The organism is Myxococcus sp. AS-1-15, from assembly GCF_020037055.1.
Taxonomy (GTDB): Bacteria; Myxococcota; Myxococcia; order Myxococcales; family Myxococcaceae; genus Myxococcus; species Myxococcus fulvus.
Genome location: NZ_JAIQDF010000005.1, coordinates 230,687 through 288,357, shown reverse-complemented (window position 1 = coordinate 288,357; position 57,671 = coordinate 230,687). Strand labels below are relative to the sequence as shown.

General features: G+C 70.2%; 46 protein-coding genes (2 of these 46 running past the window's edge). 14 read left to right on the top strand and 32 right to left on the bottom strand.

Annotated features, from left to right (window positions below):
* The 5 genes from K8625_RS16955 to tesB form a co-directional block, all read right to left on the bottom strand.
* Positions 1-203, bottom strand: the start of a protein-coding gene (locus K8625_RS16955; protein ID WP_223748597.1) for a hypothetical protein. Its footprint begins 2,194 nt before the window's first position; 203 of the gene's 2,397 nt are visible here — the first part of the coding sequence; the start codon lies at positions 201-203; its stop codon lies beyond the left edge, outside the window.
* Positions 204-350: 147 nt separating this feature from the next.
* Positions 351-2,243 carry a methyl-accepting chemotaxis protein gene (locus tag K8625_RS16950; RefSeq protein WP_223783291.1) on the bottom strand — a complete coding sequence of 631 codons (1,893 nt, stop codon included), beginning with the start codon at positions 2,241-2,243 and terminating at the stop codon, positions 351-353.
* A 17-nt stretch (positions 2,244-2,260) separates the two neighbouring features.
* Entirely contained in the window at positions 2,261-2,800 is a 540-nt protein-coding gene (locus K8625_RS16945; RefSeq protein WP_223783375.1) for a PDC sensor domain-containing protein, read from the bottom strand.
* Positions 2,801-3,066: 266 nt separating this feature from the next.
* Entirely contained in the window at positions 3,067-3,762 is a 696-nt protein-coding gene (locus K8625_RS16940; protein ID WP_223748779.1) for a type 1 glutamine amidotransferase, read from the bottom strand.
* Between the two features lie 54 nt (positions 3,763-3,816).
* Positions 3,817-4,695: an acyl-CoA thioesterase II gene (gene tesB, locus K8625_RS16935; RefSeq protein WP_223748599.1), complete on the bottom strand. Its 879-nt coding sequence runs from the start codon at positions 4,693-4,695 to the stop codon at positions 3,817-3,819.
* 149 nt (positions 4,696-4,844) lie between these two features.
* On the opposite strand from tesB, the gene K8625_RS16930 reads away from it, so the two are divergent.
* The 3 genes from K8625_RS16930 to K8625_RS16920 all read left to right on the top strand — a co-directional run bounded on the left by K8625_RS16930 (position 4,845) and on the right by K8625_RS16920 (position 8,647).
* Positions 4,845-6,470, top strand: coding sequence for a M28 family metallopeptidase (locus K8625_RS16930; RefSeq protein ID WP_223783290.1), 1,626 nt, complete (start codon positions 4,845-4,847; stop codon positions 6,468-6,470).
* A 222-nt stretch (positions 6,471-6,692) separates the two neighbouring features.
* Complete coding sequence (locus K8625_RS16925; protein WP_223748601.1) at positions 6,693-7,583, top strand: bile acid:sodium symporter family protein; 891 nt, start codon at positions 6,693-6,695, stop codon at positions 7,581-7,583.
* A gap of 56 nt (positions 7,584-7,639) precedes the next feature.
* Positions 7,640-8,647: a hypothetical protein gene (locus tag K8625_RS16920; protein ID WP_223748602.1), complete on the top strand. Its 1,008-nt coding sequence runs from the start codon at positions 7,640-7,642 to the stop codon at positions 8,645-8,647.
* Between the two features lie 90 nt (positions 8,648-8,737).
* On the opposite strand, the gene K8625_RS16915 is transcribed toward K8625_RS16920, so the two are convergent.
* The 3 genes from K8625_RS16915 to K8625_RS16905 form a co-directional block, all read right to left on the bottom strand.
* Entirely contained in the window at positions 8,738-9,220 is a 483-nt protein-coding gene (locus K8625_RS16915) for a peptidylprolyl isomerase (protein ID WP_141333454.1), read from the bottom strand.
* A gap of 110 nt (positions 9,221-9,330) precedes the next feature.
* Positions 9,331-10,893: a ribonuclease H-like domain-containing protein gene (locus tag K8625_RS16910; protein ID WP_223783289.1), complete on the bottom strand. Its 1,563-nt coding sequence runs from the start codon at positions 10,891-10,893 to the stop codon at positions 9,331-9,333.
* 19 nt (positions 10,894-10,912) lie between these two features.
* Entirely contained in the window at positions 10,913-13,330 is a 2,418-nt protein-coding gene (locus K8625_RS16905) for a DEAD/DEAH box helicase (RefSeq protein WP_223783288.1), read from the bottom strand.
* A gap of 89 nt (positions 13,331-13,419) precedes the next feature.
* On the opposite strand from K8625_RS16905, the gene K8625_RS16900 reads away from it, so the two are divergent.
* Complete coding sequence (locus tag K8625_RS16900) at positions 13,420-14,667, top strand: SLC13 family permease (protein WP_223748605.1); 1,248 nt, start codon at positions 13,420-13,422, stop codon at positions 14,665-14,667.
* 1 nt (position 14,668) lies between these two features.
* Here K8625_RS16900 and K8625_RS16895 read toward each other — a convergent pair whose 3' ends face one another.
* On the bottom strand, positions 14,669-15,493 hold the full coding sequence (locus K8625_RS16895) for a hypothetical protein (RefSeq protein WP_223748606.1): 825 nt from the start codon (positions 15,491-15,493) through the stop codon (positions 14,669-14,671).
* A 161-nt stretch (positions 15,494-15,654) separates the two neighbouring features.
* On the opposite strand from K8625_RS16895, the gene K8625_RS16890 reads away from it, so the two are divergent.
* Positions 15,655-16,347: a general secretion pathway protein GspE gene (locus tag K8625_RS16890; protein ID WP_141332434.1), complete on the top strand. Its 693-nt coding sequence runs from the start codon at positions 15,655-15,657 to the stop codon at positions 16,345-16,347.
* A gap of 15 nt (positions 16,348-16,362) precedes the next feature.
* Here the strand turns inward: K8625_RS16890 and K8625_RS16885 are convergent, their stop codons facing one another.
* The 6 genes from K8625_RS16885 to trpS form a co-directional block, all read right to left on the bottom strand.
* Positions 16,363-18,381, bottom strand: coding sequence for a cyclic nucleotide-binding domain-containing protein (locus K8625_RS16885; RefSeq protein WP_223783287.1), 2,019 nt, complete (start codon positions 18,379-18,381; stop codon positions 16,363-16,365).
* On the bottom strand, positions 18,381-20,501 hold the full coding sequence (locus K8625_RS16880; RefSeq protein WP_223783286.1) for a HEAT repeat domain-containing protein: 2,121 nt from the start codon (positions 20,499-20,501) through the stop codon (positions 18,381-18,383). The genes K8625_RS16885 and K8625_RS16880 overlap by 1 nt, the downstream gene beginning before the upstream one ends.
* 83 nt (positions 20,502-20,584) lie before the next feature.
* On the bottom strand, positions 20,585-23,167 hold the full coding sequence (locus K8625_RS16875; protein ID WP_223783285.1) for a pseudouridine synthase: 2,583 nt from the start codon (positions 23,165-23,167) through the stop codon (positions 20,585-20,587).
* Between the two features lie 24 nt (positions 23,168-23,191).
* Entirely contained in the window at positions 23,192-24,175 is a 984-nt protein-coding gene (gene scpB, locus K8625_RS16870; protein ID WP_223748610.1) for an SMC-Scp complex subunit ScpB, read from the bottom strand.
* Entirely contained in the window at positions 24,162-25,031 is an 870-nt protein-coding gene (locus tag K8625_RS16865; RefSeq protein WP_223748611.1) for a segregation/condensation protein A, read from the bottom strand. The genes scpB and K8625_RS16865 overlap by 14 nt, the downstream gene beginning before the upstream one ends.
* A 163-nt stretch (positions 25,032-25,194) precedes the next feature.
* Entirely contained in the window at positions 25,195-26,241 is a 1,047-nt protein-coding gene (gene trpS / locus K8625_RS16860) for a tryptophan--tRNA ligase (protein WP_223748612.1), read from the bottom strand.
* 282 nt (positions 26,242-26,523) lie between these two features.
* Here trpS and K8625_RS16855 point away from each other — a divergent pair, with 282 nt between their 5' ends.
* Entirely contained in the window at positions 26,524-27,708 is a 1,185-nt protein-coding gene (locus K8625_RS16855; RefSeq protein ID WP_223783284.1) for a DUF4388 domain-containing protein, read from the top strand.
* On the opposite strand, the gene K8625_RS16850 is transcribed toward K8625_RS16855, so the two are convergent.
* The 8 genes from K8625_RS16850 to K8625_RS16815 all read right to left on the bottom strand — a co-directional run bounded on the left by K8625_RS16850 (position 27,612) and on the right by K8625_RS16815 (position 34,422).
* Entirely contained in the window at positions 27,612-28,268 is a 657-nt protein-coding gene (locus K8625_RS16850) for a Uma2 family endonuclease (RefSeq protein WP_223783283.1), read from the bottom strand. The two genes, K8625_RS16855 and K8625_RS16850, sit on opposite strands and share 97 nt — an antisense overlap.
* A 128-nt stretch (positions 28,269-28,396) precedes the next feature.
* Positions 28,397-29,323: a site-specific tyrosine recombinase XerD gene (xerD, locus tag K8625_RS16845; protein ID WP_223748615.1), complete on the bottom strand. Its 927-nt coding sequence runs from the start codon at positions 29,321-29,323 to the stop codon at positions 28,397-28,399.
* 66 nt (positions 29,324-29,389) lie between these two features.
* Entirely contained in the window at positions 29,390-30,340 is a 951-nt protein-coding gene (locus K8625_RS16840) for a hypothetical protein (protein ID WP_223748616.1), read from the bottom strand.
* A gap of 60 nt (positions 30,341-30,400) precedes the next feature.
* On the bottom strand, positions 30,401-31,012 hold the full coding sequence (locus K8625_RS16835; protein ID WP_223748617.1) for an L-threonylcarbamoyladenylate synthase: 612 nt from the start codon (positions 31,010-31,012) through the stop codon (positions 30,401-30,403).
* Between the two features lie 35 nt (positions 31,013-31,047).
* Positions 31,048-32,346 (bottom strand): cation:proton antiporter, encoded by a 1,299-nt coding sequence (locus K8625_RS16830; RefSeq protein WP_223748618.1) that lies wholly within the window; start codon positions 32,344-32,346, stop codon positions 31,048-31,050.
* Positions 32,343-33,563, bottom strand: a complete 1,221-nt coding sequence (locus K8625_RS16825; protein ID WP_223748619.1) for a sodium:proton exchanger — start codon at positions 33,561-33,563, stop codon at positions 32,343-32,345. The genes K8625_RS16830 and K8625_RS16825 overlap by 4 nt, the downstream gene beginning before the upstream one ends.
* 32 nt (positions 33,564-33,595) lie before the next feature.
* Positions 33,596-33,934 (bottom strand): hypothetical protein, encoded by a 339-nt coding sequence (locus K8625_RS16820; protein ID WP_046713755.1) that lies wholly within the window; start codon positions 33,932-33,934, stop codon positions 33,596-33,598.
* 38 nt (positions 33,935-33,972) lie between these two features.
* Positions 33,973-34,422, bottom strand: a complete 450-nt coding sequence (locus tag K8625_RS16815) for a general stress protein (RefSeq protein ID WP_141324348.1) — start codon at positions 34,420-34,422, stop codon at positions 33,973-33,975.
* 354 nt (positions 34,423-34,776) lie between these two features.
* Between K8625_RS16815 and K8625_RS16810 the strand changes: the two genes are divergently transcribed.
* Entirely contained in the window at positions 34,777-35,517 is a 741-nt protein-coding gene (locus tag K8625_RS16810) for a TVP38/TMEM64 family protein (protein WP_255653314.1), read from the top strand.
* A gap of 55 nt (positions 35,518-35,572) precedes the next feature.
* Here K8625_RS16810 and K8625_RS16805 read toward each other — a convergent pair whose 3' ends face one another.
* From K8625_RS16805 to K8625_RS16790, 4 genes are all read right to left on the bottom strand, one after another.
* The gene (locus K8625_RS16805; RefSeq protein ID WP_223783282.1) at positions 35,573-36,739 is read right to left on the bottom strand and encodes a proprotein convertase P-domain-containing protein; all 1,167 of its coding nucleotides are present in this window, start codon (positions 36,737-36,739) and stop codon (positions 35,573-35,575) included.
* A 116-nt stretch (positions 36,740-36,855) separates the two neighbouring features.
* Positions 36,856-37,632, bottom strand: coding sequence for a hypothetical protein (locus tag K8625_RS16800; RefSeq protein WP_223783281.1), 777 nt, complete (start codon positions 37,630-37,632; stop codon positions 36,856-36,858).
* 77 nt (positions 37,633-37,709) lie between these two features.
* The gene (locus K8625_RS16795; protein ID WP_223783280.1) at positions 37,710-38,654 is read right to left on the bottom strand and encodes a patatin-like phospholipase family protein; all 945 of its coding nucleotides are present in this window, start codon (positions 38,652-38,654) and stop codon (positions 37,710-37,712) included.
* 113 nt (positions 38,655-38,767) lie between these two features.
* Positions 38,768-39,331, bottom strand: a complete 564-nt coding sequence (locus K8625_RS16790) for a phosphoribosylanthranilate isomerase (protein WP_223783279.1) — start codon at positions 39,329-39,331, stop codon at positions 38,768-38,770.
* A gap of 381 nt (positions 39,332-39,712) precedes the next feature.
* Here K8625_RS16790 and K8625_RS16785 point away from each other — a divergent pair, with 381 nt between their 5' ends.
* Positions 39,713-42,595, top strand: coding sequence for a carboxypeptidase regulatory-like domain-containing protein (locus K8625_RS16785; RefSeq protein ID WP_223783278.1), 2,883 nt, complete (start codon positions 39,713-39,715; stop codon positions 42,593-42,595).
* On the opposite strand, the gene K8625_RS16780 is transcribed toward K8625_RS16785, so the two are convergent.
* On the bottom strand, positions 42,565-43,542 hold the full coding sequence (locus K8625_RS16780) for a hypothetical protein (RefSeq protein WP_223783277.1): 978 nt from the start codon (positions 43,540-43,542) through the stop codon (positions 42,565-42,567). The two genes, K8625_RS16785 and K8625_RS16780, sit on opposite strands and share 31 nt — an antisense overlap.
* Before the next feature lie 588 nt (positions 43,543-44,130).
* Between K8625_RS16780 and fdh the strand changes: the two genes are divergently transcribed.
* The 5 genes from fdh to K8625_RS16755 all read left to right on the top strand — a co-directional run bounded on the left by fdh (position 44,131) and on the right by K8625_RS16755 (position 51,333).
* Entirely contained in the window at positions 44,131-47,382 is a 3,252-nt protein-coding gene (gene fdh, locus K8625_RS16775; RefSeq protein ID WP_370641926.1) for a formate dehydrogenase, read from the top strand.
* Between the two features lie 3 nt (positions 47,383-47,385).
* Positions 47,386-48,183, top strand: a complete 798-nt coding sequence (locus K8625_RS16770; protein ID WP_223748627.1) for a 4Fe-4S dicluster domain-containing protein — start codon at positions 47,386-47,388, stop codon at positions 48,181-48,183.
* Positions 48,180-49,334: an NrfD/PsrC family molybdoenzyme membrane anchor subunit gene (nrfD, locus tag K8625_RS16765; protein ID WP_223748628.1), complete on the top strand. Its 1,155-nt coding sequence runs from the start codon at positions 48,180-48,182 to the stop codon at positions 49,332-49,334. The genes K8625_RS16770 and nrfD overlap by 4 nt, the downstream gene beginning before the upstream one ends.
* A gap of 112 nt (positions 49,335-49,446) precedes the next feature.
* Positions 49,447-50,553 (top strand): isopenicillin N synthase family oxygenase, encoded by a 1,107-nt coding sequence (locus tag K8625_RS16760; RefSeq protein ID WP_223748629.1) that lies wholly within the window; start codon positions 49,447-49,449, stop codon positions 50,551-50,553.
* 345 nt (positions 50,554-50,898) lie between these two features.
* Complete coding sequence (locus K8625_RS16755) at positions 50,899-51,333, top strand: hypothetical protein (RefSeq protein WP_223748630.1); 435 nt, start codon at positions 50,899-50,901, stop codon at positions 51,331-51,333.
* 144 nt (positions 51,334-51,477) lie between these two features.
* On the opposite strand, the gene K8625_RS16750 is transcribed toward K8625_RS16755, so the two are convergent.
* From K8625_RS16750 to K8625_RS16740, 3 genes are read right to left on the bottom strand one after another with little or no spacing between them, the layout of a single operon-like run.
* Complete coding sequence (locus K8625_RS16750) at positions 51,478-53,490, bottom strand: acetyl/propionyl/methylcrotonyl-CoA carboxylase subunit alpha (protein ID WP_223748631.1); 2,013 nt, start codon at positions 53,488-53,490, stop codon at positions 51,478-51,480.
* Between the two features lie 9 nt (positions 53,491-53,499).
* A complete protein-coding gene (locus tag K8625_RS16745; RefSeq protein ID WP_223748632.1) occupies positions 53,500-55,107 on the bottom strand; it encodes a carboxyl transferase domain-containing protein in 1,608 nt (535 codons plus the stop codon).
* 11 nt (positions 55,108-55,118) lie between these two features.
* Positions 55,119-56,294 (bottom strand): isovaleryl-CoA dehydrogenase, encoded by a 1,176-nt coding sequence (locus tag K8625_RS16740; protein WP_223748633.1) that lies wholly within the window; start codon positions 56,292-56,294, stop codon positions 55,119-55,121.
* Positions 56,295-56,462: 168 nt separating this feature from the next.
* Here K8625_RS16740 and K8625_RS16735 point away from each other — a divergent pair, with 168 nt between their 5' ends.
* Entirely contained in the window at positions 56,463-57,455 is a 993-nt protein-coding gene (locus tag K8625_RS16735) for an AraC family transcriptional regulator (protein WP_223783276.1), read from the top strand.
* 4 nt (positions 57,456-57,459) lie between these two features.
* Here K8625_RS16735 and K8625_RS16730 read toward each other — a convergent pair whose 3' ends face one another.
* Positions 57,460-57,671: the end of a LytTR family DNA-binding domain-containing protein gene (locus K8625_RS16730; RefSeq protein ID WP_223748635.1), read on the bottom strand. The gene runs 595 nt beyond the window's last position; the window shows 212 of its 807 coding nt (coding positions 596-807); its start codon lies beyond the right edge, outside the window; its stop codon occupies positions 57,460-57,462.

Here is a 57,671-nt window from a genome sequence, read left to right as displayed (position 1 = left end):
TCCCAGACCTTCTTGCTGTCAGGGCCCAGCTTCGGCAGGGCCTCGGACAAGGGCACCTGCCCGCTGGCCAACGACAGCTCGGGCTTGAAGAACGCCTGGGAGGCCAGGGCGCCCTTGGGGGAGTTGTCCGTGGGATTGAAGCCCCACGCCTGGGACGTCGCCATCACTGCCATGCATACGGCGGCTTTCACGACGCTGCGCATTGCGGTGCTCCTTCACGTGAAGGACCAACGAAACGGGGACTCCATGGGGCCGGGATTGGCCCAGGGAATCCCCGGGTTGCGCATAATCCAGATTTGCACGGAGAGTGCTCTAGATTGGCACTGAAAGTGTTTCCCGCAAGACTTTGACTAGACGCGGTACGTGGCCGCCACGGTGTCCATCTGAGCGGCGACCTCCCGCAGGGAGGCGGTGATGCGCTGGGCGGCCTGAAGGCCTTGCATGGACTCCTCCATCATCCGGGACAGGTCGGTGACGGCGGTGAAGATCTGCGCCACGCCGGCGTTCTGCTGGGTGACGGCGGCGGCGATCTGCTGAGCGGCGGAGGCGTTGTCCTGGATGATGCCGGTGAGCTCGCGGAGGCTGTCGCCGCTGGCGCGCACCTGGGTGAGGCCCGTCTCCGCGCTGCCCTGGCTCTGCTCGGCCTGGGTGACGGTGGACTGGATGGAGCGGCGGATGTCCTCGAGGATCTCCCGCACGCGGCCGGTGGAGGTGATCGACTGGTCGGCGAGGCTGCGGATCTCGCGCGCCACCACGCCGAAGCCCTTGCCGTGCTCGCCCGAGCGCACGGACTCGATGGCCGCGTTGAGGGCGAGCATGTTGGACTGGTCGGCCAGGTCCTTCACCGTCTGGGTGATGCCGCCAATCTGCTGGGTGCGCTCGTTGAGCGCGGCGATGCTGCGGGCGACGACGCCCACCTGCTCGCGCAGCTCCTCGAAGCCCTGGAGGCTGGCGGAGACCGTGGCCTCGCCGGCCAGGCCCACCTCGCGGGCGCGGGCGGTGACGCCGAGCACGGCCTGGGAGCGCTCGGCGGCCATCAGCGAGGTCTGCTTGATCTCCTGAGCGGTGACCTGCGTCTCCTGGAGGGCGGCGGCCTGCTTCGTCAGCGTGCGCTCCTGCTGGGCGGCGGCGGCGGTGAGCTCGGAGACCGTCTGGCTGAGGACCTTGGTGCCCGCCTGCAGGCCGCGGGTGGACTCGCGCAGGTGCTCCATCATCAGGGCGAAGGCGGAGGCGAGCTCCCCCACCTCGTCGCGCCGGGTGGAGATGTCCACGCGCTGGGTGAGGTCGCCCTCGCGCACCACGCGGGTGACCACCTGGCTCAACCGGGAGATGGGCCCGGTGGCGCCGCGCGCGAGCAGGAAGCCGCCCACGCCGGCCACGACGAGCGCCAGCGCCGTCAGCCCCACGGCCACCCTGCCCGCCTCCGCCAGCGGCGCGTACGCGTCCTCCGGGTCCACGGTGGCCACGAAGCGCCAGCCGTCGCCCACGTCCCGCACGCTGCTGGCGTTGACCGCCTCCACGCTGACGACGTCATCGGGCCGGGCGATGTCCCGCTCGTGCGTGTCGAAGAGCGTGGTGCCCTGCGCGTCCAGCACCTCCAGCGCGAAGCTCTTCTGGCCCCGGGCGCGGGAGCGCTCCAGCGCGGGCGCCACCACCTCGCCCACCTGGCTCCACTCATAGGCGGCCAGCAGCACGCCGATGCGCGCGCCGCTGATGGGGCTGAGCACGGGCACGGCCAGCGGGAGCACGGTGCGCTCGAAGAACGGGTCCACCTTCGTGAAGCCGGTGATGTCCTGGGTGCCGTTGAGCGCGGCCTTGAACCAGGGCGCGGCGCGCACCTGGCTCTCGCGGCCCTCGTAGGCGCGCCGCAGCTTCTCCTCGCTGGCGGACACCGCGCGGCCGTCCTCGGTGAAGAGCACCAGGCCCGCGAACGAGGGGTGGCGCTTCTCCAGGGCGACGAGCACCGCGTCGCTCTTCTCGAAGGTGTCGAACAGCAGCGCGCCGCGGAGGATGGCGTCCTCGGACCAGGAGCGCGCGTTGGCCTCGCGCTCCACCAGGGCGCTCTCCACCAGGTCTCTCAGGCCCTGGGCCTCCACGCGCAGGGTGGCGTGGATCTGGTCCTGGAGGTTGTTGAAGACGAAGACGCGGCCCAACAGGTTGAAGGGCAGCAGGGCCCCGAGCGTGAGCAGGGCGACGGCCACCGTCAGTCGGGTACGAAGGGAGAGTCCGTCGAAGAGGCGCATGGGGTGGCGGCGGGACTTCAGAGGTCGAGCAGGGAGAGCGAGAGGGTGACGGCGCCGATGACGCGGCCCGCGTCGCGGACCGGCAGGGACACCTGGACCACGTAGGCCTGGGAGGACTCGTCGAAGAAGGGCTTCTCCTCGAGCATGCGTCCCTCGCGGAACGGCACCTGGAACTTCTCCTCGTCGCCCTGCCAGTAGTCGGACGTGCGGCGCGTGGCGCCCACCAGCGCGCCCAGCCGGTCCATGGCGAAGGCCTCCGCCACCACCCGGCTGCCCAGGGCCTCGCGGTGGCGCGCCAGCACCCGTGAGCAGCGCGCGTCGAGCACGCGCTGCTTGAAGGGCGTGAGCGCCGGCGTGGACAGCCAGACGTCATCCTCCGCGCGGATGGTGGCGAGCGTCAGGCCGCGCGCGTTCTGGGCCCGCACGGCTTGAACGAGCTCCGGATCCGCGGCCACGCGCTGCAACGCCGCCTGGAGCCGGCTCACCTTCGCGAGCTGCGCGGCGCCGTCCGGAGGAAGTCCTCCGAGCAGCAGGAGCGCCATGCCGAAATGCCACATCACGACCTCAACGCGTCCGCACGCTGCATCGGCGAGACAGACTTCCCCCTCTCCGCCGGCGGATGTGTCGACGATACATGAATGAGACGTCGCCGGTGAGCCCCACACCTGAACGGCCCCTCACCTTCCCTCCGCTCACCTGCCCGCCCGGAGCCATCCTGACCCAGGCTCAGCCCCGCTCATTCGTGAAACACTGAAACCCCAAGCGGACGACGAGGCTGCGCCGGGTACAACGTGACCGCGAGCCCTTCGCGTCAGCGATGTCTTCAGCGAACCGCCTGGGCGAAGTGACGTGCGAGTCTTTGCAGCAGCTCGCGGTTCTCCGGCTCCGCGGCCTCGAGCCTGGGGAGCTGGCTCACCAGCTGCGTCACGTCCTTGTGACGCAGCGCGAGGTCCTCGGCGCCCAGCTCGAACCAGCGTCCCAGCTCGCGCGCGGTCAGCTCCAGGTGGAACTGGAAGCCGTAGGAGCTGCCCAGCCGGAAGGCCTGCTGCGTGTAGCGGTCCGTGGACGCGAGCAGCGTCGCGCCGGGCACGGCCTTGAACGTGTCACCATGCCAGTGGGCCACGGTGCCGCGCGGGCGCGCGCCGGTGATGACGGCGTCCTTCAGGGCCTCCGGCGTCCAGCGCACCGGGCCCACGCCGACCTCGAAGCCGTTCTTGCCGGGGAAGACCTCCGCGCCCGCCGCGTCCGCGAGCAGCTGCGCGCCCAGGCAGATGCCCAGGCACGGGCGCTCATGGGCCAGCCGTTCCATGAGGATGGAGCTCTCGTCGCGCAGGAACGGGTGCTGGTCGGCTTCGTAGACGCCCATGGGGCCGCCCATCACCACCACCAGCTCCGCGTCCACGTCCTCGTGCCGGACGGCGCGGAAGCGGTGGACCAGCGTGAAGCCCACCTCCGTCAACGCGGGTCCCAGCAGGCCGACGCCCTCGTGCTCCTCGTGCTGATACACCACCGCGCGCATCGTCACGTCCCCTTCCGCCCCGCCTGGGGCTGCTCGGCCAGCGACGTCCTTCGCTCACGACGTGGGCTTGTCGCCCTTCAGGATGCGCAGCAGTCCCTCCTGCGCCACGGACGCGACGAGCCTTCCCTCGCGCGTGTAGACGGAGCCGCGAGACAGGCCGCGCGCGTTGCCGGACCACGGGCTGTCCATGACGTACAGGAGCCAGTCGTTCACCTTCAGGTCCCCATGGAACCAGAGGGCGTGGTCCAGGCTCGCGCCGATGACGTGGGGCTGGAAGAAGCTGGCCGCGTGCGGCAGCAGCGCGGTGCTGATGAGGTTGAAGTCGGACGCGTACGCGAGCACGTACTTGTGCACCTGCGGGTCCTCCGGGAGCGCTCCGTCCGCGCGAATCCAGACGGCCTTGCGAGGCTCCCCCGGCACCGGATGGAACGGGTCCATGTAGTCCACCGGCCGCATCTCGATGGGCTTGTCGCAGAGGATCTTCTCGCGCAGCCGCGCGGGGATGCGGTCCACCTGGCGCTTGAGCAGCTCCAGGTCCGTGGGCAGCGCCTCGGGAGGCGGCACCGCCGGCATGGGCGACTGGTGCGCGTACCCGGGCTCGTCGCCGTGGAAGGAGGCCATCATCGTGAAGATGGGCTGCCCCTTCTGGATGGCGACGATGCGCCGCGTGCTGATGCTGCCGCCGTCGCGCACCCGGTCCACCGTGTAGACGACGGGCTGGCTCGCGTCGCCGGGCCGCAGGAAGTACCCGTGCAGCGAGTGCACGTGCCGCGCGGTCTCCACCGTCTGGCTCGCCGCCGACAGGGCCTGCCCCAGCACCTGTCCGCCGAAGAGCTGACGGAAGCCCAGATCCTGGCTCTTTCCGCGAAAAAGGTTTTCCTCGATGACTTCCAGCTTGAGGAGTTCCAGCAGCTCGTCCAGGACGCGGCTCATGAGGCGTCGTCCTAGCCGACCCTGGCCACGGCTGTCGCGCCCCGTGTGCGTGACGCGTCCCGGAGAGGACGGCCGCTCGGGGAACGAAAGGAAATGAGGAGCGGGGCCGGGCGTTGAGCCAGGGAAGCCCTTCTTCCACGAGCCCGCCCTTGCGCACACCCCATCTGCTGACGACGCTGTGCCTGTTGCCCTCGCTGGCCCTCGGCGCCGAGCCCGCCGCGCCCCCGTCCGACGCGGAGCGCTGGTGGGGCCATGTCCGCCACCTCGCCGACGACGCACTGCAGGGGCGGGACACCGGCAGCGAGGGCCACCGCAAGGCCGCGGCCTACGTGGCCGAGCAACTGGCGGCGCTCGGCGTCAAGCCCGGCGCGGGTGACAGCTACCTCCAGGAGGTGCCGCTCGTCTCCCGACAGCTCGTCGAGGCGAAGTCGAGCCTGGCGTTGGTGCGTGACGGCCGCGCCAAGGCGCTGGTCATCGGTCAGGACGCCATCATCTCCCCGCGCTCGGGCGAGGCGGGCTCGGTGGAGGCGCCCATGGTCTTCGTGGGCCACGGGCTGTCCATCCCGGAGGCGGGCCACGACGACCTGGCCGGCGTGGACTTGAAGGGGAAGATCGCCGTCTATCTCCAGGGCGGCCCGGCCCACGTCTCCGGCCCGCTGCGCGCGCACCACAGCTCGCAGGCCGAGCGCACGAAGGCCCTGAAGAGGGCGGGCGCCCTCGGCACGGTGATGCTGCTCAACCCGAAGCTGGAGGAGACGCCGTGGTCGCGCACCGCCGCGTCGCGACACCAGAAGGCGATGACCTTCGAGGACCCGGCGCTGGATGAGAGCGCGGGCCTGAAAGTGGGCGTCACCGTCAACGCGGCCCACGCGCAGAAGCTGTTCGCCGGCGCGCCGCATTCGTTCCAGGACATCCTGAAGCGGGCGAACGCGAACCAGCCGATGCCGCGCTTCGAGCTGCCCGCGCGCCTGAAGGCGAGCTCCGAGCGTGTGTCCTCGCGCACGACGTCGCCCAACGTGGTGGGCCTGCTGCCGGGCAGCGACCCGGCCCTGGCCGGCGAGTACGTGGTGCTCACCGCGCACCTGGACCACGTGGGCGTGGGCCAGCCCGTGGACGGTGACAACCTCTACAACGGCGCCATGGACAACGCGACGGGCGTGGCCGCGGTGCTGGAGGTGGCGCGCGCGCTCACGGCCCGGAAGCCGGGGCGCTCCGTGCTGTTCGTGCTGGTGACGGGCGAGGAGAAGGGCCTGCTCGGCTCGCGCTACTTCGCGCTGCGCCCCACGGTGCCCGCGGACACGCTGGTCGCCAACTTCAACCTGGACATGTTCCTGCCGCTGTTCGCCTTCGAGCGCGTCGTCGCGTACGGCCAGGAGGAGTCCAACCTCGCGACGCCGCTGGCCCAGGTCGCCTCCCGGCACGGCGTGAAGCCGATGCCGGACCCGGAGCCCCACCGGCTGCTCTTCATCCGCAGCGACCAGTACTCCTTCATCCGCCAGGGCGTGCCGGCCTTGTCCTTCAAGTTCGGCTACGCGCCGGGCTCCGCCGAGGAGCGCACCTTCAAGCGCTGGTACACGCGCCACTACCACGCGCCGTCGGATGACCTGTCGCAGCCCATCCACCAGGAGGGCGCCGTGAAGTTCGTCCGCATGCTCGCGGACCTGACGCTCGCGGTGGCCAACGCCCCGGAGCGCCCGCGCTGGAACGACGACAGCTTCTTCCTGCGCTTCGCGCCGACGAAGGCGAACGCGACCCCCTCCCTGAGCAATCCATGACACCGCCCATGCGGGCCCGGTAACACGCGTACAGGTGTAGCTTTCCATCGACGTGACAAACAATGACGCCCGGCGTCATCGCTGCTCACGTGCGGGATGCAAATCGCAAGGGGTGGCTTGAAGCGAGACACCCATTTGCGCCACGCTTGTTTGCATTGAGACATCTGCCGCGAGACGGGCGAGGAGCGCCCGCACATCGACGGGGGGCGAATGCAGTCAAACGTGTTCACCGCGGTTCTGATTCCACTGTCGTTGGCCGTCATCATGCTCGGCCTGGGACTGTCGCTGACGCTCGCGGACTTCAAGCGCGTCATCGTCTACCCGCGAGCGGTGATCGTGGGGCTCGTGTGCCAGATGCTGGTGCTTCCCGCCGGCGGTGTTCTCATTGCCCATGCCTTCGGACTGGGGCCGGAGCTGGCGGTGGGGCTGATGTTGCTGGCGGCCTCCCCCGGCGGCGCGACGGCGAACCTCTTCAGCCACCTGGCCCGCGGTGACGTGGCCCTGAACATCACGCTCACGGCGGTCAACAGCGCGCTGACGCTGGTGACGCTGCCGCTCATCGTGAACTTCTCGCTCAACCACTTCATGGGCGAGGACCGGGCGGTGCCCATGCAGTTCGCCAAGGTGCTGCAGGTCTTCATCATCGTGCTGGGGCCGGTGAGCATCGGCATGCTGGTGCGCTCGAGGAAGCCCCAGGTGGCGCTCAAGCTGGACAAGCCCATCCGCATCATGTCCGCCGCGTTCCTGGCGGTGGTCATCGCGGCGGCCGTGTACCAGGAGCGCCAGAACATCGGCGCGTACTTCCAGCAGGTGGGCCTGGCGGCGCTGAGCTTCAACCTGTTGAGCATGGGCGTGGGCTTCGTGACGCCGCTGCTGTTCCGGCTCCCCCGGCGTCAGGCGGTGGCCATCGGCATGGAGATCGGCATCCACAACGGCATCCTCGCGATGACGATTGCGATGAGCCCGCTGCTGTTGGGCAACGCCACCATGGCCATCCCGCCGGCCATCTACAGCATCATCATGTACTTCACGGCCGCGGCGTTCGGCTACGCGGTGACGCGACGCCACGCGGACGAGCAGGACTCTCCCGCCGCAACCCCCAGTCGTTCCTGAAGCACCCGCCGCGGTTCCTCCCCGCCGCGGTCTCCCCCACCCGAGGAAGTGTCGAGATGATGCTCAAGCGTCTATCGCTGTCCATCTGCACGCTCTGTTTGAGCCTGGGTCTGGTGTCCCCCGCGGCCGCGCAGCAGTCCGCGGCCACGCCGACGCCTCCGCCGGATGCTCCCACGGCCGGGCCCACGAACACCCCGGAGGTCGCCCCCGCCAGCGAGCCCTCCCCGGTCCCCCCACCCCGCCCCATCCCCAACGTCCGGCTGTACATGACCAGCTTCAACCTGTTCCGCGTCAACCCCATCGGGTTGGAGACGCAGAACCGGCTGGTCATCCAGAAGCGGCTGTTCAACAGCGAGTCCGTGCTGATGCGTGACACGTTCGTCAACGCCGCGGCCCTCATCAAGGCGAACCCCGCCTCGTTGAAGGTGGGGCCGATGTTCGAGATCCAGCCGATCGCCCTGTTCAACCTGCGGCTGAGCTACGAGTACACGAACTTCCTGGGGACCATGGGCTTCCTGCAGGGGTACGCGAACCCGCTGAACGACTTCTCGGATGACGCGCTGGATGCGCGCGAGGACGCGGCCTACAGCACCAGCGGCCACCACTTCCTGGTGGAGCCGACGCTGCAGGCGAAGGTGGGCCCCATCGCGGTGCGCACCAAGTTCAGCATCGAGTACTGGAACCTGTCGCTGCGCGACGGCGAGACGACGTTCTACGACCCGATGCTCGACTCGCTGCTCGCGGGCAAGGGCTGGGTCTTCACCAACGACTCGGACGTCGTCTACCTGTCCGGCCGGTGGATGCTGGGCGCGCGCTTCAGCGGCGTGTGGCCGCAGTACACCGAGGACCAGGGCGTCTCCGACGCGTTGAAGGCGGACAACAGCCACATGCGCGCGGGCCCCGTCGTCTCCTATGCCTTCAACACGGACGAGGGCACGATGTTCAACCGCCCCACGGTGCTGGGCATGGTGGCCTGGTACCTGAAGCACCCCAGCCGTCAGGAGGCGATGCCGTACCTGCTGCTGGGCTTCTCCTTCAACTCGGACCTGATGGGCGGGCGCTAGTCCGCGTCAGGGAGGAAGGGCCGCTCCCGCGAGAGGACTTCGCGGAAGCGGCGGTCGGGCCCGGGGCTCACGAAGGCCCCGGGGTTCGAATCAGTGGTGGCTGTCCGGGCCGTGAGCGTGGCCGTGCTCCAGCTCCTCGGCCGTGGCGGCGCGGACGTCGGCCACGGTCAGCTGGAAGTGCAGCGTCTTGCCGGCGAGCGGGTGGTTGTAGTCCACCACCACGGTGTCGCCCTTGATCTCCTTCACGAGCAGGTCGACCTCGTCGCCCTCGGGGTCCGTGGCGGTGAGGATGCCGCCCTCCTGGAGCTCCAGCCCTTCGGGGAACTCGTCACGGGGGACCTCCTCGAGGCCCTCGGGGTCATGCGGCCCGTAGCCGTCCTCGGGGGGGATGACGACCGACAGGCTGTCTCCCTTCGCCTTGCCCTCCAGGGCCTTCTCCAGGCCGGGGACGACCTCCTCGTGGCCCTGCAGGTAGACGAGCGGATCTCCCGGCTCGCTCTCGTCAATGAGCTTTCCATCGCCGAGGTGAAGCTTGAAGTCGATGGAGACGACACTGTCCTTCGCGATTTTCATGGCGCCTCTCTTAGCGCAGGCCGTTGTCCAACGCTCCCATCATGTGCTCGGCCGGTCTGCGGGAGGGCATGGGAGCGGGGCCCCCCGCCCGAAACCGGACGCAAGGGCTTTCAGGGGCCGGGGCGAGGTGGGCGGGCGCCCAGGTCCAGCGCGCGGGCTCGCGTGCTCCGGTCGATTCGGCCCTCCAGGCGAACGATGCGGCGCCGGTGGTCCTCCGGCAACTCCGCCGCCGCCGAGAGTCGGGCGTGGCGCAGCGCGGCCGCGAGGTCCTTGAGGGAGTGCTCGTAGAGCTTGGTCAGCTCCAGGTGCAGGCTCGCCGCCTGGAAGCCCCGGGCGGACTGGAGGGCCTGGTGCAGGTGGTCCGCGGCGGCCTGGGGCTCGCCGGCCATGCGGGCCAGGCGCGAGGCCAGGGCGTGGGCCTCCATGCCCACGGTGCCGGCGCCTTTCGTCGCCGCGGCCGCGAAGGCCCGGGCCCGGGTGTGGTCTCCCGCCCGGAGCGCCACGCTCGCGAAGCCGAGCAGGTCCCTGGGGTCCTCGTCCCGGGGAACGGCGGTGCCGTCGCCGGCGCGGAAGCGGCGGACCATCTCGCCCAGGAGGGCGGCGAGGAGGAGGAGGTCGTTGGCGTTGTGCTCGAGCACGGGCGTCAGCGAGGCGCCGTCGCCGCCGCGCAGGTAGCGGAAGTACAGGTCCGGGATGAGCGAGCCGTCCACGTCGTCGACGCGGCGCAGGCCGAGCACCTGCTCCTCCATGTGGACCAGGCGCGTGCCGGCGCCCCGGTGCTTGAAGACGCGGCGGGCGCAGTGGAGCAGGTCCAGGTGGGGCAGCTCGGCGGGGGCCTTCACGCGGTTGAGGACGAAGCGCGTGCGCAAGAGCGGCCAGTCGAAGCTCTTGCCGTTGAAGGTGACGATGCAGGAGGAGCGGGCCATGCGCTCGGCGAGCACGCGCAGCATGGGGGCCTCTTCGCCGAGCTTGCGCAGGAAGAGCTGGTGGACGCGCAGCGAGCGCCCCTCGAACCAGGCGAGGCCCACGAGGAACGGCACGGTGCCGGTGCCGCCGGCGAGGCCCGTGGTCTCCGTGTCGAGGAAGAGCATGCGCTGGTAGTCCACGCCGGCCAGGTCCTCGTGGAGCGCGAGCCGGGCGACCAGGGCGCCCTCCACGTCGAGGGCGCCGGCCACGGGGGCGCTGCCGTGGTGGTGGTCCGGAGGCAGGAGGCGCTCGGAGACGTGGACGGTGCCGTGCGGTGTCTCCTGGGCCACGACGGGCAGCGGACCGGGAGGAGGACGTGGCTGGGTGGGACCTCGGCGCGCGGCCGTCTGGCCCTGGCGCTCGGACCAGTCCGCGAGCATCCGCCGGAGGGACTCGATGCGCGGGTCGCTCGGGCGCGCGGGGGCCTGGGGCGATGCGGTGGCGGCTGACGGTTCGGGCGCGATGGAGTGGCGCGATGACGCGTCCGGCCCGGGGGCTTGTCCCGTATGGGCAGGAGCCGGGGCGGCTGACACCGTCGGCGGCGGTGACGCAGGAGCGAAGGTGTTCGCCTCGGCTGAACGCTCCGCGACGTTCCCTGGTGGAGCCCTCCCCTCGTCCGACGGCTCCGGGAGCGTGGCCACGCGGCTCGCGGGCTTGCCGCCGGGGCCCACGCCCGTCAGTCGCGCCAGCTTTCGCTTGAGGTCCACGCGCCGAGCCCTCCGCCGTCTACTGCACGCCCGCGACGCCGAGCAGGCTCAGCACCTCGAGCCCCAAGCGCTTGCGCGGATGCGGGTCCACGGGAGCCTGTCCCGGCATGACACCCGACGCCGGGCCGATGCACGCCGGGCAGCCCTCCTCACACGCGCAGGACTCCAGGAGTCGCCGCGCGCGCACGAGCAGTTCGTCGCGCTGGTCATACAGCCGCGCCGCCAGCCCCACGCCGCCGGGGATGTTGTCGTAGAGGAAGATGGTCGGATCGAACCCCACCCCACCATCCTTGCGCGGAGGCCCGTCCGCGTCATCGCGGCTGCCCAGCGTCTTGCCGATGTCCCGGGGGTCGATCATCAACCCCACGCACGCCACCGTGCGCAGCGCCGTGGCGATGCCTCGCAGCGCGTCGATGACCGCGGGCCTCGGTGCCTTCATCGAGCGCACCACCGACTCCGGCACCGTCAGCCACAGCGCCGTGGTGTGCATCTGCATCTCCGGCAGCGCCACCTCGCCGTAACCGACGTTCTCGTGCGTGTGGTACTTGATCTTCTTGTACCCCACGACCTTCTCGATGACGCTCACCTCGCCCATGCCGGCCTGGAGCGACGGGCCCACGGGCGCGCCCTGGTCCTCCTGGATGACATTCACGCGCACGTACGTCATCGCGTCCGTGAAGTAGTCCGGCGCCACCTTGCGCACGAAGGCCTTGTGGTTCTCGTAGTCGAACTGCTCGACCTGATACTGCTCGGCCTCGTGCTGGTAGATGGCCTGCTCGTGCAACATCGTGTGCGCCGAGCGGAAGTCCATCTCCGCCAGCGTGCGGTCCGTGCCGCGCTCGATGATGACCACGTTGTCCCAGCCCACGCTGCGCAGGGACACGTGGTTCGCCGGATACGCATCCGAGGACCAGTGGAACACGCGCCGGCCGCCCTCCCCCGCCGTCGGATGCACCACCTGATGCTGCGCCAGGAACCCCAGCGCCTCCGCCGTCGACTCCGCCGGCACGTCGCCGAAGGCCTCGCCCTCCTCGAACGGCAGCTCGAACGACGCGCACTTGAGATGCTGGACCAGGATCTCCACGTTGTCCGGGTCGATGCGCGCGTGCTCCACCGGAGCGCCGATGAGGAAGCGCGGGTCCGCGGCCATGTACTGGTCCAACGGCGCGCTCGACGTCACCAGCAACGCCAGGCTCCCCGCGCCACGACGTCCCGCGCGGCCGAAGCGCTGCATCAGCGCCGCCACCGAGCCCGGGTACCCCGCGCACACCACCGCGTCCAGCGAGCCGATGTCGATGCCCAGCTCCAGCGCGTTCGTCGCGACGACACACCGCACGTCCCCCGCGCGCAGCGCCGCCTCCGTCGCCCGCCGCGTCCCCGGCAGATAGCCACCCCGGTAGCCCTGGATGAGCGACGGATCCAACTTCTCCTCGACGAACCGGTCGCGCAGGTACTTGAGCATCACCTCGATGTTGTTGCGCGACTGGCCGAACAGCAGCGTGGACACGCCCGCGCGCACCAGGTCCGATGTCAGCCGCACCGCCGTTTTGAGATAGCTGGCGCGGATGCCCAGCTCCGCGTTGACCACGGGCGGGTTGAACACCATGACCCGCCGCTCACCCGCCGGCGCCCCGCTCTCCGCGACCAGCTCCACGTCACACCCGAGCATCCTCCGCGCATGCGCCTGCGGATTGCCGATGGTCGCCGACGCCGCGATGAACACCGGGTCCGAGCCATGGAAGCGCGCCACCCGACGCAGCCGGCGCAGCACGTTCGCCAGGTGCGAGCCGAAGACGCCCCGATACGTGTGCAGCTCGTCGATGACCACGTAGCGCAGGTTTGAGAACAAACGAGCCCAGCTCGCGTGGTGCGGGAGGATGCCCGTGTGGAGCATGTCGGGGTTGGTGAGCAGCACGCCCCCCCGCTCCCGGGCGGCGCGGCGTGCGTCCGCCGGCGTGTCCCCGTCGAAGGTGATCGCGCCATGCGTCAGCCCGGCCTCGCGCATGAAGGCCCGGAGGGATTCCTCCTGGTCCCTGGACAGCGCCTTGGTGGGGAACAGGTAGAGGGCGCGCGCCTGGGGCTCCCGGGCGAAGCGATCCATCAGCGGCAGGTTGTAGCAGAGGCTCTTGCCCGAGGCGGTGGGGGTGGCGATGACCAGGTTCCGGCCCGCGCGGGCCAGCCGGAAGGCCTCGGCCTGGTGGGAGAAGAGCTGCTCGACGCCTCGCTGGCGGAGCGCCTCCCGCACCTGGGGGGCCACGTCCTCGGGGATGGGCGCGAACGAGCCGACCCGGGCGGGGGTGGCCTCGTCGAGCGAGAAGCAGGGCGACAGGCCCCGGTCCGCCTTCCATTGCTGGAGCACGGAGTCCAACCCCCGGGGGGCGTTCCACGGGGTGCGACGCGGGCCACCGAAGGCCCCTTCTTCCTTCTCGAACTTCATGGGGCGGGCACTGTACAGGTGTGTACCGGGGCGGACAACGCGAACACGGTCGAGCACGCCGGACGGGGCTCGGCTAGGTTCCCGCGCCCGTGGCCCTCGCCATCTTCCTGTTCACCTACGTCTTCATCGCCGGCGCCCGGCTCCCCTTCCTCAAGCTCGACCGCCCCGGAGGCGCGCTGCTCGGCGCGGTCCTCATGGTGGTGTTCGGCGTGGTCTCGCCCGCGGAGGTCTTCAACCACAGCGAGGACACCGCGAAGCACGCCATCGACGCGGACACCATCGTCCTGCTGCTCGGGATGATGCTGCTGGCCGCGTACATGTCCCAGGCCGCCGTCTTCCGCACGGCCGGCGCCTGGGCGGTACGTCGCGCCCGCACGCCCCGCCTGTTGTTGATCGCCGTGACGTTCATCTCCGCGGTGCTGTCCGCCTTCCTGGTCAACGACACGGTGTGCTTGATGCTCACGCCGCTGGTGCTCGCCACGGTGGATGACGCGAAGCTGCCGCCCGTGCCGTACCTGCTCGCCGTGTGCATGGGCAGCAACAGCGGCTCGGTGGCCACCTTCACCGGCAACCCGCAGAACATGCTCATCCAGGGCGCGTCGGGAATCTCGTACGCCAGCTTCGCGGCGTACATGGCGGTGCCCGCGCTCCTGTCGACCGTCATCGTCGCCGCCGCGCTGGTGTACCTCTTCCGCAACGAGCTGAGCACGAAGCGCTTCGAGCCCCAGCCGCCGCCGCCGCCCGTGGACCGCTGGCTCCTGGTGCTGACGCTCACGGTGACGGTGGGCGTCATCGTGGCCTTCTTCGCCGGGCTGCCCATGAGCTGGAGCGCGCTGGCCGGCGCCGCGCTGGTGATGGCCCTGTCCCGTCGCGAGCCGCGCGAGGCGCTCGAGCGCGTGGACTGGGTGCTGCTCTTGTTCTTCGCCAGCCTCTTCGTGGTGGTCTACGGCGTGAACAAGCACGGCTGGGCGGAGGAGATCCGCCTCATCTTCGCGCCGCTGATGGCGGGGCCGCCGTGGCGGGAGACGCTGGGCTTCGCGGGGCTGACGCTGGTGGCGTCCAACCTCTTCAGCAACGTGCCCTTCGTCATGCTCGCGCGCTCGTGGGTGCCCACGCTGCAGAACGTGGAGCTGGGCTGGCACGTGCTGGCCCTGGGCTCCACGCTGGCCGGCAACCTCACCCTCGTCGGCAGCGTCGCCAACCTCATCGTCTTCGAGGCGGCGCGCGGCAAGGTGGACATGTCCTTCATGCGCTACCTGCGCGTGGGGCTGCCCGTGACGCTCGTCAGCTTCGTGGTGGGGATCGCGGTGCTCCTCGCGGAGCACGCCCTGTTCTGACTCAGGGGTCCGGGTCCGGCAGCTCGCCCGGCGCCAGCTCCGGGTCGGGCGGCTTGGGCGGCTCGACGAAGGTGGGCGCGACGGCGTCGGGAGCGGCGGGGCCCGGAGGCGTCGCCACCGAGGGGCCGCCGCGACGGTCCCTGGGCGTGAGGTCCTTCACGAACTCGAGCGCCACCTGGTCCAACAGCGTGGTGAGCGCCTGGCGGAACAGGTCCGGGTTCTTCCCCACCTTGAACGGGTCCAGGTGCTCCGCGCCCGCCTCCACCTGGTCCACCTCGAACGGGTGACGCCACACCTCCGAGCGCCCATCCAGCGTGAACATCCGGCCATAGCCGCGCAGGAAGGCACCCGCGTGGCCCTTCTTGCTGCGCATGCCGTACTCCTGCACCACGAACTCGACGATGGTGTCCGCGCCCAGCGGCGTCACCAGGTCGTAGTCCGGAGCGTTCGCGGGGACCTCCTCCACCAGGAAGCTCTCCAGCACGGACGCCACGCGCGCGGGGTCCACCGTGTACGTCCACGGGGCCTCGCGAGGCAGCTGTGTCAGCGTGTTGACGCGCAGCCGCTCGGAAATCTCGAAGCGCGTCACCGCCTGCTGGAGCTTCACGGTGAGCCGCCGGTCCGCCTCCACGGGCTCCAGCTTCTTGAGCTTGTCGCCGTACGCGGAGTCTTCGCGGAATACGAAGCTGCGAGGTCCCGCGCCGTCCTCGATGCGGGAGATGAAGGCGGGGCGGCGCACGCGGTCCAGGTCGGCGCCGGCGAGCCGCTGCGACGCACAGCCGGCGCAGAGCGCCAGCGCGAGAAACGGGAGAAGGCTTCGCGTCATGACCTGAGACTTACCCCATTGCGGGGCGGCCCGCCCCTTCCGGGCCCGTGGCGCCGCCCTGCCCTCCCGACGAGCCGTCCGCTGGTATGCTCCCGCGCGTGAATCCTTCCTCCGTGGCACCCCCTCCCCCCGGCCGTAAGCGCCGGCTCGGGGAAATCCTCATGGATGCGGGTCTCCTGACCGAGACCCAGCTTCGCTCCGCGCTGGCCGAGCAGCGCAAGTGGGGAGGCCGCCTGGGCCTCACGCTGGTGCAGATGCGCTTCGTGGACGAGAGCTCCATGGTGCACGCCCTGTCGCGCCAGCTCGCCATCCCCACGGTGGACCTGGATGCCCTGACGCCTTCGGCTCCGGCGATGCAGGCGCTGCGCGTGGACATCGCCGAGCGCTACACGGTGTTCCCCACCGCCTACGAGCCGTCGAGCAAGCTGCTCACGGTGGCCACGTCGGACCCGACGAACGTGGAGTCGCTCCAGGAGCTGGCGTTCCACACGGGCCAGCGGCTCCAGGTGGTGGTGGCCGCGGCCTCGTCCATCGAGCGGGCCATCCGCCGCCACTACCATGGGGAGATCACCTCCACGACGGCGTCTCCGCTGGCGTTCGGAATCGACGAGCAGACCTTCGAGCTGGCGCCTCCGTCCGAGTCGGCCGTGGAGCTGATGCCCGCCCCGCGCGCGTCGGGCCCGTCGTCCGTCCGGGAGGGTGAGCTCACGCAGCAGGTGGAGGCCCTCACCCAGAAGGTGACAGACCTGGAGCGCATGGTGGCGCAGCAGGCGCGCTCGCTGCGCGCCATGCTGGAGCTCCTGGAGACGCGGGGCCTCGTCACCCGCGACGACTACCTCGCGAAGGTGCGCTGAGGGACGAGGCCCGGTTCAGACGAGGATGAGGTCCTCGTCGCCGCCCAGGGCCTCCACGCCGAGCACCTGCTCCGTGCGGCGAAGGCGCTCGTCGCTCAGCTCGGAGATGAGCACCAGGATCTGAGGGTGGCTGGAGATGAGCGCGTCGAAGTCGGCGCGCGGCAGTCGCAGGAGCGTGGTGTGACGCCCCGCGGTCACGGTGGCCGTGGCGGGGGTCTTCTGGAGCAGGGAGATTTCGCCGAAGAGGTCTCCCTCCTTCAGCCGCGTGAGCAGGTGCCCGTCCTTGTGCACCTCCACCTCGCCCGAGAGCAGGACGTAGAGCCCGTCCGTCTGGTCCCCGTCGCGGATGATGACGTCACCGCGCTCGACGTCGCGGGCGCGGAAGCGCTCCACCAGCGTGCGCCGGTCCTTCCGGTTGAAGGGCCGGAAGAGCGCGGAGGTGTTCATCACGTTGGTGAGCAGACGCTGGCGCACGAACTTCTTCAGGGCCGCGGCCACCTGCGGATGGCTCCGGGAGAGCGAGGCCAGGACGGGCGCGGAGATCTCCAACAGCTGCGTGTCCTCGGAGGCGGCCTCCACGGAGGCGGTGCGCGGCGCTCCGGAGAGGATGGCCATCTCGCCGAAGAACGCGCCGCCCTCGAGCACCGCGAGCTCCACGCGGCGCTCGGCGTCCATCCGGAAGACGCGGGCCTGGCCCTCGCAGATGACGTAGAAGGCATCGCCGTGGCTGCCCTGCTCGATGATGCGCTCCCCCGCGCTGAAGCGGCGCAGCGGGCAGCGCTCGAACAGCTCGATGAAGGCGTCGCGAGGCAGGTCCGAGAACAGCGGGATGGTCGGCAGCGCGTCCAGAGAGGGCGCGTCGGTGATGACCTCCTCGGTGAGGCTGAAGACCTCCTCCTCGTCGCTGACGGCGGCGCTCCCGGCCCGCTGATTCAGACCGGCCTGGGCCGCGAGCTCCACGGCATGCAGCAGGGAGTCCGCTTCGAGCTCCAGCTCGGTGAAGGACGACGGGCGCGGCGTCACCGCGCGCAGCGATGCGCCCAGCTCGCGGGACACCTCGCGGAACGGGACGGCGGTGGCGCCCGCGGGGGGCGTGACGTCCGCGCGGCGCGGGCGCAGGCCCGGAGGCGCCGAGGGCGGGTCGATGAGCGTGGGCGTCGGCGGGAGGCCGGGCTCCATCGCCTGTGCATCCGCGATGGGCGAGGACAACGCCTTCCACTTCCCGCTCAAGGGGGACTTCGCCGCGGGCACAGGTGCCGAGGGGGGCGTGATTCGCTGCGGGGTGCGCGGCGCGAGTCCTGGAGGCAGTGAGCTCGCCGTGGGGGGCGCACCCGGCTCGGGCTCGCCCACGACGACGTCGAAGCCTTCATCCTCGGAGGCGGTGCTCGAGGCGGGCGACGGTGCCATCGAAGCCCGTGCCACGGCAACGGTGCTCGAGGGGGAGAGGCCCGCTTCGGCCCATCCGGTGCTCGACGGCTCGACGTGGGAGGACGGTGCCTCGTCATCGTGAGTGGCGGGCTCGGCTTCCTGCCCCACGCTCACGGAATGGACGACGACCTCCTCCGCGCTGGAGGTGTTGGAGGACGTCTCCACGGAGAGCTCGAGTCCATCCGATGCGTCGCCCGACACCGGTTGCGGGGACGGCGCGGGGCGCTCGGGCGGCGGCGGCGCGGAGAGCGCGCTGCCCATGGGGCCTCGGGCCCGGGCGCCCACGGGCGTGCCTCGGCGCGCGTAGAGGTTCGCCAGCATCTGCTGGACGCCCTGGTGGCTCGGGTCCAGCTCGAGGATGAGCTTGCTCGCGGCGATGGCGCGCGGGAGGAAGCCCTCCTTGGCGAAGCCCTCGGCGGCGGACTGGTACGCGGCGACGGCGCGCTCGCGCTCCCCTGCCTTCGCCCAGGCGTCACCCATGCGCAGGCGCGACTGGTGGTCCTTGGGGTCGAGCTTGCAGAAGTCCTCGTACAGCTCGGCGGCCTTGGAGAAGCGCCCCTTGGTGAAGGCCGCGGCGGCGCTGTCCTTGAGCTTGCGTGCTTCCATTACCGAGCCCCCTCCGAAGCCGTGCCCCCCTTCGCCAGCGCCGCGCCCGCCGCGTCACGCACGGTCCGGAAGTAGTCGCTCTTGAGCGCATCGAGGAACTCCGAGTGCGTCGTCGCGCCCATGCGCTTGAGCGCCGTGGCCGCCGCCGCGCGAATCTCCGGCAGGTCGTGGAACAAGTCCCTCGCGACCACGTCGGCCGCCTGCACGTCCCCGATCGTCCCGAGCGCCAGCAGCACGTCGCGCCTCGCCACGCTGTTGGTCTCGTCGAGCGCCTTGATGAGCGTGGGCACCGCGTCCTTCGCCTGGATGCGCGCGAGCACCACCGCCGCGAGCGCCGCCTCCGGCCCACCCTCCTTCACCACGCCCTGGAGCACCGCCGACGCCGACGCCGGCACCCCGGGGCCCTTCGCCAGCGCGTCCAGCACGAGCAGCTTCTCGCCGCCCATCTTCGGCAGCGCCTCCAGCAAGGCCACCTGCCCCGCCTCGCCCGACTCGGCGAGCGCCTGCGCCAGCGTCTTCTGGAGATCCCTCTCGGGCTCGAAGATTCCCTCGCGAGCCACGGCCACGCCCTCGGCGCCCAGGCGCGTCAGGCCCACGAGCGCCGCCGTGCGCAGGGGGATGCTCGGGTCCTGGCTGTATCCCTTGAGCAGCTCCAGGGCGCCCGGCGCGCGCAGGGTCCCCAGCGCGCGAATCAGCGTCGCCAGCGGGACGAGCCGCTCGGCCTCCACGTCGTCGAACAGCTCGCTGGGCACGCGGGGCTTGACCACGGTGCGGCCCGCGTCCTTGGCCCGCTGCGCGTTGAGCGCCTTCACCCGCTCGAAGAGCGAGGCGTGGCGGGACGCGCGCTCGTCATTCGGCGAGGCCGCGACGTGCGGGGAGGTCGTGGCGGACGGGTCGAACCCGGCGCCGTAAGTCTCGGGGAGCTTCTGGGTGACCCAGTCCGAGCGCAGCGCCTCCAGCCCCTTGGCCTCCTGCTCGTAGAGCTTCTGGAGCTGGGGCACGACGGACGCGTCGCCCACCGCGGCCACGGCGTCCACGGCGAGCATGCGCAGCGTGGCATCGTTCTGGTTGAGCCACGGCGTCACCTTCGCGAGCAGCGGCTGGGCCACGGGGCCGAGCCCGGCGACGGCCTGGAGCCCGCTCGCGGCGGTGGCGGGACGCGCCAGGCGCTCGCCGATGGGGTCCAACGGGCAGCCGCCGCGGGTGCGCATCGCCAGGGCCGCCGCGAGCGCGTCGGACGGGGCACCATCGAGCGCGACGGCGCACAGCGCGGTGTCGGTCTCCGGCGTGCGCGGGAAGGACAGGATGGCGTCGATGGCCAGAGGGCTCACCGCGCTCTTCTCCACGGCCACGGCCTGGAGGCGCGGCGCGGCGGCGGGGTCCTGCAGCTTGCTCAGCGCGGTGATGGCGGACTCGCGCAGCTCCGGGAAACTCTCGTCGAGCAGCAGCGCGATGTCGCCCACGGCCCGCTTGTCACCCGCGTCGCCCAGGCCGCGCACGGCGGCGGCGGCGAGGATGACCTGGCTGTCTCGGACCAGGGGCAGGAGCCGATTCACGGCCTCGGGACGACCGCTCTTGCCCAGCTCCTCGGCGGCGCCGACGCGCTCGGGGAGCTCGCCTTCGGTGAGCGTGAGGAGGTTGCGGTCCCACTGGCCCTTGGCCTCGGCGGCCACGACTTCCGCCATGGCGCCCGGCACGTTGGCGTTCTTGAGGGCCTGGACGATGACCTGGCGGGTGGTGCGCCCCCGGCGCCCGTACTGGAGCGTGAGGTAGGCCTTGGCCTTGTCGTTGCGCACCTTGGAGAGCGCCATGGCCGCGCGGCCCTGGACCTCCTCGTCGGAGTCCTCGAGCAGCTCGCCCAGCAGGTCGACGACGCGAGGATCCTGACTCTCGCCGAGCGCGACGGCCGCCTCCGCGCGGACGATGGACGCCAGGTCCTTGGCCGCGCGGGTGAAGAGGATCAGGTCATCGGGATTGCCCTGTCCGGCGAGCTTCTTCACCGCCAGGGCGCGGACCTCCGGTCGAGGACTCTGGAGGTCTGCGAGGAGCTGGTCCCGGCTCCCGTTGCAACCGAGGACCAGGGCCAGCATGAGGATGTAGGGGCGTGCGCCGGTTCGCATCGGTCTCCGCTGAGGGAAACGGTGGAAAAGTCGCGGGGGGTTATATCAACACCCCCCTTGTCGCCCAATCCGCCGTGTGGTCCTCAGCGAGGACGGCGAGGTCCCTTGGAAGGTCCGCCGGACCGGCCGCCGCGCGGAGCCTGAGCGCTCCAGCGGGGCTTGGAGCCCGACTCCTTCTTCTTGCCCCAGTCCTGGAAGCCCTCGGACTTGCGACCGTCCGTGGGAGCGGCCCCTCGGGCGCCCGCGCGGACGACTCGCTCACGGGGAGCGCCACGGTCGTCGTAGGGGGCCCAGCTCTTCCCCTCGCCGCCTGCTCCCTTGGCGCCCCTGCCGCCGGGCTTCGCGCCGAAGCCGCGACCCCGAGGGCCAGCGCCCTCCGCGTCACGGGGCCCCCGAGACGGACGCCCCTCGGCGCGGCCGCGCGGAGCGGCCTTGTCGCCGAACGAACGACGCGCTGGGCCACCCGCGCTTCGCGCACCACCGAAGCGAGGACGTCCCTCTCCGCTGGACTCACCGCCCGCGGCACCGCCGAAGCGGGGACGGCTCATGCCACTGGATGCGCCACGGGACGCAGCGCCGCCGAAGCGAGGACGGCCTTCGCCGCTGGGCGCGCGATCGGAGCTCCCGCCACGGCCGAACCGGGCCTGGCCCGTACTACCCGCACCACGAGGACCCCGAGGACGATCCTCGCTCCCGGCGCCGAAGGACTTGCGAGCCGGGCGATCCTCGCCGGCACCGAAGGCCTTACGGGCCGGACGATCCTCGCCACCCGCGCCGAAGGACCGACGGGCCGGACGATCCTCGCCACCCGCGCCGAAGGACCGACGGGCAGGACGATCCTCGCCGGCACCAAAGGACTTGCGAGCCGGACGATCCTCGCCGGCGCCGAAGGACTTGCGAGCCGGACGATCCTCTCCACCCGCGCCGAAGGACTTGCGAGCCGGACGATCCGCTCCACCCGCGCTGAAGGACCGACGGGCAGGACGATTCTCGCCACCCGCACTCCACTCCTTACGGGCAGGACGTCCCGCGCTGCGGGCACCACCCTCGTCGTTGGAGCCCCACGTCTTGCGAGCCGGACGTCCCTCACCGCGGGCACCCTCGTCGCCGCCAGCGCCCCACGTCTTGCGTACGGGGCGGCCCTCGCCACCCGCGCTACGAGGACTGTCATCGCCGCCCCAGGACTTGCGAACCGGACGACCTTCGCCTCCGGCACCAAAGGACTTGCGAGCCGGACGGCCCTCATCACCGCCGAAAGACTTACGCGCCGGACGACCCTCGTCACCGCCGAAGGACTTGCGCGCCGGACGGCCCTCATCACCGCCGAAAGACTTACGCGCCGGACGACCCTCGTCACCGCCAAAGGGCTTGCGCGCCGGACGACCCTCGTCACTGCCGAAGGACCTACGCGCCGGGCGGCCCTCATCGCCGCCGAAGGACTTACGAGCCGGGCGATCCTCGCCACCGGCGCTGAATGCCCTACGGGCCGGACGGTCCTCACCACCCGCACCGAACGACTTACGAGCCGGACGCCCCTCGCCACCAGCGCTCCGAGCGCCACGAGGCCCCTCGTCACCGCCGAACGTCTTGCGCGCCGGGCGCCCCTCACCGCGAGCGCCCTCGCCCCACTCCTTCCGAGCAGGACGACCGAAGCGCGACGCACCACCTTCCGCACGCGGTCCACGCGAGCGCGGAGCATCCCCGCTCCCGAACTCCTTGCGAGCCGGACGACCCGCGCCCGCACGGTCCCGGCCGAAGCGCGCGAGCCCCGAGCCACCCTCACCCGCCGGCTTCCGCTCCGCACGGGCCGCGGGCTTGCGGCGCACCGGCGCCGCGTCATCGTCCATGGCCAGCTCGTCCTCGTCCGACTCATCGAAGCCCGGCGCCGCGCGACCATGGCGCCGAGGCGGCAGCCGCAGCTCCGACGACGGAGGCGACGCCTTCCCGTCGGCCACCTCGTTGAGCAGCTCGACCTCCGCCTTCTTCAGCGGACGCAGCTCACCCGGGCGCAAACCCTCCACGCCCACGCCCGCGTAGGCCGGACGGAACAGGCGCACCACCGGGTGCCCCACGGCGGCGCACAGCCGCTTGATGAGGTGCGGACGGCCCTCCGCCACGACGATCTTCAGCCACGTGTTCTTCTCGGCGGCCTCGAACACGCCCACCGACACCGGCGTGGCCATGCCGTCCTCCAGCCGCACGCCGCCGCGCAGCTTCTCCAGCGTCGGCACGTCGGGCTGGCCCTTCACCTTCGCCAGATATGTGCGAGGCACCTGGAAGCTCGGGTGCGTCAGCTTGTGCGCCAGCGCGCCATCATCCGTGAACAGCAGCGCTCCCTCGGCGTCGTAGTCCAGCCGGCCCACGGGGAACAGGCGCTTGCCCGTCTCCTCCACGTAGTTCGCCACCGTCGGGCGCCCCTGGGGGTCCGACAGCGTGGTCACCACGCCCACGGGCTTGTAGAGCAGGAAGTAGGACGATTCGTCCGGCGGCGTGACGAGCTTGCCGTCCACGGAGACCAGGTCCGTCCCCGGCTCCACCCGGCTTCCCAGCTCCGTCACCGTCGTGTTGTTCACCGCCACGCGGCCCGCGGTGATCAGCTCTTCTGCGTGCCGGCGCGAAGCAACTCCCGCGCGGGCCAGGTACTTCTGTAGTCGTTCGGCCGCCATTACTTCCCCTTCACTTGCTGCCCGTCACTCGGGCTTCTGCCCCTCGGTGCCCGTCTCGGGCTTGGGGGCTGTGTCCAGGACACTGGAGCTGGCCTTCTGTATCTGGTCAGCCGCCGCCATGGCTTCCTCCAGGTCCTCCAGCGCGGCCTCGCTCGCCGCCGCGCTCTTCTCCATCCGCTTCGTGAATCCCGGGTCGGAGAGTGCTTCCACCGTCCCCGCCGCTGCCGGTGCGGGTCGTACTTCTTTCTCCACGATTTCGCGATGCTCCTGCGTGAGCTCGTGGAATTCCCGCAGCGTGGGCAACGCCGACAGGTCCTTCAGGGCGAAGAACTCCAGGAATTCACGCGTAGTGCCATAGAGGATGGGTCGCCCCACCTCCTCGCGCTTGCCCAGGATCTTCACCAGCTTGCGGTCGATCAACGCCTTGAGCACGGCGCCGCAATCCACGCCGCGGATGTCCTCCAACTCCGGCCGCGTCACCGGCTGCCGGTACGCGATGATGGCCAGGGTCTCCACCGCCGCCCGGGTGAGCCGCTGGGGCTTCACGCGCAGGTAGCGCCGGACGTACTCGCCCGAGTGGGGGTCCGTGCGGAACTGCCAGCCGCCGGCCACCTCGTACAGGACGATGCCGCTGATGCCGTCCCGGTGGATGCCGGACAGCTGGTTGAGCGCCTCGGCGATGAGCGTCTGCTCGATGCCGGTCGCCTGGTACAGCTCGTCCACGGACAGGGGGCGCTCCGCCACGAAGAGCACGCTCTCGATGACCGTCCGGACGCGGTCCTGCGACAGCTTGCGGCTCTTGGAGACCAGCTTCTCGAAGGAGGTCTCCAGGTCGGGCGTGGACTCGGAGTCCTCCTCGATGGCCGCCGCTTCCACCTCGTCCAGCTCGTCCGCCGGGCCGGGGCCCGTGACGGCCGCCAGCTCCTCCTCGGAGAAGGGGCTCGGCCCTCCGGACGCGGCGGACTCCTCGCCGTCTCCGCCTCGGGAGCCTTTCCTACCGGTAGTCACTCTCGTCGACCTCCGTGGGGGCCAGCCGCTCCAGGGCATCCCCGTTGGGCAACAACAGGATGGGCCCGAGCGGCTCGTCCTGTACCACACGGATGAGCCGGCGTTTCACCATTTCCAGAATCGCCAGGAAGGTGACCACAATCTCCTGGCGGGTGGGCGTGTCCTCCTCGTTGAACAGGCTCTCGAAGAGGACCTGTCCCTGGGGACGCAGCCGCCCGACGATGCGCAGGATGGCCTCGGAGAGGGTGATCTTCTCCCGGACCACCTCGTGCTGGACCTTGGGCGTCAGCCGCTCCAGCACCCGGTCCAGCGCCTCGATGAGCTTGAGGACGCTGAACTCCTGCAGGCCCACCTCCTCCTCGGGGATGGGCACCGCCTCCACCGGGACGCTGCGCGCGAACACGTCCCGGCCCAGGATGTCCTGGCGGGCCATGTGCTCGGCGGCGTCCTTGTACTTCTGGTACTCGAGCAGCCGGCGGACCAGCTCCGCGCGGGGGTCCTCGGGCTCCTCCACCGCCGCCAGGGCCTCGCCGCCCTCGGGCACCGCCACCGCGTCCTGGCGGGGCAGCAGCATGCGGCTCTTCAGGTGGGCCAACGTGGACGCCATCACCAGGAACTCCCCGGCGATGTCCAGGTTGATCTCCCGCATCCGCTCCAGGTGCTCCAGGTACTTCTCGGTGATGAGCGCCAGGGGGATGTCGAAGATGTCGACCCGGTGCTCCTTGATGAGATGGAGCAGCAGGTCGAGCGGACCCTCGAAGTTGGGCAGCGCGACGCGGAAGGCGTCCGCCGGGGTCCGGGGCGGGGCGCCTTCGCCGAGGCCTTCATCGGCCGATGTCGGGCGGCCGTCACTCACCGGCGTGTTCCTGGCGGCCCTTCTGGCTGTCGGTGGCTGCTGGTCATCACGCAAGGGCCCGGATTCGCGTGATTCGAGCGCGAACCGGGGGACACACCTCCTTAACAGTGGGTCCCAGGTGGGTCAAACAAACGGCGGTAAACACCCGTTCAGGCCCGGAACCTCACGGGATGCCCACCGCGCGCCGGACCTTGTCCATCAGGACGGAGGCCTCCTGGCGGGCCCGCTGGGCGCCATCCTGGAGGATGCGCTCCAGCTCCGCCGGGTCGCCCGCCAGCTCGGCGTACCGCTGACGGGCCGGTCCGAAGGTCGTGTGGAAGGCCTCCAGGAGCTTCTTCTTGTACTCCCCGTAGCCCTTCCCTCCCGCCCTCCACGACGCGTCCACCTCCGCGAACTCGGACGCCGGCAGCATCAGCTTGAGCAAGTCGTAAAGCGGCACCTCGCTGACGAGCGACGCGTCCGCCGGCTTGCCCTCGGGCACCGGCTTGGGCGCCTCCACCGGCGTGGAGTCCGTCTTGATGGACATGATGCGCTTCTTGATCTCCTTCTCGTCCCCGAACATCTCGATGGTGTTCCCGTAGGACTTGGACATCTTCTTGCCGTCCACTCCGGGCACCGTCTGGGTGGCCTCCTGGATGCGAGCCTGGGGCAGCTTGAGGATGCCGGGCGCGTGGCCGCGCTCCTTGCCGTCCGGGTCCGCCGGATCGTAGCCCTTCACGTACTCGGTGTTGAACTTCACCGCCCAGTCACGGGCGAACTCCACGTGCTGGATCTGATCCTTGCCCACCGGGACGAAGTCCGTGCTGTAGAGCAGGATGTCCGCCGCCATCAGCACCGGGTAGGCGAAGAGGCCGAAGTCCGGGCTGATGCCCTTGGCCACCTTGTCCTTGTAGCTGTGGGCCCGCTCCAGGTGCGCGTGCGGCACCACGGTGCCCAGGATCCAGTTGAGCTCGAGCACCTCGCGCACATCGCTCTGGCGGAAGAGCACCGCCTTCTTCGGGTCCACCCCGAGCGCCAGGTACGCCAGCGCCGCCTCGCGGGTGAGCTCCAGCGCGAGCTTCGCGTCACGCACCGTGGTGAGCGCGTGCAGGTTGGCGATGAAGTAGTACGCCTCGCCCTCTTCCTGGAGCTGCACGAACTGGCGAATGGCGCCGAAGTAGTTGCCGATGTGCAGCTTGCCGGAGGACTGCACGCCTGAGAGGGTCCGCATGTCGGGTTCCGAGTCGGGAGTCAGCGCGCAGAGTCGTTTTCGCGCGTTTTGTGTTCTGCAGCGTCGAGGTGGTTCGCACACCCGCCGCGCCCCTGCAATCTTCCGTTCAGTCGCGGGCACTCCCCGGGCCTGACGCCCGCCCGCCGCGAGCCCTCGTGGAAAATTGCGGCGCGCATGGAAATCCTGAGTGATTCCAGGCGCTTGCGGTTGAGTGCCGGTGGGTGGAGCGGTACCCTGACCGCCACACCTGCGAGCAACCTCACCTCGGGAGGACAGACCGGCATGGAGTCATTCAAGGGAAGTCTCGCCAGCTATCGCCTGCAGATGGTGATGCCGCCGTTGTTCTCGACCGCGGGGGTGGAAGGCACCCTGCGCGTGGAGCGCGGAGCCATCCGGCGGTGTTTCCAGGTGAAGGACGGCTTCCTGGTGGGTGAGAGCTCGAATGACCCCCGCGAGCACCTGTCCCAGGTCCTGGTGAACCTGCGCATCCTGGATGCTCCCCGGGCCGCGGCGGCCTTCGAGGCGGCGGAGGGCGCGGGCACCCCCTATGGCACCTTCCTGGTGCAGCGCTGCTTCGTGGAGCTGCCCCGCCTCATCGAGGCGATGGAGCACAAGGCCCGCGAGGCCCTCTTCGACTGCTACGGCTGGGAGTCGGGCGAGGTGGAGTTCACCCCGAAGCTCCCGCCGTCCGCCCGCGCGGTGGGGTTGAAGCTCGCGCTGAACAGCCTGCACCGCGACGCGGTGACGCGGCTGCGCGAGTGGTCCGTGTTCCGCGAGGTCTTCCCGCACCTGGACGCCACCTTCAGGGTGTTCCGCGAGTTCGCCGTGGAGACCTTCTCCGAGGAGGAGGACAAGCTGCTGGAGCTGGCCGCGAGCGGCGCCACGCTGGGGGAGATGCTGGCCACGGCGAAGGAGGCCCCGCTGTTCGCCGCGCGGTGGATCCTCCACCTCTATCGCCGGGGCGCCCTGGCGCCGCGCCTGCCCAAGGGCCCCAGGCTGGGAGAGGCCGCGGAGCTGGCCGAGCTCCTGAACCTGGTGAAGCGCTTCCTGGAGTCGGGCAAGTACGACCACGCGGTGGCCCTGGCCGCGCAGATCCTCGAGCGAGGCCCCGTCCCCGAGGCCCACGCCCTGTACCGTGAGGCCGAGGTCCGCCTGACGCTGGCCCTGAGCGACGAGCTGTTCGCGCTGGATGGACGGCTCGTCTTCGAGCCCATCCCCCGCCCCACCCCGTCGCAGCTTACGGCAGATGACCTCTATCTGTACTCGAAGCTGCGAGGCAGCCGGAGCATCCGCCAGGCGCTGCGCACCGCGGCCATGGGCGAGCTGGCCGCGTCGCGTTCGGTGCACCGGCTGATGGCCTCCGGGCTCATTCACGTCGCGCCCCTGCCCGGCTCCGACGCCACCGCCGAGGCGCGCCGCACCAGCACGGACCCCTTCGGCGTCCCCGCGGTCAACGTGGGCTCCTGAAGCCAGAGCTCCCCCAGGTCCAGGACCACCGCGTCGAAGGGCTCCGCGCGCATCCGGGCGGAGCCTTCGTGCACCCCCACCCGCGCCCAGCCCCTGTTCCCGCGTCGGTACACCTCCAGGCGACACCGGGCCGGGTCGATGAGCCAGACATGCTCCACGCGGGCCTGGTGATACGCCTGCATCCGAGAGGAGAGCTCCCCGCTCCGTGACGAGAGCACCTCGCAGACCCAATCCGGCGCGGGTGTGAGCCAGGGTGCCTCAGGCTCGGGGGGCTCCGGCACCTCCGCCCGTCGCCAGGCCGCCAACGGGGGCACGACGACGCCCGACTCCAGGTGGAGCTCCGGCGTCTCCAGGAACCACCAGCCCCCCGGCCCGCTCCGGGCCCAGTCGAAGGGCCGCACGAGCAGCGCTCCCAGCCGATGCACCAGCGGATTCAGGTCCACCGCCGCGCGGGGCATGGGCGCGGGCCACAGCGCCTCGAGCGGCTCCGCCACCCACGGCAGGGGCGGCGTCTCGATGTCCTCATACGTCCTGGGCTTCGTTCCTCGGATGTCTCCCACGCCTGCCTCCGTCGATGGGACGCCCAGCGTCCCTCGCGTGACACCCCACCCCACAGGGTGTCAACCTGATACGTAGGCAGTCTAACGCCCGGTCTGACATGTCGGGTCCACCGACCCCACCGTCGCGGCTACGACCCCGTCTTGCGCTTCTTCTTGGGGGTGAACGCGTCGCTGCGCGGGTGGAACTCGTCGTAGACCGAGCGCAGCCGGGCGCTGTTCACGTGCGTGTAGATTTGCGTCGTGGCCAGGTCCGCGTGACCGAGCATCTGCTGCACGGCCCGCAGGTCCGCGCCGCGCTCCACCAGGTGCGTGGCGAACGAGTGCCGCAGCTTGTGCGGAGACAGCGGCTTGAGGATGCCCGCCTTCAGGGCGTAGCGCTTGATGAGCTTCCAGAACCCCTGCCGGGTGAAGCCTGAGCCCCGGGGCGTCACGAACAGCGCCCGCGCCTCACGCCGCCCGAGCATCGCCGGACGCGAGCCGGCCAGGTACTCGCGGACCTTCTCCACCGCCACGCGCCCCAACGGGACGACGCGCTCCTTGGCGCCCTTGCCCTTCGCGACCAGATACCCCGCGCTGAGCTGCACGTCGTTGACGCCCAGGCCGCACAGCTCGCTGACGCGCAGCCCCGTGGCGTAGAGCACCTCCAGCATCGCCCTGTCCCGAAGCCCCGCGGGAGAGCCCTCGTCCGGCGCGGCGAGCAGCTGCTCCACCTCCTCGAGCGTCAGGAACGAGGGCAGCTTGCGCGCCGAGCGCGGCGTGTCCACGTCCTCCGTCGGGTCCTTGTCCGCCAGCCGCTCGGCGACGAGGAAGCGGTGGAAGCCGCGCAGCGCGGCCAGGTGTCGCGCCTGGCTGCGCTTGCCCAGGCCGCCCTTCGTCAGCGCCGACAGGTGCGCCGTCACATCCTCCTGGCGCGCCCGCGTCACATCGTCGACGCCGCGCCCGCGCAGGTCCTCGAAGTACGCGGTGAGGTCCGCGGCGTAGGCATCCACCGTCTTGCCGGACAGCCCGCGCTCGGCGCGGATGAACGCGATGAACGCGTCGAGCAACCCTTCCATGGCCTTCAGGCTAGCGGAGCCTCGCGCCGAGGCAATCCAACGCCCCCAACTTCCCGGGCGCGCCCCTCAGCCATGGGGCCCGCCCGCCGCGCCCTCCGTCGTCGAGGCGCGCTCCAGCGCCTGCACCACCCACGGCCAGCCCACCAGGATGTTGCCCGGCGAGCGCAGGCAGGCATCCGCCACCGCCAGCACCTCCGCCGGCCGCGAGCGCACCGCCAGCGCCAGGTGCCGGCTCAGGAACGGGTGCGGCAGGTAGCTCAGGTTGTGATGGCGCACCGGCACCCAGTGCAACGTCGGGCGCCCCGTCCACCGCTCCACCGCGTACGCCACCGCCGACGCGAGCACCTCCAGCGCGTACAGCGGCAACCGGAACGCGCTCACCAGGAAGGCCACCAGCGCCGACGCCGCCACCGCGCCCGCGAACGACACGTTGGCCTGCCGGCTCCACACCAACATGGGCACCACGCTGGTGACGATGGCCGCCACCTGCACCCGCCACACCGACGGACCCCGCCCGCCGCTGATGCTCGCGATGCTGCCCACCGACAGCCCGGACACCATGCCCAGGCAGATGCCCACCGCCACCCCCGCCGCGCCCCCGAGCACCGGCCCGAAGGCCCCCGCCGCCGTCGCGTGCAACCCCACCAGCATGGACAGGCTCGCCAAGGAGCCCAACATCACCCCGGCCGCGAGCCCCGACACCTGCGCGAGGGCCAGACCCACCGCCGAACAACACAACGCGGACACCGCCCAGCCGCCGCGAAGTGGAATGCCGGCACAGTACAACCCCAGCCCCACCAGCCCCGTCACCAGCGGCGAGCCCACCACCAGCATCAACAACATCCGCCGGACGTAGAGCCCCGCGGCCCGGCCGCCATTGGCCTGCTCACGCCACAGCTGGCCGATGCGCCCCCCGGGCGCGAGGATTCCCGCCGCGCGGAGCCTGTAGTGCAGGTCCACCGGGCGGAACAACAGTAGCAATAGCAACCTCATCAGCGACGGAACCTGCTGCGGCATGTCCGTTCGCGTTGGCTCCGCGGCCCCTGATTCCACGGCGGCCCCCCTCTTGTTCGAGTTTCAGTCCTCCAGCCTACCCTTGCCCTGCCGGAGGATTTCAAGCGTGTCGCCGATGAGTGAAACCACTGTCGACGGTTCGTTCAATGTCACGCCTCCGTCGAGGATGAGCTCCAGGCCATGCCCGAACGCGTCCTTGATCTCCCGCGCGTCCGTGAGCGGCTCACCGTCCGTATTGCTCACCGACGTCGTCACCAGGGGGCGCCCCAGTGCACGCGTCAGCTCGCGCGCCAGGGGGGCATCCGGGACCCGGATGCCGACCTGCTTCTGCTTCGACATCATCAAATCGGGCACCAGCCGCGTCGCCTCGAGGATGAAGGTGAACGCACCTGGAGTGAGACCCTTCATCGTCCGATACGCGAAATTGCTGACGTGAGCGTAACGGGCGACGTCCGACAGGTCCGGGCAGAGGAAGGACAGGGGCTTCTTCTTGTCGCGTCCCTTGAGCTGGTAGAGCCGCTCGATGGCCTTCTTCGAGCCCAGGTCACAGCCCATGCCGTAGTACGTGTCCGTCGGGTAGGCGATGAGCCCGCCGCGCTCGAGCACCTCCACCGCGCGCTGGATGTGGCGCGGCGACGGGTGCTCCATGTCCACCTCGAGGATGGGTGCGGCCATGATTCGTGTGTCCCTCCTGCGTGCGGCCCAAAAGCCTACGCGGTTCCCTGTGCCTCGTCCGTCCTGACTTCGCCACTGGCCGTCAGTGCACGTCGCGTCAACACCGGGCCCACCAGCTCGTGCGCGGTGATCATCGCGACGATGAGCACCTCCACCTGGGGCCCGAAGGTCGGGAACGTGCGCGACACCAGCGCCGCCAGGCCGAACGTCACGCCCGCCTGCGAGATGAGCCCCATCCACAGGTACTCCTTCAGCCGCGGGTCATCCGTGGGGGCGAAGCGTCGACAGGCGAACCAGATGGCCAGCCCCCGGAGCACCACCAGGAGCAGCGCCGCCGGCCCCACCGTCATCAACGCGTCCAGCTTCAACCCCGCGCCCGCCGCCGCGAAGAAGAGCGCGAACACCGGCAGCCCCGCGCGCTGGATGGCGTGGTGGATGCGCTCCCCCTCGCGCTCGTCCAGGTTGGCGATGAGCGCGCCGGCCGCCAGCGACACCAGCAGCGGGGACAGGTGCAGCCGCGTGCCCCCCTCCGCCGCCGCGAAGGACAGTCCCACCAGAAACAGCGGCAGCTCCTGCTTCACTCCTCGCATGTAGAGGAGCATCACCACCGCGAGCACCCCGCCCACCACCACCGAGCCGAACAGCTCCCACCCCACCCCGCTCAACAGGCCCGTCACGTCCAGCCCGCCGCCGAAGCTCGCCCGCGTCACGCCGGCCGCCAGCGCGAACGCCACCATGACGAACAGGTCGCCGATGATGACCAGCGCCATCAGGAACTCCGTGAAGGAGCCCCGCGCGCTCGTCTCCTGGACGATGGCGATGGTCACCGTGGGCGAGAACGACACCACCACCGTGGACACCAGCGCACTCACCGCCAGCGCCTGCTGCCAGGACATCGGCGCCAGGAACGGCAGCAGCGGCTTGAGCGCGAAGGTCGCCCCGAAGCACACGGCGAACGTCACGCCGCACACCGCGGCGCACAGGAGCGCCACCCTCGCGCCCACGCGGCGGATGAGCCCCAGCCGCAGCTCCGTGCCGGCCACCAGCGCGATGAGGCTCACCGCGAGCCCCTTCACCAGGTCCAACCCCTTGACGCCCTCGCCCGGGATGAAGCCCAACGCGTACGGCCCCACCGCCACGCCCACCAGCAGGTAGCCCGTGAGCCGGGGCAGCCCCAGCCCCTTGGCCACCTTGCCCGCGAACAGGCCGCACAAGAGCAGCGCGCCGGCCGCCAGCGTCACCGGCGTGCCCGCGTCCTCGCGCAGCACCTGGGCGCGGCTGATGATGGCCAGCAGCCCCACCAGGAGCAGCAACCGCAGCACCGCGCCCCTCATGTGGCCACCCCCACGCTCGCGGACTCCGGAGGCTCACGCGGCGGCGGTGGCGAGAGGACCTGGCGGAACGCCGGTCCCGCAAGCAGCTCGTTCACCACCGCGCCCACCACCACCACGTCCAACACCCGGCGCGCCAATGTGCCCGGCACCAGGAACTCGTATTCGGCCACCAGGCACAGCGCGAGCCCGCCCTGCGCGATGAGCGCGTAGCCCACCCGGGGCGGCAGCTCCAACACGCCCCGCGCCAGCCGCTGCGCCATCCGTCCCCCCACCACCTTTCCCAGGAACCGCAGCCCCACGAAGCCCGGCACCAGCGCCCAGGCCGCCCAGTCGCGCGTGTACAGCCCGCTGCCCACGAGGAACACCACCACCAGGAACACCGGCCGCTCCACCCGCCCCAGCGCGCGCGCCACCCGCTCCACCGTGCGCCCGCCCACCAGCGCCAGCGTCGCCCCACACGCCACGCCCGCCAGCAGCGCCGACACCCGCAGGTACGCCGCCGCGCCGCCCACGAGCGCCACCATGCCCAACGTCACCGTGGTCAGCTCCGCCGGGTCCTTCATCGCCCGCGTCAGGAACGCCAGCAACGCGCCGCACAGGACGCCCAGCAGCATGGCCAGACACACCAGCCCCAGCCCCTCCCCCGCGTTGGAGCCCGCGCCCAGCACCAGCGCCACCGCCAGCACCGCCAGCCCCAGCGCGTCGTCGAGCATCGTCAGCAGCGCCACGCCCAGCCCCCGCGCCCGGTCCATCCGCCCGCCCCGGTACGCCAGCACCGCGAAGTGTCCGGAGGACAGGCTCGCCGCCGCGCCCAGGAGCGACGCCGCCCCCACCGCCGCCACCACGGACGGCCGCGATGTCAGCATCAGGGGCACCACCAGCGGCACCGCCACGAACAGGAACGCCGTGCCCGAGTGCGCCAGCGCCGCCGCGTACACCGGCCGGGGCAACAGCCGCAGCAGCCGGGGCTCCAGGTTCAACCCCAGGATGACGCCCGCGGTGCCCAGCCCCAGCGCCATCACCGGGCGCATCAACTGGACGTCCTCCGCGGACAGCACCCCCGCCGCCGAGGGCCCCAACACCACGCCGAACAACAGGAACAGGAATCCCCCCGCCGCCAGCCGCGCCAGCGCGGGGAAACGCCCCGGGTCCAACGCCGGACTCGATGCGAGCAGGGAGAGCGCCGCGATGGCGAGGAAGACGAGCAGCGCTTGCACGGGGCTTGCTTACACCGGCCACGCCCCGCTCGTCACGAGCGCCGGTGGGTGGGGGCGGCGATCACCGGCAGGGCCACCAGCCGACCCATCGGGGGATCATCCGCGTCCATCTCCAACTGGACACGTTGGATCATCCGCTCCATCTCCTCGGCTGACACGCCGGGGAGGGTGCTCACCAACAACACCCGGTCCTCGTCCGCTCCGAGGGCCAGACTGCGAAGCCCCGCGAACACGGGGACTTCGGCGGACAGCGCCGCGGCCGCGCTGCGAGCTCGGACCACCAGCGGCTCCGGGATTCCAAACTCCCGGAGCCGACGGATGGCTCGCTCGGTGCCTTCCACCTGCTCGAGGAACGTGATGACCAGGTACACGCGGGCCGTCTTACCGGGTCCGCGTGCCGTTGGCCACGCTACTCGTTCTGGCCGGGGCCCGCCGTCTCACCGGAAGGAGCCGCCGGAGGCGTGGAGCCCTCCTGCTGCGGCGCGGAGCCCTCCGGCGTCGCCGCCATCGCGGCCCGGGCCGCGCGCTTGCCCTCCTCGATGAGCTTCTTCACCTTCTGCCCACCCTTGCGGCCAATCTCCTCGTAGAAGTTCGGCCCTCGGGTGGCCTTGACCCGGTCGCCACCCTTCTTGCCGATCTCCTCGTAGAACTTGGCGCCGCGCTCGGCCTTCACCGTCTCGCCGCCCTTGCGGCCAATCTCCTCGTAGAACGAGCGACCTCGCTCCGCCTTCACCGTCGCTCCGCCCTTGCGACCGATGGTCTCGTAGAACTCGCGACCTCGCTCGTTCCGGACCGTCTCGCCACCCTTACGGCCCGCCTCGGCCACCGTCATGCTGCCCTTGTTGTCCTTGTCCGACATTGCGCCCTCTCCTCTCTTGGCTGCCTGCCCCCATCCCTCACCGCGATTGCCCCTTGCCTGAAACCTTGGGACGGAAGCGCCCCGATGCAAGCAAGCTCCGTACACCGCCAGCCGTTCTCGCCTGACCCACCACACCAAAACCCCAATGATTCCGGTGGGTTCGTCAAGCTCGCCCTGCTTACTTTCCCGGCGGAGGCATGCCCGGCAGGACGCTCTCTTGTTGAAAACAATTCCCTCCGCATTGCCGATTCCCGAACCGACACTCACTTTCATGCCCGCGGCGCGCGTTCTCGTGCCGCGGGGAGGCGTTGCGTGGCGCAGGGTGCGAAGACATGGCTTCGGGTCCTGGCCCCGATGCTCGTGTCCGTGGGTGGACTGTTGACGCTCCGGCTCCTGGGGCCGGACTTCATCGACCAGCGACATCTCTCGGATCTGCTGGCCCCACTGGGTGATGCGGCGCCTTTGGCATACATCGCCTTCCTCGCCGTACGTCCCCTGACGTTGCTGCCCGGGCAGCTCATGACCGCCGTGGGCGGGATGATGTTCGGGACGCTCGCAGCGACCCTCTATTCACTAACGGGCAGCTTCCTGGCCGCCATGTTGCTCTTCGTGCTGGCACGCAAGCTGGGGACCCGGCCGATGAAGCGCCTGGCCGGCGGCAAGTACCCGGCGCTCGTGCGCGCGGCGAAGCGCAACGATTTCCTCTTCTCGTTCACCATGTGCATCAACCCGCTGTGCCCCACCGACGTGATGCTGGCCGCGGCCGCCGCCAGTGGCGCGCGGTTCTGGCCCTCGGTGGCCGGCGTGATGCTCGGCACCATTCCCGGCACCTTCCTCACCGCGCAGTTCGGCAGCGGGCTGGCCCAGGGACGCACGGTGATGACCGCGGTGTCCGCCGCGGGCCTGGTCCTGTCGTTGGTGTTGGGCGTGTTCATCGGCCGTCGCTTCTACAAGGAGCTCAATGAGGCTCCGGAAGTCCCTTCACCGCCATCTGATGCGCGAGGGGATTCGACGGTTCCCGAGCTGCGGAGCGCGACGGCCGCGGCGGTGCCTGCCGCTCAGGCCAAGAGCAGCGGCGTCCCTGCCACGTATTGAGTGGAGGCGCGCGCGGGCGCGGACACCCGCGCGGCCCCGGAGGTTCCCTCCGACCTCAGTCCCAGCGGCTGGTGAGCTTCACGGACCACGAGCGGAGCGTGCCACTGCCCTGCCCCGTGGGGTTGGAGATGCGCAGGAGCCACTTGCCGTTGATGGTGCCGTCGCGCGGGATGCCCCGCGTCACGGGGATGCGCGCCGGGGGCACGCCCTCGTTGGGGCCGTCCCACAGCAGGGCCGTCTCACCACCCGGGTCCTCGAGCGTCAGCACCAGCTTCGACGGCTGGGCGTGCACCAGGTCCAGCTCCACGGTGATGTCCTCAGGCACGGTCGCGAGCCCCACCACGCCCACCGTGGACACCCAGGGCGTCGTCGTCGAGGCCGGCAGCGACAGGTCCGCGTGGTTCGTGAACGTGCCCGCCATCCACGACGGACGGCAGAGCCCGTCCTCCGCGCCGGACTGGGGCCCCGAGCACGTCAGGCCCGCGGCACACGGACGCAGCACGGAGCAGCTGTCGCCGTCGCCCGGCACGTACGCCGTGTTGCGGCAGCGGCCGTAGGCGATGGGACCGCCGAAGGCCAAGCCCGTGCACGACAGGCCCGCCTGACACGTGTTCGGCCCGGTGCACGGGTCACCTTCCGGCGCGAGCGCGACGTGGTTCTTCAGCGCCTGCAGCCCCGCGCCATCCATGAACGGCAGGCGGGACAGCTCCACCAGGTGGTCGATGCGGCGCGCGTCGATGACGGCCTGCGCCTGGGCCGCGCTCAGGCCCACGGTGCCCTGCAGGACGTTGAGAGGCGCCGAGTTCGCGGCGGCGAGGACCCGGCGGGCCTCGGCGAGGTTGAACGCGATGCCGTGGAAGATGCCGACCTGCTCGTCCAGCGGCATCTCCACGCGGCCGGTGCCCCGGACATAGGCCTCCAGCGCCTCCAGCGCGGCCGGGCCCACCTGCGGAACCGCGTCCACCTGGGCGATGGAGACGAAGTGGCGATCATCCGCCGTGGACTCGATGCCGTCCGGCCCGTTGCGGTACGCGACCAGGCTCTGCGCGGTGAGCGCGTTGAGCGGCACCTCGTTGTCCAGCACGGCCACCGTCGTCGAGCGGCTGTTGAGGAACGCCAGCACGCCCGTGGACGCCGGAGTCCCCGTCATCAGGGCCTGCGCGCGCGTCATCAGCACCGCGGCGGGCTTCTCGTCGGCGGGGGTTCCACAGCCCAACAGCATGGGAAGAATGGAAAGCGGTAGATACCGCATCAAGTTGAAGGTCATGGGAACCGTGTACATCAGGTGTCCGACGTAATCTTCAACAGAGACGTCACGAGTCGCCGGTCACGGCCCCTTCAGGTCGGCTTCAGCCTGGCGGCGCAGAAGAAGGCGCCCGCGGCGGCGGTGAAGGTGGTGGCGGCAATCCACCCGTTCGCGGGGAGCTGGAACAGGGCCATGGCCGCTCCGACTCCGGCCAGCGTCAGGAAGACGCGTCGCGCGCGGGCCCGGCCTCCGCGCCGACGGCCCGCGGTCACCGAGTAGAAGAAGGCCGCCGCGCCCGCGACGAACTGGGCGAACAGCAATCGGTAGGCCGAGTTCCGCACGAGCTCCTCATGGAGCTCCATGAGGGTGGGCGGCGCCGGGGGCTCGCCGGACAGGGCCCGGAGCGTCGCGTTGAAGCGGACGAAGAGCGCGTTCTCCGAGCCCATGGTCAGGAGGAAGAGCTGGACGAGGATGACCCCGAACAACGTCACGAGGAGGATGAGCCAGGGGACCGCGAAGCGCTGCCGTTGCCATTGGCGCAGGGCGTCGAGTTCCTCGGGTGTCAGCGTGAGCGCATCGGGGTAGCCCAGGCTCAGCAGCGCCTGGGTGGCGGCGATGGTCGACGGCATCGTCGGCGTGCCGAGCCCCGCCAGGGCATGTGTCTCCAGGTAGGAGCGCACCAGCGTCGCGCTGCGCTGGGGGTCGGGCGCGGAGGGCAACTGGAGCAGCAGCGTGTTGATGTTCTCGGCCAGAAGTCCTCGCTCCTCCTCCGAGGCGCCTTGCGCCCGACGGACCAGGGCTGCGAGGCGCTCGGTCGCGGAGTCCTCCGCGCCAGGTCCGGACACCGCCACTCGCTGAAGCTCACCCACCGTGCTCCTCCCGCGCCCCGGTTGCGGCAGGGCGGGAGGCATCGTAGCCAGCCGCCCCCACATTTCGAAATGGCGGCTCAGGAATGGAGGATGGGCTCCAGTTGGGCGGCGATGCGCGGGGGCATGCGCTCTCCGGGGCCCACGCCTGTCGGCCGCATCACCGCGCGGGCCCGGTCCTCGCCGTGGCGCAGGCGCATGCGAATCATCTCCGGGGAGAAGTCGAGCGTATCGCCCATGGGCGCGGTGGGGTCGATGACGGTGATGCGGCAATAGACATACGGCTTGCCGTCCGGGGCGCGGAGCGACGTCCCCTGCTCATGGGCCTGTCTCACCATGTCATTGATGCGCACGAAGACATCCACGTCGTTCATCAGGATTTCGTTGAGGGTGATGTCCGTGAGGCTCCGACGGGCCACGTCCAGGATGTTGGCGGGATGGCGGACGGGCTCCAGTCGCGAGGAAGAACAGGCGATGACGACGATCTCCGTGGGCGAGTACCCGAGCGCGTCGCCCAGCGGCGTCACGTTGCGCAGGCCTCCGTCGACGATGGCCTGGGGACCGATGGGCTCCCAGATGACGGGCATGGTCGCGCTCTGCCAGACGGCGGAGAGGAAGTCGCTCGCGTCGCTCGACACCAGCTCGTATTGCCCCGAGGTGAGCGACACGCGGCCCACGTGGGCGGGGATGGCGAAGGGCCTTCCGGCGAGGTTGCGCTCGACCAGATCTCTCAAGGGCGTGTTGTCATAGATGCCCAGCTTGTTGAGCAGGCCGATGCGCAGGGCGACGACGAGCCAGGGGAATCTCCGGTACACGTCCGACTCGCGGAGGTTCATCCAGAGGTCCGTCAGGCGCTCGTACTCGCGCTGGGCGATGACGGCGCCGTTCAGCGCGCCCACGGAGACGCCGAAGACGCGCTCCCAGCGGAAGCCATGCACCTCACGCAGCACCCGCTCGGCGCCCACCTGGAAGGCGCCCTTGCCTCCACCACCAGACAGCACGAGCGTCGCGGGACGGTCCGACATGGGGCTACCTCGCTGGGGACGGTGGGAAGCGGGAGATAGGCAGGCTGGCGGAGGCCCGGTATCGCCCGAGGGCCCAGGCCCGCTGTCCTCCCCTGGGCCCTTCCCGCGTCGACTCAGCCTTCGGCGGCCCGCACCGCGCGCATGAAGCGCTGGAGCTTGTCGGCGTCGAGCGCCCCCGAAGTCCTCAGTCCGCTGCACACGTCCAGGCCGAACGGTCCCACGGATTGAATCGCCTCCGCCACGTTCTCGGGCTTGAGGCCCCCGGCCAGGAAGACAGGGACGGCGACCGCCTCACGGATGCGCCGGCTGAGGGACCAGTCGTGCACGCGGCCGGTGCCACCCAGCTCCTTCACCGCGAGGGACGGGTTGCCGGAGTCGAGCAGCAAGGCATCCACCTCGCGAGCGACGGCACAAGCCTCCTCCACGGACGCGGCATCGACCACGTGGACCACCTGCACCAGCTTCACAGCGGGCAGCGCCGCGCGCAGCCGCCGCAGTGTCTCCACCGGAAGGCTGTCGACGAACTGCACGGTGTTCACGCGGGTGCGACGGACCTGGGAGATGAGCTGCTCGGCGTCCTCTTCACAGGTCAGCAGGAAGGTGGAGACACCGGGAGGTGTGGTGACGGCGAGCTCGGTGATGAGCGATTCATCGATGACACCGGGACCGCTGGGCATCCTGGAGACGAGCCCCAGTGCATCGGCGCCCCCACTCCACCGCGAGTCTCGCCTCCGCGCGTGACGAGATGCAGCACACCTTCACCCGGACATGTCGCACCGGTTGCATCGGATTCCTCCATCCTTCGAGCGGGCCTGAGCCAGCACGACGACATAGGTAACGAGAGGGAGCCGCGAAAGGAGAAGTCCATCGGCCGGGCACCTTGCCGCTGCACGCGCCGCTTCGGTGCCTTCCGTCGCCTGTCGAGGCCCACCTCGAAGCTCGTCGGATGCGGTCTTCGTCGAGTCACGAGCGCTCGGAGTTCCTGCAACGTCGCGGCGAACAGCCGAGGGACTGGCACTCCCGGTCCGTCTGGCGAGAGAATGAGCGCGGGAGGGACAATGAGTCGAAAGACTGTCTTCGCGGTGGCGATCGGCCTGGCGCTCGTGGGTGTGCTCTTCATCTGGCGCGCGGCGTCGACAGAGGGGGGAGACGCCTCGATTCCCGCCGCGTCCGACTCCGCCTCTCGTGGTGAGTCGGCCAAGGCGAAGCCTGCGTCACCCTCCACCCCGCGAGGGACCGTGGCCCAGGCTCCCGCGACAGGTACACCTCCGGTCGCCGAAGCGATGCGCGAGGAGGAAGGGACCGTCCAGGTCGAAGTCCACGGAAGCTCGCGGCCCGTCGAGGGAGCGCAGGTATCGCTCTACGTCCAGGGGCCGCGTTCACCTGAGACAGGCCGCCCCACGTGGTTCGTCGCGGGGCGAGGAACCACGGACGCCACGGGCACGCTGCGACTCCCCGCGAGGCCCGGTCCGTACCTCGTCACCGCGAAGGCGCGGGGGTTCGCCGCCGCGAGGCTGTCGCTCACCCGTCCTCGTGGCGAGGCACTCACGCCCGTACGCCTCACCCTTGGCGAGGGTGTGACCTTGTCGGGCTCGGTCGTCGAGCGCGCCTCGAAGGCCCCCGTCCCTCTCGCGAGGCTCACGCTCACGCCGCGCACGGTGCTGGCCTCCGCCTCCGTCGCGACCACCTCCGTTCCGGAGGAGGAACGTCACGAAGCCTCGGCCGACGAGCGCGGCCTCTTCCGCTGCGAAGGACTCACGCCCGGCGAATACCAGCTCGAGGTCACGGCGCCCGCCCACTCGACCCGGCGCATCGCCCGGGTCCAGGCTCCGGCCTCCGGACTCGTCGTCGAGCTCGATGGCTCGGCCTTCATCGAGGGATTCGTCGAGCTGCCGGAGGGCAAGCCGGCGGCGGGGGCTCGCGTCACGGCCACGGGCATGGGCGAGACGTTCGAGACGGAAACCAGCGCGGGCGGTGGGTTTTCGCTCGATGTGCCCCCGGGCGTCTATCAAGTGTCGGCGCGGCTGGATGCGCTGACGGGCACCGCGCGGGAGCGCGCGGTCGTCGGCGCGGGGATGACCCTCCGTGACGTCCGCATCCGACTGGGCGCCGCCGCGTCTCTCACGGGAATCGTGCGCGGCAAGGGCACCTCCGTGCCCATCGCGGGAGCCACGGTGTCCATCGCCCCGGGCACCATGGTGGCGACCTTCGACGCCGCCCCCGCCGAGGTCGCGAGCGCCACGAGCGGCACGGACGGACGCTTCGATGCGGGGAACCTCGCACCGGGTTCCTATTCGGTGACGGTCCGGGCGAAGGGCTTCCGGGTTCTGCGGCGAGAAGGCATCACGGTGCTCGCGGGTCAGCGCTTCGAGATGTTGGCCGAACTGGACGCCAATGGGCGCATCGAGGGCACGGTCGTCGACGACAGCGACCAACCTCTCGCGGGAATCCAGGTCACCCCCGAGCGTCGCTGGCGGATGATGCCCATGGAAGGCGTGCTCACGTCGGTGACGGATGCACAGGGTGCCTTCGTTCTCGAGGACGTCCCGCCGGGTGACGTCTTCGTCGCCGCGCGCCGGCCGGGCAGTCAGCTCCATGTCCGCGAGCGCGTGGCGGTGAGCCCCGGCCAGACACATCAGGTGAAGCTCAAGCTGGGGGGCGAAGGCACGCTCGAGGGAACCGTGAAGCTCGCGGACGGGCGCGTGCCCACGGCGGCCGTGACGGTCTTCGCGCAGCTCGCGGACACGGCGCGCACGGAGGCACATCAGATCCCCACCGCGGCGGACGGCACCTGGAGCATGCGAGTGCGAGCCGGGCGCTACCGCGTCGCCGCATGGCTCGTCGACGTGGGCAACCAGAACAGCGACCAGGAGAAGGTCGTCGACCTGAAGGCGGGCGCGACCGAGCGCGTGGACCTGCAGGTCCGCGAGGCGGAGCGTCCCCTCTCCGTCACGGTGCTGGAACCCAATGGCGCGCCGAGTGTCTCGGCCACCGTCATGGGGGCGGAGGCGGGCAAGAACGAGATCTTCCTCGAGGACTCCACGGATGCCTCGGGACAGGTGACGCTGGTCGCCGACTCACTGGGCACCCAGCCGCTGCACATCTGGGCCACGAATGGCGGGCGCCGGGGCGACCTGCCCTCCGTGCCGGCCACGCAGAGGTCGCTGGTCATCCAGCTCCAGCCCGGAGGGCGGCTCACGGGGGCGGTCCGCTCGGCGGGAGGCCGGAGCATCGAGGGCTTCCGCCTGGTGGTCTCCGCGACGAAGAGCGAGGACGACTTCCTGTCGCGACAGGAGCTGGAGCTCGCGGGAGATCGCTTCGTGGTCGAGGACGTCAACCCAGGCGCCGTGACGGTGTCCGTGACGCTGCCCGACGGTCGCGCGGGCAAGGCGGACACGATGAGCGTCGCGGGCCAGACGACCCAGGTCGACGTCGTGGTGGAGGCGGGCGGCGCCATCTCGGGCCGGCTGGTCGACAAGGCGGGCAAGCCCCTTGCCCAGGCGTTCGTGGACGTGGATGGCCTGACCTCGGCGCCCACGGGCGCGGATGGGCGGTTCCGGGTGGAGGATGTCGCGCCGGGCCAGCACCGGCTCATCGCCTGGAGCGAGAAGACGGAGCGCGCGGAGAAGAAGCTCACGCTGGCGGTGGGAAAGAGCCAGGATGTGGGCGACTGGAAGCTGGGCCCACCGCGCATCGAGCCGGGGCGGCTGGGCATCTTCTTCGGGATGGCCGGAGACGACGTCCTGGTGCGCGGCGTGCTCGAGAGCATGCACGGCGATGCGCTTCGCGTGGGAGACATCGTCCAGTCCATCGATGGCGCCACGGTGCTGACGGCGGGAGAGGCACGTGAGCGTGAGTTGGGGGCGCCGGGCAGCCCCGCCATCCTGATCATCCGGCGCGACACGAGGACCTATCCCGTCACCCTCTCCCGAGCCCCCTGAGACGGCTGTGCGTAGCGAGCCGTCTCGCGGGTCCAGTCCGTGGTGCCTTGCATCAGGTTCTTGATCGCGGCGATGTCGCGGTCGATGACGCTCCAGGTCTCGATGCACTGGACGCCCTGTCGTATCCGCTGCTCCACGGCGGCGAAGGTCTCGACCCGCTTCGCGATCTCACCCTCGACCTGGTCCATGGCGGCGGCCTGCCCACAGCCCTCGTGATGCATCAGGAGGAGCACCATGTTGTGCATCTGCCCGCTCGCGGCCTCCTTGGGCGCTGAATAGATGTCGTTGACCATCACCACGACGTCCGTGCACAGCGAGCGCAGCGTCGTCATGTCCTCCGTGCCATGCACGGCGGGCGGAACGTCGAGTCCCTCGGAGCGTTCACAGATGTCGAGGCTCGGCAGGACGCCGATCGAGAGCCGTCGCGTGCGCAGATAGGTCTCGAGGTCCACGGGCCATCCTTGCGTGCGCTCACGCGCCTCCTGGTAGTACGACTCGAAGTACCCGGCGAGGTCCTGGGTGAACCGTGCCTTCCAGGACGCACTCGCGCCAGCGGTCGAACGCCCCCACAACTCCACCAGGGCGGCGCCCAGGCGCGATGAGGGGTACCGCTGGGGGGCCGAGCCCTGGATCACCGCCAACAGTTCGTCCAGCACGGCGCGGGTCGCCTCGAGGTCGAGGCCGATCGGTCCATCGAACTGGTCGTCGAAGACGAAGAGCCACCCCATCCAGTCGCTCACCAGGTCGAGGCCCGCCCCCCGGCTGTTCGGACACATCCTCGCGGACAGCCGGTCGAACCGGCTCGCGTCATAGGTCCGCAGGGCTTCGGGCTGGACGATGAGTCCCTGGAAGGCCAGCCAATGCAGGGTATGCGCCCGAGTGGCCTCGACGTCAGGGCTGATGCCCGCGACGTAGCGAAGGTCGATTCGAGGAACGCGGCTGTGCATGGAACCCTCCTGTTGGCTGTCGTCACGACGCCTTGGCTTGCTCCCGAGAAGGGTGGAGCAGCGAGCCCCATGGCCACGCGCCGTCCTTGGAGCGGAGCTGCTCGGAGTCGCTGTAACGGCCTCCTCGAAGGCGCGGCTGGCCTCGATGTTTCGGCCCAGCGGTCCGTCGAACGGGGCGTCGAAGATGAGGCCCCAGGCCATGAAGTCGATGACGGCCACCGCGAGGTGTGCGCGCGACAGGCCTCCGCATCCGGGCTGATGTCAGACGGATAGGGAATGCCTATCCGCGGAATCTCTGCTCGCATCCACGCACGATAATCAGCGCAATGTTCAGCAACAACCCGAAGGGTGTCCGACGGAACGACTCTCATTCCCGTGCGGTGCGGGGGATGACGACAGCCGGGTGCGGGGTCGACCTGAAACAGCCATCCACCTGAAGACAACTCATCCTCGGAACCGTCAGACCCCTGACGTGTGCGGGTGACCGCGCCGCTCAGAGCCACTGTTTCATGCGCGCTCGCCCCCATCATCCGGACGCGCGCCGGCATGACGCCGACCGGGAGGTCCGCCGTGGGAATCCTCGATCTGATGCTCCGCTGGCCCGTGCTGCGTCAAATCGCGCGCGGCGACGTCAAGGCGCTCGGTGATACGGCCATGACGGAGCGCAGCCGGACGCTGGAGCCCCGCACCGCTCGCGCGGACCGCGTCGTCAAATCCGTCTGCCCCTACTGCGCCGTGGGCTGCGGACAGGACATCTACGTCAAGGACGAGCGCATCATCGACATCGAGGGCGACCCCGACTCGCCCATCTCCCGGGGCCGCCTGTGCCCGAAGGGCTCCGCCACCTTCCAGCTCGTCACCGGCACCCACCGCGTCCAGCACGTGCTCTACCGCCGTCCTGGCGGCTCCGAGTGGGAACGCCTCCCGCTGGAGCAGGCCATGGACATGGTCGCCGAGCGCGTGAAGCGCACCCGCGACGAGACCTGGGAGGACACCGACGTCAACGGCTTCAGCGTCCAGCGCACGCTGGGCCTCGCGCACCTGGGCGGCGCCACGCTCGACAACGAGGAGAACTACCTCCTCAAGAAGCTCTTCACCGCCCTCGGCATCGTCCAGGTGGAGAATCAAGCCCGCATATGACACTCATCGACGGTGCCCGGTCTGGGCATCACGCTGGGACGTGGCGGAGCCACGACCTTCCAACAAGACCTGCGGAACTCTGACTGCATCCTCATCCAGGGCTCCAACATGGCCGAGTGTCACCCGGTGGGCTTCCAGTGGGTGATGGAGGCCAAGGCCCGGGGGGCGACGGTCATCCACGTGGATCCTCGCTACACGCGCACCAGCGCCGTGGCGAACCAGCACGTGCCCATCCGTGTCGGCTCGGACATCGCGTTCCTGGGAGGGCTCGTGCGCTACGTGCTCGAGCACGAGCGCTACTTCAAGGAGTACGTCGTCCACTACACCAACGCCGCCAACCTGGTGCGCGAGGACTTCCAGGACACGGAGTACCTGGACGGGCTCTTCAGTGGCTTCCTGCCGAAGGAGAACAAGTACGACGTCAGCTCCTGGAGCTACGAGGGCGTCGAGGGCCCCACTCCCGCGTCCGGCCACAAGGAACTCTACGCGGAGCCCGGCGCGGGTGAAGGCGAGACGCACGCCACCCTCATCACCGAGGCCATCAAGGACCCCACGCTCCAGCACCCGCGCTGTGTGTTCCAGGTCCTCCGGCGCCACTTCCAGCGCTACACCCCGGCCATCGTCGCCAAGGTCTGCGGCGTCCCCGAGGAGCAGTTCCTGAAGGTCGCCCAGACGCTCTGCGACAACTCCGGCCGCGAGCGCACCACGGCGTTCTGCTACGGGGTGGGCTGGACGCAGCACTCGGTGGGCGTGCAGTACATCCGCACCGCGACCATCCTCCAGCTCCTCTTGGGCAACATCGGCCGGCCCGGCGGCGGCATCCTCGCGCTGCGCGGGCACTCGTCCATCCAGGGCTCCACGGACATCCCCACCCTGTTCAACCTGCTGCCCGGCTACCTGCCCATGCCGAGCGCCACGCAGTCCCCTGCCCTGGCCGACTACCTGGCGTCCCACACGTCCAGCACGGGCTGGTGGAACAACTTCCCCAAGTACGTCGTCTCGCTCTTGAAGGCCTGGTTCGGGGACGCGGCGACCGAGGAGAACGAGTTCGGCTTCCGGCACCTGCCCCGGCTCACCGGCAATCACTCGCACATGCAGACGGTGGTCGACATGGCCGAGGGCCGCATCAAGGGCTACTTCGTGATGGGCGAGAACCCCGCGGTGGGATCCATGAACGGGGCGCTCCAGCGCAAGGGCCTGCGTCAGCTCGAGTGGCTGGTGGTGCGCGACTTCACGCTCATCGAGACGGCCGAGTTCTGGCGCACGGCCCCCGAGGTCCAACGCGGCGACGTGAAGACGGAGGACATCCGCACGGAGGTCTTCTTCTTCCCGGCCGCCGCGCACACGGAGAAGGACGGTTCCTTCACCAACACGCAGCGGATGCTCCAGTGGCACCACGCCGCGGTGGAGCCCCGCGAGGACGTGCGCAGCGAGCTGCACTTCACCTTCCACCTGGGCCGGAGGCTCAAGCGGCTGTACGCGGCCTCGGGAGCGCCCAGGGACCAGGCCCTGCGCCAGTTGACATGGGACTACCCGACCCACGGCGCACTCGAGGAACCGAGCGCCGAGGCGGTGCTCCGGGAGATCAACGGCTACACCGTGACAGATGGCCAGCCCGTGAGCGGCTTCACCGCGCTGAAGGACGACGGCTCCACCGCCTGCGGATGTTGGATCTACTCCGGAGCCTACGCGGAGGGCGTGAACCAGCCGGCGCGCCGCAAGCCAGGGCACGAGCAGACCTGGGTGGCGCCCGAGTGGGGCTGGGCGTGGCCCGCCAATCGCCGCATCCTCTACAACCGGGCCTCCGCGGACCCGCAGGGCCGTCCCTGGAGCGAGCGGAAGAAGTACGTCTGGTGGGACGAGACGCAGCGGAAGTGGACCGGCGAGGATGTCCCCGACTGCATCGCGGACCGACCTCCGGACCATCGCCCTCCTCCCGGCGCCAAGGGCATCGAGTCCCTGGCGGGAGATGACCCATTCATCATGCAGGCCGACGGCAAGGCCTGGCTCTTCGCGCCGAGCGGGATGCTCGATGGCCCCCTGCCCACGCATTACGAGCCCATGGAGTCGCCGGTGAAGAACGCGCTCTACGGGCAGCAGTGCAATCCGACGCGGCTGGAGTGGCACCGCAAGGGCAACCCCTACCACCGCGCGTGGGGTGACCCGCGCTACCCCTTCATCCTCACCACGTACCGGCTCACCGAGCACCACACGGCGGGCGGCATGAGTCGCTGGCTGTCCTGGCTCAGCGAGCTCCAGCCGGAGCAGTTCTGCGAGGTCTCCGTCGAGCTGGCGCGCGAGCGGGGGCTGAGCAACGGCGGCTGGGCCACGCTGCGCACAGCGCGCGGAGACCTGGAGTGCCGCGTGCTCGTCACCGAGCGAATGCGTCCGCTGAAGCTCAACGGCACGTCGGTGCACCAGGTGGGCATCCCGTATCACTGGGGCGTGACGGGCCGCTCGCGCGGGGATGGGGCGAATGAGCTGCTGGGCTTCGTCGCCGACCCCAACGTGGACATCCAGGAGTCGAAGGCGCTCACCTGCGACCTCATCGCGGGCCGCCACGCCACGCGGGCCCGGGCGGCGACGGGTGCCACGCCTCCCGCCCTGCCCTCGGACCTGGCGCCGCACCGACGCGACAGCCTCGCCGCGGGCGACGTCGACCATGTCCCCTGGCAGGAGAAGAAGGACGAGGAGCGATAGCGCATGAGTCGCAAGGGCTTCTTCACCGATTCGACGGTGTGCATCGGCTGCAAGGCCTGTGAGGTGGCTTGCAAGCAATGGAACCAGCTCCCCGATGACGGCTTCCACTTCACCGGGATGTCCTATGACCAGACCGGGGATCTGGGCTGCTCGACCTGGAGGCACGTGGCCTTCGTGGAGCGGCCGGTGCCGATGCCGGGCCACTCGACGGGCGTGGGCGACTTCTCGTGGTTGATGGTGTCGGACGTCTGCAAACACTGTCAGCGCGCGGGGTGTCTGGAGGCGTGTCCCACGGGCGCCATCGTCCGCACGGAGTTCGACACGGTCTACGTCCAGCCGGATGTCTGCAATGGCTGCGGTTACTGCGTGGTGGGCTGTCCCTTCGGCGTCATCGACCGGAGACCGGATGACGGTAGGGCCTGGAAGTGCACCCTCTGCTACGACCGGATTGGCGAGGGCATGACGCCAGCCTGCGCGAAGGCGTGTCCCACCGAGTCCATCGTCTACGGGGACCTCGACGTGCTGCACGAGCGCGCGGACAACCGCCTGCGTGAGCTGCACTCGCAGGGCATCATCAGCGCCTATCTCTACGGGAAGGACGCGACGAACCAGCCTGGGACGGGCGGGCTCAATGCCTTCTTCCTGCTCGTGGATCGCCCGGAGGTCTACAACCTGCCGCCCGACCCCGTCGTCCCGACGATGAAGGCCGGACAGGCCTGGGGCGCGGTGGCCGTGGGGGCGCTGGGGATGGCGGCCATGGCCGTGGGCGCGGTGCTGCTCGGCCGCCGGGGGAACCCATGAGCGCGCGTGACGCCGAAGACACCTTCCTGGACAAGCTCCAGCGGCGCTCGGATGGCCGCAATGTGAACCCGGACCTGGGGACTTTGCTCGGCGAGGGCGCACAGCAGCGGGTGATGGACCTGGACAGCGCCAATCCGACCCATGGGTTCCAGGCTCGGGTTCCTTCCCACTTCGTCGCGGACACGGTGGATGCGCCGAGCTACCACGGGCTGGCCGCCATCAAGCAGCCGGTGTGGATCGCCACGGTGCCCGCGTATCTCTTCGTGGGCGGCGTCGCGGGCGCGGCGAGCCTGCTGGGGCTGGCCATCGACGTGCTTGGCGAGAAGTCGATGGAGCCGCTCGCGCGGCGCTGCCGGATCTTGGGGACCGCGGGGGACATGGTCAGCGCGGGGTTGTTGATCGCCGACCTGGGCCGCCCGACGCGCTTCCTGAACATGCTGCGAGTGTTCCGGCCCACGTCGCCGATGAGCGTGGGTTCGTGGGTGCTGGCGCTGTCGGGTGCGCTCAACACGGTGGGACTGGTGCTGGGGAAGTCGCGAGGTGTGCTCGGCGTCACCGGCAAGGTCGCGGGGTATTCGGCCGCCATGCTGGGGATGCCCTTGGCCGGTTACACGGCGGTGCTGCTCAACAACACGGCGGTGCCGCTGTGGCAGTCCACGCGGCGCACCCTGCCGTTGTTCTTCATGGCGTCGGCGAGCGCGAGCGCGGGGAGCCTGCTGTCCCTGGCGCCGCACACGGAGCGTGATGCGGACGTGCTGCGGCCGTATCGCCTCGCGGGCAAGGCCGCGGAGGTGGTGATGGCGCACGCAGTGGAGCTCGACGCTCGCCGTGCCCCGGAGGTCGCCCGGCCGCTGTCCGAGGGCCTCTCGGGGGCGCTCTGGAAGACCTCCCGGGCCTGCTCGGTGGCGGGGTTGGTGGTGGATGCCCTCCCGGGGCGGCAGCGCTGGAAGCAGGTGGCGGCGGACGTGCTGACGACGGTGGGGGCGGTGGCCGCGCGCTTCGCGGTGTTCCATGGAGGGCAGGCGTCCGCGAGGAATCCGCAGGCGACGTTCAAGCCGCAGCGACAGGGCCATGGGGCGGCGGAGGTGACGGGCCACGCGGTGGCTTCGGATGGGAAGCCCTGGAGCTTCCCGCTGCCCGTGGTGCGGTGAGTGCGGGCCCTGGTGGTTCGGCCCTGTCTGGGGAGGGGCGCTGATACCAGGGGTAGTGGCACCCACGAGGCCCTCCCTTTTGGTCGCCAGGAGCGATAAACCTGGGGGCACCATGGCCGAGACCTCTTCGCTGAACATCCCCACTGTCGACCTTGCAGACCTTGCCTCCGGCGAGGCGAGCCGCATCGAGCGCGCCGCGGCGGCGCTGCGTGAGGCGTTTGGCGTCTTCGGTCTCGTGTACATCAAGAACCACGGCGTCGACACGCAGGCACTCCATCGCTACTACGACGCCTTCGCGGCCTTCATCGCGCGCTCGGCGGAGGCGAAGAAGCCCTACGGTCGCGCGGAGCTCTGGTACCAGCGGGGCTGGACGCCGCCGAACACCGAGGTGGCCGTCGCCGGCAATGGGCAGCCGGACTTCAAGGAGTGCTACTTCGTCGCGCCCTACCCCAACGACGAGGTGGCGGCGATGGAGTTCCCGGAGCTGTATCCGGAGAACGTCTGGCCGCCCGACGCGCCGGAGTACTTCCAGGAAGGCATCGTGACGTTGGGGCGCTCGCTCCACGAGGCGGGCCTCAAGCTGCTGCGAGGCTCGGCGGTGGCGCTGGGGCTGCCCGAGGACACCTTCACCGCGCTCTGCGAGCGGGCTCCGCACATCACCCGCGCGCTCCAGTACCTGCCACTGCGTCCGGAGCAGGTGAACACGGACATCGTCTGGGGCGAGGAGCACACGGACTTCAACCTGCTCACGCTGCTGCCCGGTGGCCGGTTCCTGAACCCCGAGGGCAAGCCGGCGCCGAGCCCGGATGACAAGAGCGGGCTGTATCTGCGCACGCGCGCGACGGACGAGGATCCGCAGGGCCGTAAGGTCCGTGGCACCGCGCCGGCGGGCTGCATCGTGGCGCAGGTGGGACAGCAGCTGGAGATCCTCACGGGCGGCACGTTCCTGGCGACGCCTCACGTGATTACGGCGCCCGGAGTCGCGGGCTGGCAGCGTCAGTCCGCCGCGCACTTCGTGCATGTGCACACCAGCGCGGTGCTGTTCCCGCTGGAGAAGTTCCGCACGCCTTCGGCCATCCGCAGCTACGCGCCGCCGGTCCTCGCGGGGACGTATGATATCAAGACGCTCGTGGACATCGGCCTCGCGCCGCCGAGCGCGCTCGACAAGCTGGGCTACCGCCACTACGACCGGCTCAACCAGCAGCGCGCGGGCGAGTAGCTCCGCGACGAACCAAAAGACAGACATGTCTGTCATTGCATTGATAGACATGTCTGTCTTGTCTTGGATTGCTCTCCTCTCATGCGGGCCTACCTGATGGTTCGTGCATGTAGGCGCGAGTCACGGCCCCTGTATGATCGCTGCTCGAGAGGGCTGGAAATGGCTGAAGGGCTGTTCATGTAGGCATTGGCCTCCAGGATCCTGTTCGCGAGGGTGACAGGCCCTCGAAAAGTAGCTGATAAGTTGTTCATGTAGGCATTGCACATCCAATGCGTGCCATCCCAGCCAAGGCTCGCAGCGAAAAACCACTGAACATCATGGCAGTAGGCTTCAGGAGATATCGAGATGCAAAGCGGACGTACGACGACCGTGATGGTGGCGCTCAGTCTGGGTCTGGTGATGGCGGCGGGATGCGCGAAGAAGCCTGAGGTCCCCGGCTCTCCGGAGGATGTCTATCGGCGCTTCGCGCTCGCGAACCTCACGGGCAGTGAGCAGGCCATCCGCCCCCTCTTCATCGACCACCCGGACGCGGCGATCCTATGGTCGGAAGGGGCCTACCCCGCGGACGTGGCGGAGGAACTCGGCAAGCACTACCGCGAGATGAAGATCGTCCGCATCGAGGAGAAGTTCGAGTGGGTCCTCATGAAGGGCTCCGACTCTCCTATCCCGATGGAGCTCCGTCGCATCGACGGGGTGTGGCGACTCGACGCGTCGCCGATCATCGACTTCCGCAAGCGGGCGGCCGCCCAGCGCGGATCCGACTCCAGTCGGCTCCCGTGAAAAACCCCTGAGAGTCTGTTCAGGGGGAGCGCGTGCCGCGACGCCAGGCGGCGGCGAGAATCCGGCGCCGGGCCACGACACGAGCCTCACTCCACGACGAACCAAAGGCAGCGTCGGAGACCCACGACGCTGCCCCCGCTGTCCTCAGGCCACCTTCTCCTCGATGACCGCGAGCTCCGTCCCCTCGCTCACCTGCTCACCGGGGTGATGACGGAAGCTCGCGAGCACGCCATCGCGCGGGGCGGAGATGGTGATCTCCATCTTCATCGCCTCCATCACCAGCAGCGGCGTGCCCTTGGAGACCTTCGCCCCCACCTCGGCCAGGTGCGCGATGACCTTGCCGGGCATCGGCGCGCGCAGCCCGCCCTCCGCCTCCGGGGCCGTCGCCTCGACGTCGAGCGGATCGAACGACTCCAGCTCCCACCGCCGGCCTCGCGCGAACACGCTCCAGCGCGCCCCCACCGGGACCACCGTCGCGTGAACCGTCCCCTCGGGCGACGCCAGCGTCACCGCGTCCCGCTCGCCCACCGTGAACCGCACCGGCACCCGCGCCGCGCTGTCCTGCCCCCCCGGAGCGGACACCCGCATCACATACGTGCCAGGGCCAGAGGCCTCCGCGCGAATCTCCCGCACCACGTCCCCGTGACGCAGCGTCACCAGGAACGGCGCCACCGCGCCCAGCCGGAAGCCATCCAGCTGCGCCCACGGCGAGCCCGGCTCCGCCTTCGCGGCCTCGTCACGCGCCCGCGAGAGCACCGCCACCGCGCCCAGCCGCCAGATGTCGTCGGGAATCTCCCCCTTGGGCGGCTGCAGCGCCTCGCGCTCACGCTCGATGAGGCTCGTGTCCAGGTTCGCCTGGGAGAACGACGCCGTCCTCACCAGGCGGCCCAGGAACTCCACGTTGTTCGCCACGCCGACGACCTGGTAGCGCTCCAGCGCCTCGCGCATCTGCCGCAGCGCCGCCTCCCGGTCCTCGCCCCAGACGATCAGCTTCGCGATCATCGGGTCGTAGTGCGTGGAGATCTCATCCCCCTGCTCCACGCCCGTGTCCACGCGCACGTGCCGCGACGTCTCCGGCGGCACCAGGTGCACCAGCCGACCCACGGACGGGATGAAGCCCGCGTCCGGGTTCTCCGCGTAGATGCGCGCCTCCATCGCGTGGCCCCGGATGGACAGCTCCGCCTGCGTCTTCGGCAGCCGCTCACCGGAGGCCACCCGCAGCTGCCACTCCACCAGGTCCAGGCCGGTGATCTCCTCCGTGACGGGGTGCTCCACCTGGAGACGCGTGTTCATCTCCATGAAGTAGAAGTTCCCCGCGGGGTCCGCGATGAACTCCACCGTGCCCGCGCCCACGTAGTTCACGGCCTTGGCCGCGAGGATGGCCGTCTCGCCCATCTTCGCGCGCAAAGCCTCCGTCATCCCCGGCGCCGGTGCCTCCTCGAGCACCTTCTGGTGACGCCGCTGCACCGAGCAGTCCCGCTCGAACAGGTGCACGTAGTTTCCGTGCGTGTCACCGAACACCTGCACCTCGATGTGTCGCGGCCGCTCGACGTACTTCTCGATGAGCACCAGGTCCGAGCCGAACGCGCCCAGCGCCTCGCGCCGGCACGACGCCAGCTGCGCCTCCAAGTCCTCCGCGCGGTCCACCCGGCGCATGCCCTTGCCGCCGCCACCTGCGCTCGCCTTGATGAGCACCGGGAAGCCGATGCGCTGGGCCTCCGCCTTGAGCCGCTCCACGCCCTGCTCGTCGCCGTGGTAGCCCGGCGTCGTCGGCACCTTCGCCTTCTCCATCAACGCCTTGGACGCGGACTTGGAGCCCATCGCCCGGATGGACTCGGCGTTCGGCCCCACGAAGACGATGCCCGCCGCCGCGCAGGCCTCGGCGAGCACGGGATTCTCCGAGAGGAAGCCGTAGCCCGGGTGGATGGCCTGGGCGCCCGTCTTCTTCGCCGCGTCGATGAGCTTCTCCACCACCAGATACGACTCGCGCGCGGCGGGAGGCCCCAGCCGGACGGCCTCGTCCGCCAGGCGGACGTGACGGGCGCCCGCGTCGGCGTCCGAATAGACGGCCACCGTGCGGATACCGAGCCGACGCGCCGTGCGGATGATGCGGCAGGCAATCTCGCCGCGATTCGCGATGAGCAGACTTTCGAACATGGTCGAGTCCTACATCCGGAAGACGCCGAATCGAGTCTCCTGAATCGGAGCATTCAACACGGTCGAGAGTGAAAGGCCGAGCACGCGACGACTCTGCGAGGGGTCGATGACCCCGTCGTCCCACAGCCGCGCGGTGGCGTAATACGGGTGCCCCTGCTCCTCGTACTGCGCGCGGATGGGCGCCTTGAACTCCTCCTCCGCCTCCTTCGCCCACGTGCCGCCCTGGCCCTCGATTCCGTCCCGCTTCACCGTGGCCAGCACCGACGCCGCCTGCTCGCCGCCCATCACGCTGATGCGCGCGTTGGGCCACATCCACAGGAAGCGCGGCGAATACGCCCGGCCGCACATGCCGTAGTTGCCGGCCCCGAAGCTGCCGCCGATCAGCATCGTCACCTTGGGCACCCGCGCGGTGGCCACGGCCGTCACCATCTTCGCGCCGTCCTTCGCGATGCCCGCGTTCTCCACCTTCCGGCCCACCATGAAGCCGGTGATGTTCTGCAGGAACACCAGGGGGATGCCGCGCTGCGAGCACAGCTCGATGAAGTGCGCGCCCTTCTGCGCCGACTCGCCGAACAGGATGCCGTTGTTGGCGATGATGCCGACCGGGATGCCGTAGAGGTGCGCGAAGCCCGTCACCAGCGTGGTGCCGTAGCGCGCCTTGAACTCGTCCAGCCGCGAGCCGTCCACCAGCCGGGCAATCACCTCGCGCACGTCGTAGCGCTTGCGCGCGTCGAACGGGATGATGCCGCCCAGCTCGCTCGGGTCGTAGAGCGGCTCCTCGGAGCGCTCCAGCGCCACCGTGTGCGGCCGCGTGCGGTTCAGGTTCGCCACGATCCGCCGCGCGAGGAACAGCGCGTGCGCGTCGTTCTCCGCCAGGTGGTCCGCCACGCCGGAGATGCGCGTGTGCACGTCACCGCCGCCCAGGTCCTCGTTGGTGACGACCTCGCCGGTGGCCGCCTTCACCAGCGGCGGGCCGCCCAGGAAGATGGTGCCCTGGTTCTTGACGATGATGGTCTCGTCGCTCATCGCCGGCACGTACGCGCCGCCCGCCGTGCACGAGCCCATCACCACGGCGATCTGCGGGATGCCCGCCGCGCTCATCTGCGCCTGGTTGAAGAAGATGCGGCCGAAGTGCTCCCGGTCCGGGAACACGTCGTCCTGGCGCGGCAGGTACGCGCCGCCGGAGTCCACCAGGTACACGCACGGCAGGCGGTTCTCCTGGGCGATCTCCTGCGCGCGCAGGTGCTTCTTCACCGTCATCGGGTAGTACGTGCCACCCTTCACCGTCGCGTCGTTGGCGACGATCATGCACTCCTGGCCCTGGACGCGGCCGATGCCGGCGATCATCCCCGCGGACGGGGACTCACCGCCGTACATGTTCCAGGCCGCCAGCTGGCCGATCTCCAGGAACGGCGAGCCGGGGTCCAGCAGGCGCTCGACGCGATCCCGGGGCAGCAGCTTGCCTCGGGAGACATGGCGCTGGCGGGAGCTCTCGCCGCCGCCCTTGGCCGTGAGCGCCACCTTCTCGCGCAGGTCGCCGACCAGCTTCTGCATCGCCTCCGCGTTCGCGCGGAAGTCGGCGGAGCGGGTATCCGTGGTTGATTTGAGGATGGCCATGGTGGTGTTCCCTATGCGGTCTCGGCGAACAGCTCGCGCCCGATGAGCATGCGGCGGATCTCCGACGTCCCGGCGCCGATCTCATAGAGCTTGGCGTCGCGCCACAAGCGCGCCGTGGGGTACTCGTTGACGTAGCCATTGCCGCCGAGGATCTGGATGGCCTGTCCCGCCATCCACGTCGCCTTCTCCGCGGAATAGAGGATGGCGCCCGCGGCGTCCTTGCGCAGCGTCCTGGCGTGGTCCGCCTTGTCGCAGGCCTGACCCACCGCGTAGACGTACGCGCGGCACGCCGACCACGACGTGTACATGTCCGCGAGCTTCGCCTGGATGAGCTGGAACTGGCCGATGCTCTCCCCGAACTGCTTGCGCTCGTGGACGTACGGCAGCACCACGTCGATGCAGGAGCCCATGATGCCCAGGGGCCCACCGGCGAGCACCGCGCGCTCGTAGTCGAGCCCCGACATGAGCACCTTCACGCCCGCGCCCACGCCGCCGAGCACGTTCTCCTCCGGCACCTCGCAGTCCTCGAAGAAGACCGGGTACGTGTTGGAGCCGCGCATGCCCAGCTTGTCCAGCTTGGTGCCGAAGCTGAGCCCCTTGGAGCCGCCCTCGACGATGAAGGCGGTGATGCCCTTGGGGCCCAGCGCCTCGTCCGTCTTCGCGTAGACCACCAGCACCTTCGCGTTGGCGCCGTTGGTGATCCACATCTTGGCGCCGTTGAGGATGTACTTGTCCCCGCGCTTCTCGGCCTTGAGCTTCATGCTGACGACGTCCGAACCCGCGTCCGGCTCGCTCATCGCCAGCGCGCCCACGTGCTCGCCGCTGAGGAGCCCGGGCAGGTACTTGCGCCGCTGGGCGTCGGTGCCGTTGCGGTAGACCTGGTTCACGCACAGGTTCGAGTGCGCGCCGTAGGACAGGCCGACGGACGCGGACGCGCGGGAGATCTCCTCCATGGCGACGATGTGGGCCAGGTAGCCGAGGCCCGCTCCGCCATACTCCTCGCTCACCGTCATGCCGAGGACGCCCAGGGCGCCCAGCTTCGTCCAGAGGTCCTCCGGGAACAGGTTCTCCCGGTCGATGTCGGCCGCCCGGGGAGCAATCTCCTTGGCGGCGAAGGCGCGCACGGTGTTGCGCAACATCTCGACGGATTCACCGAGCGCGAAGCCCAGCTCTGCGAAGTGAGCCATGAAGTCGTTTCCCAACCAGCGTCTCGAGGTGGCTGGCGGACATTAGGTACGAGGGAGGGCTCGCGTGCGCCAGGGTGGTTGCAAATCGTGCCAACCAGGCCATGCTGCTCGCCGATGCCCCGACGCCTCCAGCGCTCCCCCGAACCCCTGCCGCGCGCGGAGACGCCCATGGCGTTCGTCCGCGCCATCGTGCTCGCGTACGAGAAGTACGGGGTGGACCCGCACGACGCACTGCGAAAGGCGGAGATCACCCGCGCGCAGCTCGGCCGGGTGTCTGCGCGCATCAACGCCGGGCAGTTCGAGACGCTCTCGGCCACGGCGATGCAGGAGCTGGATGACGAGGCCCTGGGGTGGTTCACCCGCCGGCTCCCCTGGGGGACGTACGGGATGCTCTGCCGGGCCTCGCTCAGCTCACCGACGCTGGGCATCGCGCTGCAGCGCTGGTGTCGCCACCACCGGCTGCTGACCGAGGACGTCCTGCTCTCACTCGAGGTGGAGGGCACGACGGCGCGGCTCGCCATCGAGGAGCGGCACGAGCTGGGGGCCATGCGCGAGTTCTGTCTGCTCAGCAGCCTGCGCTACGTGCATGGGTACGCCTGTTGGCTGGTCAACTCACAGCTGCCCCTGCGCGAGGTGACGTTCCCCTTCGCGACGCCGGCGCACCAGTCCGTGTACCCGCTCCTGTTCCCGGGGCCGGTGCGCTTTTCGGCCACCCGCGCCAGCATGAGCTTCGACGTGGGCTACCTGGAGCTGGCGGCCAAGCGTGACGAGCAGGCCCTGCGGGCGATGCTCAAGCGGGCGCTGCCGCTGACGGTGCGGCAGTACCGGAGGGACCGGCGGCTGGTCGAGCGGGTGCGCTCACAGCTGAGCGACCCTCGCGCCTCGGGGACCACCGCGCAGCACGTGGCGTCCGCGCTGCACGTGTCGGTGCGCTCGCTGCATCGACAGCTGGCGCTCGAGGGGACGTCGCTGCAGAACCTCAAGGACGACGTGCGGCGACGCCACGCGCTGGAGCTGCTCGGGCGCTCCTCGGTGCCCATCAAACACGTGGCGCTGGACGTGGGGTACGCGGACGAGAAGATCTTCTCGCGAGCGTTCAAGCAGTGGACCGGAGAGTCGCCGAGCGAGTACCGCCAGCGGCTCCAACGCGCGGGCGAGTGAGGTCTCAGAACGACTGGCGCAGCACGGCCTCCACCGCGGCCTTGCGCCCTGGGCTCAGGCGCAGCCGGGTGCCGTCGCGCAGGATGACGACCCAGCCCTTGTCCACGTCGGGCTCCAGCTCCTTGATGCGACTGACGTTCACCAACGTGGACCGGTGGACGCGCACGAAGCACTTCGGGTCCAGCCACTGCTCGACCCGGTTGAGCGTCTCGCGCA

Coding starts and splice junctions, on each gene's coding strand:
- K8625_RS16950 (WP_223783291.1), bottom strand. CDS start 2,243: ATGCGCCTCTTCGACGGACTCTCCCTTCGTACCCGACTGACGGTGGCC.
- K8625_RS16945 (WP_223783375.1), bottom strand. CDS start 2,800: ATGTGGCATTTCGGCATGGCGCTCCTGCTGCTCGGAGGACTTCCTCCG.
- K8625_RS16940 (WP_223748779.1), bottom strand. CDS start 3,762: ATGCGCGCGGTGGTGTATCAGCACGAGGAGCACGAGGGCGTCGGCCTG.
- tesB (WP_223748599.1), bottom strand. CDS start 4,695: ATGAGCCGCGTCCTGGACGAGCTGCTGGAACTCCTCAAGCTGGAAGTC.
- K8625_RS16920 (WP_223748602.1), top strand. CDS start 7,640: ATGATGCTCAAGCGTCTATCGCTGTCCATCTGCACGCTCTGTTTGAGC.
- K8625_RS16915 (WP_141333454.1), bottom strand. CDS start 9,220: ATGAAAATCGCGAAGGACAGTGTCGTCTCCATCGACTTCAAGCTTCAC.
- K8625_RS16905 (WP_223783288.1), bottom strand. CDS start 13,330: ATGAAGTTCGAGAAGGAAGAAGGGGCCTTCGGTGGCCCGCGTCGCACC.
- K8625_RS16895 (WP_223748606.1), bottom strand. CDS start 15,493: ATGACGCGAAGCCTTCTCCCGTTTCTCGCGCTGGCGCTCTGCGCCGGC.
- K8625_RS16890 (WP_141332434.1), top strand. CDS start 15,655: ATGGATGCGGGTCTCCTGACCGAGACCCAGCTTCGCTCCGCGCTGGCC.
- K8625_RS16885 (WP_223783287.1), bottom strand. CDS start 18,381: ATGGAAGCACGCAAGCTCAAGGACAGCGCCGCCGCGGCCTTCACCAAG.
- K8625_RS16880 (WP_223783286.1), bottom strand. CDS start 20,501: ATGCGAACCGGCGCACGCCCCTACATCCTCATGCTGGCCCTGGTCCTC.
- K8625_RS16875 (WP_223783285.1), bottom strand. CDS start 23,167: ATGGCGGCCGAACGACTACAGAAGTACCTGGCCCGCGCGGGAGTTGCT.
- trpS (WP_223748612.1), bottom strand. CDS start 26,241: ATGCGGACCCTCTCAGGCGTGCAGTCCTCCGGCAAGCTGCACATCGGC.
- K8625_RS16855 (WP_223783284.1), top strand. CDS start 26,524: ATGGAGTCATTCAAGGGAAGTCTCGCCAGCTATCGCCTGCAGATGGTG.
- xerD (WP_223748615.1), bottom strand. CDS start 29,323: ATGGAAGGGTTGCTCGACGCGTTCATCGCGTTCATCCGCGCCGAGCGC.
- K8625_RS16840 (WP_223748616.1), bottom strand. CDS start 30,340: ATGCCGCAGCAGGTTCCGTCGCTGATGAGGTTGCTATTGCTACTGTTG.
- K8625_RS16835 (WP_223748617.1), bottom strand. CDS start 31,012: ATGGCCGCACCCATCCTCGAGGTGGACATGGAGCACCCGTCGCCGCGC.
- K8625_RS16830 (WP_223748618.1), bottom strand. CDS start 32,346: ATGAGGGGCGCGGTGCTGCGGTTGCTGCTCCTGGTGGGGCTGCTGGCC.
- K8625_RS16815 (WP_141324348.1), bottom strand. CDS start 34,422: ATGTCGGACAAGGACAACAAGGGCAGCATGACGGTGGCCGAGGCGGGC.
- K8625_RS16810 (WP_255653314.1), top strand. CDS start 34,777: ATGCTCGTGTCCGTGGGTGGACTGTTGACGCTCCGGCTCCTGGGGCCG.
- K8625_RS16805 (WP_223783282.1), bottom strand. CDS start 36,739: ATGCTGTTGGGCTGTGGAACCCCCGCCGACGAGAAGCCCGCCGCGGTG.
- K8625_RS16795 (WP_223783280.1), bottom strand. CDS start 38,654: ATGTCGGACCGTCCCGCGACGCTCGTGCTGTCTGGTGGTGGAGGCAAG.
- K8625_RS16790 (WP_223783279.1), bottom strand. CDS start 39,331: ATGCCCAGCGGTCCCGGTGTCATCGATGAATCGCTCATCACCGAGCTC.
- K8625_RS16785 (WP_223783278.1), top strand. CDS start 39,713: ATGAGTCGAAAGACTGTCTTCGCGGTGGCGATCGGCCTGGCGCTCGTG.
- K8625_RS16780 (WP_223783277.1), bottom strand. CDS start 43,542: ATGCACAGCCGCGTTCCTCGAATCGACCTTCGCTACGTCGCGGGCATC.
- K8625_RS16770 (WP_223748627.1), top strand. CDS start 47,386: ATGAGTCGCAAGGGCTTCTTCACCGATTCGACGGTGTGCATCGGCTGC.
- nrfD (WP_223748628.1), top strand. CDS start 48,180: ATGAGCGCGCGTGACGCCGAAGACACCTTCCTGGACAAGCTCCAGCGG.
- K8625_RS16760 (WP_223748629.1), top strand. CDS start 49,447: ATGGCCGAGACCTCTTCGCTGAACATCCCCACTGTCGACCTTGCAGAC.
- K8625_RS16755 (WP_223748630.1), top strand. CDS start 50,899: ATGCAAAGCGGACGTACGACGACCGTGATGGTGGCGCTCAGTCTGGGT.
- K8625_RS16750 (WP_223748631.1), bottom strand. CDS start 53,490: ATGTTCGAAAGTCTGCTCATCGCGAATCGCGGCGAGATTGCCTGCCGC.
- K8625_RS16745 (WP_223748632.1), bottom strand. CDS start 55,107: ATGGCCATCCTCAAATCAACCACGGATACCCGCTCCGCCGACTTCCGC.
- K8625_RS16740 (WP_223748633.1), bottom strand. CDS start 56,294: ATGGCTCACTTCGCAGAGCTGGGCTTCGCGCTCGGTGAATCCGTCGAG.
- K8625_RS16735 (WP_223783276.1), top strand. CDS start 56,463: ATGGCGTTCGTCCGCGCCATCGTGCTCGCGTACGAGAAGTACGGGGTG.